The following is a 57671-nucleotide window of genomic DNA, read 5'->3' as shown; positions in this document are numbered from 1 at the left end:
GTTGTTGGCGGTCTATTCACAATTGTGTGATAAGAAAAATAAAGACAATAAGAACAAACTGTTGGTCTCAGCGGCAGAGAAGTTTCAGCAAATTGGAAAAAATGATAAAGCCATCCAAATTGTCAATTATTTAGAAACGCAAAACATCCAAAGCAATGAATTAACGGATGTCAAATTCCTTGCAGGAATTGGCTTAGCTTCTGACGCATTGAATAAAATGCGCACACGTGAAATGAGATATTTGACTGAGGATAAAACCTATCCTGTTGCGAAAAGTTTTACTGACGCAGTTAGACAAGCAATGCCAGCAGCAGTTTTGGTTGAAAAAAATCAGGAAAGTGCCCCAGTTGTAGAGCGTGCTCGTCCTCAGAAGGTGAGTCGCCCTCAGAAGAACCGTGCTACACCAACACGCTCAACGCCTGCTGCAAAACCAGCGACAAAGCCTACTGCGACGCCAGCGAAACCGAAGTCTACGTCATCAGCACCAAGACCGAACTTCCCAACATAATTTATTGCCCAAATTAATGGATAACAAAAATGTCAAAACGTGAAAGTGTACAGAAGAAATTACAGCGAATCCGACCACCACGTGTTCAACTGACTTATGATGTTGAAGTCGGTGATGGTAAAGAAATTAAAGAGTTACCTTTTGTTGTAGGTGTTTTAGGTGACTTTTCTGCTGCTTCTGAGTTAGAAAAAACCAAATTAAAAGATAAAAAATTTATTAATGTTGACTTAGAAAACATTGATGAAGTGATGGAGTCGTTGTCTCCTCGTGCCGCATATCAAGTTGAAAATACGCTGACTGAAGAGGGTGGGCGTATGTCGGTCGACTTAACCTTTAAATCGATGGAAGATTTCAGACCAGAACAAGTGGTACAACAAGTAGAACCATTGAGAAAATTAGTTGAAGCTCGTGAACGCTTAACGGATTTGAGAAACAAGATTTCAAATAGTGAGCGTTTGGAAGATTTACTTGATGAAGTCTTACAGAATACTGATCAGATTCGTAAATTAAGCGCTGAGGCGGGTCCTGAAAATGAGTAATTTACAAACCAATACTGTGCAAGATGCAGCCGTAGAAGAAGTAAGTTTACTTGATTCTATTGTGGAGCGTAGCCGCATTGCACGTAATGATGAAGAGCATGACCGTGCGAAAAGCTTGATTGGTGAATTAGCCAAAGAAGTGATGGCAGGAACAATCACTGTTTCAGAAAATATGTCTTTATCGATTGATAAGCGTATTGCTGAAATAGATGCGTTGATTTCAAAGCAGCTCAGTAAAATCATGCACAATGAGCAGTTTCAAAAAATTGAATCGACGTGGCGTGGTTTGTATTACTTCTGTCAGGAGTCACCTTCAAATCCATTGATCAAAATTCGTATGTTAAACACAACGAAAAAAGAATTGGTTAAAGATTTCCAAGGCGCGACAGATTTCGATCAAAGTACCTTATTTAAAAAAGTTTATGAAGAAGAATACGGTTCATTCGGTGGCGCACCTTATGCGACATTGATCGGTGACTTTGAGTTTGACCGTACTCCTTCAGACATGTATCTGTTAGAACAGATTTCACATGTTGCAGCAGCGGCACATGCTCCGTTTATTTCGGCAGCAAGCAGTAATATGTTAGGCCTTGAATCATTTACAGATATTGATCGTCCTCGTGACGTTTCAAAAGTATTTGAAACAGCAGAATATGTACAGTGGCGTTCTTTCCGTGAAAGCGATGACGCTCGTTATGTTGCGTTGACAATGCCACGCGTTTTAGGCCGTTTGCCTTATGATCCAAAAGAAGGTTGGGCGACTGAAGGCTTTAACTTTGTGGAAGAAGTTTCAGGGCAAAACCATGATGAATATTTGTGGATGAATGCAGCTTATGCGTTTGGTACTCGTTTGACCAATGCATTTGACCTCCATGGTTGGTGTGCTGCGATTCGCGGAGTTGAAGGTGGTGGTATGGTCGAAGGCTTACCAGTACATACTTTCAAAACCAATGATGGTGAAGTTGTATTTAAGTGCCCAACTGAAATTGCGATCACTGACCGTCGTGAGAAAGAGTTGAGTGACTTAGGTTTTATTCCACTTGTTCATTGTAAAAATACAGATTACGCAGCATTTTTTGGTGCACAGTCTACGCAAAAACCGAAGAAGTATGACAGTGATACGGCAAATGCGAACTCATCATTATCGAGCCAGATCCAATACATCATGGCAGTTTCACGAATTGCACATTATTTAAAAGCAATGATGCGAGATAAAGTCGGAAGCTTTGCTTCAGCGGGTAATGTAGAAGCATTTTTAAATGAATGGCTATCACAATACGTATTGCTTGATGATGGTGCTTCACAAGAAGCTAAAGCGCAGTATCCATTGCGTGAAGCTTCTGTAAAAGTTGTAGAGAATCCTGCAGAGCCAGGGCACTACAAGTCTGTGGTCTTCTTAAGACCGCATTTCCAGCTAGATGAGTTGTCGGTTTCTTTGCGACTTGTCACTGAGTTACCTCAGTCCTCGAATTAAAATAGAGCGTGGCTAAATAATAACTTTAAAAAATAAGGGTAATCCAATGAAAGATATATACGTTCAATTCCAAGGTAAGTACAAGGTTGATGGCGAGTCACGTGATTCTGAGCACAAAAATTGGCTAGAAGTTAATTCTTGGTCTCATAATATTCGTCAGCCGAAATCTGCGACTTCTTCAAGCGTTGGTGGTCATACTGCTGAACGTGTAGAACACTCAGATATGCTTTTTGTTAAAGATTTGGATGCAACTAGTCCAAAACTTTGGGAAGCTTGTTCTGCGGGTTATACATTTGATGAAGTTCAAATTGACTTCTACCGTGCAAATGGTGACAAACGTATTAAGTACCTTCAAATCAAACTTAAGCATGTACTTGTTTCAAGTGTAACGCCTACGGTAAATGAAGAAGGTGTTCCAACTGAAGCATTTGGTCTTAAATATGCTGCGGTTGAGTGGACTTATAATCAACAAGATATTAACGGTTCTGCTAAAGGTGCCGTTACTAAGAAATGGTCTCTTTCTAACAATACAGCATCTTACGCTGCTTAATTGTTTGTTGGAACAGATAGGGACTCGGGTCCCTATCTGTTTCATATTATTAGAATATACATTATGAATTTAGATCAACTATACCCATATGGATTTCGATCTACACTATTTGATCGTTTAATTGTTGAAGATGATTATATTAAAGGGCTTTCGATTCATGAGTTAAGAGAGTCTGTTGCTCATGATTTAGAAGATTTATTAAATACACGAATTGCCAAGCTAGATTTGGAAATCGATGATTTTCCTTTAGTGAAAAAGTCTATTGTACAATTTGGCATTATTGATTTTGTTGGGCTTTCCACAGCGAATCCAACCGATCGAGATACTATCTGCCAGTCCATAGAACAATCGATTGCTGCACATGAACCACGCTTAAAACAAATTAAAGTAGAAATGCAGTTAGATGACCAAAATGTTGGTTCGTTATGCCTAAGCATTCAAGCTTATTTAAATATCCATCCACTTTATGAACCTGTAATTTTTGATGCCTTACTTAAGCCAACAACACAGCAATATGTGATTTCTGCCAGATCTTAAAATAAAGTAGGTATGTCGTGATAGAAGAACTTTTACCGTATTATGAAAAGCAATTACAAGAATTTGGACAGCAGTCGCGTGCCTTTGCAGATAAATACCCAAAAATTGCACAACGATTATCTTTAAATCAAGAACAAATTGATGATCCACATATTGAACGCCTGATACAGGCATTTTCTTTAATTGCCGCACGTATTGATAAAAAGTTAGCTGATAGTTACGACATCTTTACACGTTCTTTATTTGAGGTGATGTTTCCTCAATATTTACGCCATTTCCCGGCGTGTTCAGTTGTGAGTTTTGAAGACTTAAACAAGCAAAAACAATTGACAGATGTTCACATTATTCCCAAAGGAACCACTTTAAAATCGAGAAGTTTCAAAGGTGTCCAATGTGAGTTTAATACCAGTGCTGAAGTTAAATTACTACCAATCCAACTGGAAAGCCTGAGTTTCCAAACCAATCCTAGTGCACATATTCATTTAAACCAAAATGCGACATTAAATTTAAAATTTGAGTTATTAAACCCTGTTAAAAATTGGTTGAAAAATGAAAAGCTCCCCATTTATTTGGATGCCATTTCAAACTTTCCTTTGCAAGTTCTAGATCATATCTTTCATAAAGAGACCAGTTTTAGTCTTCGTATCAATCATAAAGTTGTGGCGATAAAAAATCCGTTTGAAGTGATGGGTTTTGATGAAAATGAAAGTTTATTGCCGGTTGATCAACATACCCATCATGCTTACCGATTATTAATCGAATATTTCTGCTTTCCTGAAAAGTTTAGTTATTTAAATTTGAATTTAGATTTTTTAAAATTATTAAAAGAAGAAAATCTAAGTTTTGAAGTGCAGATCCATTTAAAACTGAATTTAAATGACCAAGCCATTATTCGCAATTATTCAGAATTGAATGTGGCAAATTTTAAGTTATTTACCAGCCCTGTTGTCAATTTGTTTGAGAAGCAAGCTGAGCCACAAAAAATCAATCATAAAAACTTAGAATATCCTTTGATGACGGATGCACATCATCCTGAGTTCTATCAAGTGTATTCAATCGTTGAAATGAATTTGATCCGTGAAAAAAGCAACCAAGATCAAGTGGTTTATCCAATTTTACCTTTCTTTGCCATGAGTCATTATCACGGTGATGATATTCAGTTTTTTTATGCATTAAATCCAACCGTTTTACAAAATCAATATGTCGAAACGGGCTATTCGATTATTTCTAAACAATTAGAACCGCACAGTATTAAGTCTGATTTTGTCAGTTGTAAATTGTTATGTTCCAATCGTGAATTACCGCACGAAGCTTTGGGTCAGTCAAATAATGTCTTGAATTTGAATGACAGTACCGTTGCTCGTCGTGCATTGGTGTTAAAAAGACCTACTGCACCGTTCCAATTTGAAAAAAATAAGAATGAACAATGGCGTATTATTTCGCATCTTTCATTAAATACTTTAGCGTTAATGAAGGGTGATGCTGTCAGCCATATTAAAGAATTATTAGAGCTTTATAACCTACCAAAATCTAAAGAAAATCATTTAATTATTGATGCAATTAAAAAAATTGAGTTTGAAATCACCAATAAACTGGTTGAAGCCAAACCCTTTCCAATGTTTGTACGTGGGGTGAAGGTTTTAATGGATGTAGATGTCCAAGTTTTTAGAGGGCATAGCTTATATATTTTCAGCGAATTGATCAGTCATATCTTTAACTTAAAAGTACAGATGAACAGTTTTGTTGATGTTTTTGTTCGAGATTTAAATACAAAACAGGAGTTATACCAATGCGTACAGAACGTTGGTGGCAAGAAGCTTCTGTAATTGATGAGCTTTTTAAAACCCCTACAGCTTTTGAATTTATCCAAACCACACGATTATTTAGACATGCGCCCAATACCGCTGTTTTAAAGAATTGGTCTGACGATTTTCTTTTTGAAAGTTCATTAAATTTGAACTTCCCAAAACATGAAATTGAATTACTTGAACAACAAGACGAAAAAATCCATCTTACTAATTTGATTGTCGGTTTAACTGGTATGCAAGGCGCAATGCCGTATACTTATACCAATAAAGTGAAACAAGCACCGCGTAAACAGCGTGTTGAAGTTCAAAAATTTTTAGGCTTATTTAATCATAAGCTTACAGCTCAATTTGTTGAAGCCAGTTTAAGTTATAACCTGCCTGTACGTTATGAGGTTGAGAAAGAAAATAATTACTTAGAAATCCTGCATGCATTAAATGGTTATATTCGAACACAACATCAACAGAGTGATTTAGACGATTATTTTGCTGAATTTTCTGGGCTGATGCAGGGGCAAAACAATACAGCCCATGCACTAAAGACAATGCTGACCTGCGTATTCAATCAACAGGTTGAAGTCAAAGAATATATTACCGAAAAGTTTAAACTCGGCGATGACCAGAAAACTACATTGGGAGGCAAGCAACCCTTTTTGTTAGGTGTAAATACTTTTTGTGGAGAAACGATTCGACAAATTGATGGAAAAATTGAGATTCAAATTGGACCATTGAGCCATGCACAGTATTTAGAATTTTTACCCAAGAAAAAATTGAGTAAGAAGTTAAAGAAAATTCTGCAAAGTTGGTGTAGTCCCACCTTACTTGTCGATCTACGTTTAGTCTTGGCAAAAGAGGAAGTCCAGCCTTTACAACTGAGTTCAACAACACAAATCGGTTTGGCACAAGGTGCTTTTGTGATGCCAAAAACTCAAAGTGACAATGATGAAACGTGTTATGCACTGATTGGAGTGTCATAAGTGATCAAAATAATTTTAGGAACTTTAGTCAGCACAATATTACTGGTTTCGGTAATCGTGGTGTTTTATTGGCGTGATATCAAATATGACCCAAATGGGCAAGATTTTCTGATTTTCTTTGGGGTGATTCCAGCGGCGATTACTTTGTTAATTCTAAGCCCAATGTTGATCAAAAAGATTTATCAAAGCCGCCAAGAGAAGAAAGAACAACAAAGAATTGAGGCAGAACAAAGTTCAGAACAACAACAAACCACTGAAGCTAAAGTTGAAGAAAAAATTGAATGGGTAGACTTGAAAGTTTATTCAGCGACAAGTTTAAGTGCCTTAGGCGAAAATGAAGCACAGCTTGATCAGCTTCAAGATGTGGCAAGTCCTGAACTTGATTCGCAATTGGTCAATGGTTATGGCTTACCGATTCTTTCATTCCGTGTTCAAGAGATTGAAGAACCGTTAGAGGATGAGGCATCTAGTCTTTCCAGTCGTCAAAAGCGTATAAGTGCATTAATTCAGCAGCAATTAGAACAGAATACTGAAACTTTATATCAAATTGCAGAGCACCTAAAAAACTCGGCACTGTTTTATGATGCCAAACTTGCACATGAATATCGTATGCATCCTGCTTGGATTGACCCTCATCGTGACTATGAGGATGAGCCGATAGAACAACAGGTCGCAGAAGCAGTACCTCGACTTAATCGTTTGAATATTCATATTATTTTGCCAGAAAATTTATTCCATAGCTGGGATGAAAGTTCAGCTTCAGAATTGGTTCATCATTATCTTACTGAACTGGGCATTCTCGATCAGCAATTTGGCACTGAATATCATTATTGGGGTGAAACAACTGCGTATAAAGACTGGATTAAGTTGCTGAAAAGAACCCAACTTCTGGATTCTGAGGCATCACTGTTTATTGCAGTAGATTCAGAAATTGATCAAGAAACCATAGATGATCGGACGTGGATGACTGAAAAATATATTCCATCTGAGTATATCAGTACCTGTTGTATGACAAATACTCAGGTCGAATTGCAAAATTTACAAGCAATAAAGTATATTCGAATTGCTTTAAATTCTGATCAGGCATCTAAAACATTAAAAGAGTTGAATTTAGACCAAGCAGAACAGTTTGATCAAGAACAGCGCTTTGTCTTGGTCTTAGACGACCCAGCAGAGATCAAGCTGTTAAAGAAACTTGAACAAAACTTTGCCGAAACAGCGATTGAAGCGCATCATTATCTTTACAGTAAAAATAGCCTAGGCCATACCCAACCCTTAGCCAAAGTTTTTGGTTTTATGTTGAGTTTGCACTTTAAAGATGAGTTGTACGGTTATGTTTATAGTGCTGAACATCAGCAAACCCAAGTGCTTGTTGGGACTGAGTTTGCATAGAACTTACAGATAAATTTAGAAAGAAATAGAGAAAATGATACAAACAATTTTAAGCTATGCATGGCAGTACATCACAAATCCGAAACTGGTGATTGCGCTTTCGATTCTGGTGGCGCTCGTTTCTTCATATAGTGTAGTGCCGCGTCAGTACTTCTTTATGATGGTTGCAGCTTACATTCTTGGATTGGTGATTTACGGTATCTACTGGTTGATCCAGCGCCGTAAACATGCAGAACAAGGTGAAGCATTGGCTGAAGCGATTCAACAAGACACCACTGCTGAATATGGAAAACAAAAAGATAAAGAAGAATTAAATCTGATCAATCAGCAGATGAAAGATTCGATCCAATTGATTCGTAAGTCTAAATTGGGTGATAAAAGTGGTAACGCAGCACTCTATGAGTTGCCTTGGTATATGGTGATTGGTAACCCTGCTGCGGGAAAAAGCTCGGCAATTTACCATTCTGGACTAAAATTTCCCTTTGAAGAGACCCATCAAAAAGTGGTGTCTTCAGGACTCAGTGGTACCCGAAACTGCGATTGGTTTTTCTCAACAGAAGGGGTATTGCTGGATACAGCTGGTCGATACTCTGTGTATTCTGAAGACCATTCAGAATGGTTAGGCTTTTTAAATATTCTGAAAAAGAACCGCTCTAAAGCGCCGATCAATGGCTTAATTGTGATTGTTAGTGTGGCTGAGTTGGTCAGTCAAAGCCCTGAAAAATCGATCAAATTAGCGAAAAGTTTAAGAGCGCGTATTCAAGACTTAACTGAACGTTTAGAAATTTTTGCACCTGTTTATTTGGTCTTTTCTAAAATGGATTTGATTGCAGGATTCACTGAATTTTTTGAATGTTATGAATCCGCTGAGTTTGATCAAGTGTGGGGTGCGACCTTACCTTATGACTCTGAATCATCACAGAATGCTGTAGAACATTTCGAGAAGCACTACAATATTTTATATGATGGATTAAAAGGGGTCAGTACCACCCATTTAAGTCGCCGTCATGCGCAAAATATTTCACCAAGTGTGATGACTTTCCCACTTGAATTTAAGACTTTAAAACCTGTATTAAAAACGTTTATTGGTACTTTATTTGAAGAAAATCCGTATCAGTTTAAACCAGTCTTCCGTGGCTTTTACTTTACCAGTGCTTTACAAGAGGGCGTGATAGAAAGCCCGATGACGGAACAAATTGTTGATGATTTTCAGCTGACTAAAATCCCCAATAGCGAACATGGTATTCCACAAAATTCAATTTCTCAGAATCATGGCTATTTCTTAAAAGGTTTATTCTCAGAAGTCATTCTCAAAGATAAAAACCTAGTTAAACAACATATTAACCCGACCACAAAGCGTAAACGTTATTTGGCGTTTATTGCATCATTATTGGGTGTTTCCATCATTTTAGGTCTATGGGTATGGTCTTATCGTAATAACCAACAGTTGATTGCAGATGTTCAGGCCGATTTAAATAAAGTTGTGCAAATGGAGCAAACTTCGGGTCAAGAGCTCTCTACCCAAATCGATGCATTACTGATTTTGCAACAACGTTTAGAGCAATTGGATGATTTTGATCAGCATCGCCCGTTGAAGTTTTCGTTTGGTCTATATCAAGGCAATGACTTAAAAGAAAAATTAAAAGCCGAATACTTAAAAGGTGTGAAACAAATTGTTTTAGCGCCGAGTCAGCAAAACATTGCGCAATATCTACAACGTGTAAAAGGCAATGAGCAGACGCTTAAACAAAACCATGTCAATGTAGAAATTAAACAAGCGTCTTCAACACAGATTGCATCAGAACCTTCTGATACCAATCCGCAAGATGCCTACAATGCGTTAAAAGCCTATTTGATGATGAGCAATCCACAATATATGGATGCGAGTCATTTAAGTGACCAAGTCACTCGCTTTTGGCGTTCATGGTTAGACACCAATCGTGGACAAATGCCACGTGGCGAAATGATTCAAAAAGCTGAAAAAATATTGAGCTACTCAATGACTTTAGCCAATGATAAAAAGTTTCCAGTGTTAGAGTCTGATGCGCAATTGGTCGATCAAACCCGTCAAGTGTTGCTCTCTGTTGTACGTGGAATGCCAGCACGTGATCGCGTTTATAATGAAATTAAAATGCGCACGGCTGTTCGATTCCCTGCGGTGACGGTGGCGCAAATTGTCGGTGAAACCAATCGTAATGTCATGCTCGGTGGTTATGCATTGCCTGGTATATTTACCCAAAAAGCATGGGATGAATATGTCGATAAGGCGATTGAAGAAGCTGCGAATAAGCCAACAGATACCAAAGATTGGGTGTTGAATAGTACCCAGTCAGATGATTTAACTTTTAGTGGTAGTCCTGACCAAATTCGTAAACAGTTAACCCAGTTGTATAAGCAAGAATATATAGCTGAATGGAAGAAGTTTATTAATGCTACCCATTATGCGAAAGGTGCTGATTTTGTTCAGCAAGCCAAGGTCATGGATGTGTTGGGTGAGCCACAAAATTCTCCAATCCGTACCTATATTGACCGTGTTGCAAAAGAAACCAGTTGGGATAATCCAGTCGTTCAAGCTGAGCTTGCCGCACCACAAACTGGCTTTATTGCTTGGTTTAAGCGTAAAGTTTTAGGTCAAGGTAAAACGGATGATATCCAACGTGCATCCAATCAAGCACAAGGGCAGATTTCTCAACAATTCCAAGTATTCTATCAATTGGTCCGTAAACGTGATGATTTACAGAACAAATCACTGCTGGATGATTATTTACAGAATATGGCGCAAGTCAGAAGTAAGCTGAATGATCTACGCAGTGCAGGTGACTTTGGTCCAAGTGCTTTGGCCTTAGCGAAACTGACCATTAATGATCAAAGTTCAGTTTTCAACATCACTCAAAAAGTCGTTGATGAAAAATTGACGGTTGGTTTGGGTGAGTTGGATCAGCAAATGGTTCAAAAATTGTTGGTGAGTCCATTAACTCAATCTTTTGACAGTTTGTTGACCCCAGCACAGGACGAAATTAATAAACTTTGGACCTTGCAGGCTTTCCAACCATTTAGCCAAACACTTTCGCAAAAAGTTCCATTTAACTCTTCTGGAACCATTCAAGCGACCAGTAGTGAAATTAGCCAAATTTTTGGTGATAACGGCAGCATTTCTAAATTTGTAAAAGAAACCCTTGATCCATTCGTTATTCGTCGTGGTTATACGTTGTCATCGAAGACATGGAAAAACATGGGTATTGGTTTAAATCCTGATTTCGTCATGAATTTTGAGCAATATACCACACCAATTAATGGTGCTTCTGCGGGAGCAGCAGGTGGTGCTCCAGTTGCAGCCAATCAGTCAAATTTCCAATTCTATCCGATCCCTAACAATAAATTATTGTCCTATACCATTGATATTGATGGGCAGCGCTTGGTTTATGAAAATGGCATCCAACAATGGGTTAACTTCATGTGGCCAAATCCTGGTGCAATACCGGGAGCACGGATTACGGCAATCGATTTAGATGGGCAAACCCATACCATATTTGATGAGCCGGGTGAATACGGGATCAATAAATTAATTGATAGCGCACAACGTAAGTCATTGAATGGAAGCTTTGAAATGACATGGGCAAGCAAACAAAACAGTGATTTGTTTGTGAAACTTCAATTCCGTTTAATTAGTGGTAATGCTTCAAATCCAATTGGTTCTAATCGTGGCTATGTTGGATTAAAACTGGTTGATCGAGTCACAAGTCCTAAAGCACCATTGGTTGTTGCAGCACAGGCAGCGCCTGTTACCGTAAGTGCAAACTCACCAGCAGCTTCACCATTTGGCGGTGCGACTGCACCGACAGCAGCTGCACCTAAGCCTCAGACAACCGCACCAGCAAGCCCAACTACGGCACCTGCTGGCAATGCGGCAAATGCTGCCGGAAAAGGAGTGGCTCAATGATTCAAGGGAACGATTTGACGCGAGGGATTAAAGTATGCAAACGATAAAGTCTACACCGTTGTATTATGGAAAATGTCCCGCACGTGGTGATTTTCTGAAAACAAAAGGGCAATATTCATTGATTCAAGTGATTGATCAATGGATTACGGAAGCTTTAGAGCTTGCAATGCGAGAAGAAAATTTTAATCAAGCTTATGAATCATTAGCACCTTTAGACTTCTTTATCGCAAACCCTAAGGAAAGAATGTTTCTTGCGGCAAATATGGTGACCAGTGAAGACAGTTCTGGTCGTCAATTTCCAATGGTTTTAAGCCAGTTATTAGAAGTTGATCACCCCTTTCAAAACTTACTCTATGCGCCGTTTAAATATAAACCGGTATTGATTGATTTATTTCAAAAAAATCGAAGCATCCGAACCATTCGTGATCCTGAAGTATTGATCAATAAGCTGGGTGAAATTGATCGTGAAATACAGGTTCTACCTGAATTAAAAACGCAGGACTTTTTTGAAAATCATACCATGCATTCATTTGCACAAATGATGAAGATCACGCCTTATGAATTGGCACAAAGTATGTTGGGTTTGGGCTTATTACTACAGCCGGTGCTTAAACACGGTACCAGTAAGTTATCTAAGGTGCTTATTTTACCGATTAATAATCATAATTATTGCTATGAAATTGCTGCCTTTTGGGTCAACTTAATCGGACGCTTTTTAGAAAAAAGTAATACAGAGATCTTAATTGGTATTCTTCACCAAGAGTCTCCAATTTTATTATTTGGCTTCCAAGGGGCAGATATCACGGCTTTAAGTAATATTTTCACTCAAAATATGCAAAATGATCATTGGGTATCTTTGGTCAAACCGTTATGGATTGATGCCTATTTGGAACAGAATGCAGGTCTAGCAGCACTAGAACAGTCTTTATGTGAACGTCAATTGAGTCTGGTTCAAGGCATGAAAATTTTTAGACAAACATTTATAGATGAATAATGATATGAAAAATAAACAAGTCAAAATATTGAAAAAATTTGCGCTTATTTCTAGCTTATTTTGTTCATTCAATGTGTTTGCTGCCCCGATTGTGGTTGAAGGTGCTGTGCCGAATGACATGACCAAACAAGCAATCTTGGCGAAATTAAAAGCGGTTTATGGTGATGATCAAGTTGTTGATAAAATCCAAATTCGAGCCGTATCCGCACCGAATGGCTGGAGTGATTCGGTTACTCGTGTGATTACCCCAGATTTAAAGAAGATTAGCCAAGGTAAGCTCTCTGTACGAGGCACGCAAGTTGAATTGGTTGGGAAAATGGGTGTGCAAACTGATATTCAGCCAACCACCAGTTTATTCCAATCCTTAGTTCAACCACCTTATCGATTTAATTCACAAATTTCAGTGAATGCTGCTGAGCAATCTGTGATTGATAATGCATTAAAAAATCGAATTATTGAGTTTGAATCTGGCAAAGCCGTACTTACCCCAACAGGTACACAAATCTTAGACGAGATGGTGGTTGCATTAAATAAAGTCCAAGGTAAAAATGTTAAAATTGTGGGGCATACTGACAGCCAAGGTAATCCACAGAAGAATCAGGATTTGAGTTTGCAACGTGCTGAAGCGGTGAAGCAATACTTAACTACGAAAGGCATTGCACCGACTCGTTTAAGCACAGCTGGTCTGGGTTCAACCAAACCTGTTGCTGATAATGCAACTGAAGATGGGCGTAAAAAGAACCGCCGTATTGAGTTCGATGTTTTATAAATTTTTATTCAATAACAAAACAATAAAAGGTAGGCACTATGGCACTTCCATATATCACGTTAGGGTCACCCACGACAGGTGGTGGAAAAATTATTTCTGCTCAGTCTTCTTTTCTGATTGATGGTAAAGCGATTGCGTGTGTAGGGGATAAGGCGACCTGTCCCAAGCATAAATGTGTCGCCAGCATTGTTGCAGGTGATAATCATATGTTGGTGATGGGAAAGCCCGCTGCTCAGCATAATTCACCTTTATCTTGCGGATGTAAATGTATTGGTGATCAGTCATTAACAGTTGGGCAAAATTAAAAAGTCCAAGTTATAAAAAAAGCCCCATCATCCTGACGGGGCTTTTTCGTATTGGTTCGCTAGGTAAACTCCTGTTCTACCTCACTTCCTGATGTACAGACTGATTATTATTGTTTTATGTCTGGGAAACTTCCTGTTCCCTATGACTATAGAATAGGGGATTTGCTTCAACTTCCCTAGCCGTCAATGCATGCAAGTGATGTAAGCTAAAGCGTACAATGTGATTTTAGACATTGGCATATTGGATGAGTTTGTTTACCACAGATTTGACTGCTTTATTATCAAACTCATTTCCCTCAAAGGTTTCACTCTTACCACGTTGTCCAATATCTCGCAGTTCAATGACAGCATTAGAGTCAATCATGCCAATAAAAGCACAGACTTGTTTGATTTGATCAATTGAACGTGAACCGTTGGTACCGCCATAACTGACAAAAGCCGAAGGTTTGCTCTGCCATTCTTTATAAACGAAGTCGATGGCATTTTTCAGGACAGGACTATAGCCGTGATTGTATTCTGGTGTAATGAAAATAAACGCATCTCCAGAAGCAACTTTTTTCGCCCATTCTTGCTGTTTAGGCTGATCATAGATTCCTGAGGCGGGTGAGTTTTTTCCGGCAAAGAAAGGTAAATCCCATTCTTTTAAATCTACAATTTCAACATTGAGGGTACTGAAGTCGAGTTTTTGGATTTCTTTAAGTAACCATTCTGCGACTTTAATCGCAACACGACCTTCTCGAATACTGCCCACGATGATTTGGATATTCATTTATTTTCATCTCTATTTTTCTATTAAAACATTATGCGCAATCAAGGTCATAGGTACAGTAGTGATTTGTATATGATTTTAAAATTTTGAGTTAACAATAAGATTGATCAGGATTTGAATTTCCATTCTAATAAGGAAAATTTTAATTTTGAATAGATATGAAAGACGACATTGCACTGATTATGGCTTTACCCAATGAATCTAAAGGGTTATTTGAACAAGCAGGTATCACTGTCCACTATAGCGGGATTGGCAAGATTAATGCAGCCTATACGGCATTCGATGTTATTCAAAAAACCGGCTGTAAAACCATACTGAATTTAGGTAGTGCAGGAAGTTCTTTCTTCGATGCCCATGAGTTGATTGAAGTAAAAACTTTTGTGCAACGTGATATGGATGTTTCCCCACTCGGTTTTGATGTGGGCGTTACGCCAATGGATGAGCATTTTCCAGGCGAAATTCATTTAGAATCGTATTTTCCACATTTAGCGCAGGGTGTTTGTGGTACAGGGGATAGTTTTGAAACAGGACAACCCAAAGTGAGCTGTAACTTGGTCGATATGGAAGGCTATGCACTGGCTAAAGTCTGTAAAAAATTAGATGTGCGTTTAGTTTCGATTAAATACATTACAGATGGTGCAAATGACACCGCACATTTAGATTGGGAAGATAATTTATTATTGGGTGCACAAAAGTTGTTAAAACTATATCAGTCTATTTATTAAAGACTTAGTTTGTTTGAGTATTATATAAAGTTTAAAATTGAGTCTTGGCGACCATAGAACTCTATGGCCGTTTGCCAAAATAACCAATAAGTATATTGGATGATTAATTGCGCGGTAACACACCATATAAAGTCATATGGATTGTATGTTCAATTGCGCGTTGACACATACTTTTATTACGCAAAGTTTTACCAGTCACCATTTCAATTTGAGTACTAAAGTCTGCATAATTTTGAGTCAATGCCCAAATATTAATAATCAGCAATTCAGCATCGATTTGATCTGATATTTTACCTTGCGCCTGCCAGTTTAAAATCACTTTAGCTTTGCGTTTAAAGAGCTTTTTAAGTGGGCCTTTGAGGATCGGTAAAATATGTGGTGCGCCTTGAATCACTTCTAACGCGAAAAGTTTTGAAGCTTTAGGCTGAGTTCTAGAGATTTCAATTTTGGTCATGATGTAATGTGACAAAGCTTCTGTCGGTTCCAATTCTGACTCAAGCGACTGCAACGGTGCTAACCATTTCTGCATAACTGTCGTTAGCACTTCAACATATAAGGCTTCTTTATTTTCATAGTAGTAGAAAATATTGGATTTATGCATATCTGCTAATTGAGCGATTTCATCTAGACTTGCGCCGTTGAAACCATAGACAGAAAATACGTCAAGTGCAGCATTGAGCAGCTGCTGGCGTTTTTGAGCACTCTTTTTTTGTTCCATCGCATCTTTAATCGAAAAACTGATTATTAAATTGTACGGTAAAATGTTTGATTTGTGCACAGAAAGCAGCATTATTTTGGTATATTTCTGATAAATAATGATGAAGTTTTATTATTAAGTCGATCGTAGATCCCTATTATCTAATTTTGCACTAAACTGGAGCAAATCTTATTTTAAAATTCTGTCAGTTATGACTTAATATTTAAATTTTGTGACATTTTTTAGTATAAGGTTAATTTTTGAGTTAATTTAAAAATTAGATAATCTTAAATAGCATGATTTAATTTTCATTTAAGAAAACTGACTTGCTTTAAAATACCCAACTCATTTTTAATCAATAGAAACAGTTGAAAACTTAAACATATTTGTGACAGCGAACATTTTCTATCCGATCAAAACGACTAAATATTCGATTTAATTATTCAAGATCAGCAACATGGTTCCGCAAGGTTGGGGTTTGTTGGCATTTCATAAATGGTTTGCGTTGTAGGTTAAAATTGAGCAGGCAAGGCATGAAACGAAGAGAATAGAGAGACTATTTTCGAGTTTCATAACGAAGACTGAGATAATTTTAGCCACAACCCTTCGGGACTTGTGTGTTTTTTGCCGCTACGTTGTTACGAACTACTCATTTAGAATGACTAAATTTCGTATTTCGCGCCTAGTATCGACTAAAAAATACACGTAGTCGCAAACATAGACGAATTGCCAGCAAACCCTAATATGTAAAGACAAAAATATTCTGCCCGACAATACCTTGCGTTACGAACAAAAGCGTATTTTGTTGCTGTTCATGTCGCAAGAACAGCACTGAGTACCTGTTGTTCAAGTTCGGCAAATGCTACACCTTTTTGACGTGGACGTGGTAAATCGACTTGAAACTGTTGCGCAATATGTCCTTTATCCAAAAGAATAATACGATCGGCGAGTTGAACCGCTTCACTGACATCATGGGTAACAAGGATGGTGGTAAAGCCTTGTTCTAACCATAACTTTTCAATTAAATTCTGCATCTCTAGTCGCGTCAATGCATCTAAAGCACCTAAAGGTTCATCCAGTAATAAGACTCGTGGTGTATGTGACAAAGCACGAGCAAGCGCCGTTCGTTGGCGTTGTCCACCAGAAAGCTGTGATGGCCAAAGTCCAGATTTCTCCTTTAATCCAACCTTTTCTAATAATTGCTCAGCTTTAGAAAATTGGTTTTTGGCTAGACCCAATTGCACATTTTTTAGAATACTTTTCCATGGCAATAAGCGTGGATCTTGGAACATCACCCGAATATCATCTGCAATGATCCCTTCACGGAAATTTAATAAAGATTTAAATTTGATTTCACCATAACTGGGTTGTTCTAAATCGGCAATTAAACGCAGTAGGGTACTTTTACCACAACCGCTGCGTCCCACAATTGCAACGAATTCACCTGCTTCAATGTTTAAATCTAAGTCCTCAAGAACTTTAACTTCGCCATAATATTTATGCAGTTGTTCGATCGAAATTTCTGCACCAATTTTTGCTTGTTGTTCTTCAACAATCTCAGTTGGTGCCACCAAGTCATTGGCATATTGGCTAATGCTTAAATCGGTCATATCAGACTCCTATTTTTGATAACCTGCGTGCCAACGCAATAGGTATTTTTCTAAAAATTGTGCAAATACATCGGCAAGTTTGCCTAAAAGGGCATACAGCAAGATACCCACTAGCACGATATCTGTTTGTAAAAATTCACGCGCATTCATGGTCATATAACCAATTCCAGATTGTGCAGAAATTGTTTCTGCCACAATCAGCAGTACCCAAACCAACCCCAGTGAAAAGCGTAAACCCACTAAAATTGAAGGCATTGCGCCCGGTAAAATAATGTCTTTATACAATTGCCATCTGCTTAATCCATAGCTTTTTCCCATTTCTATCAATTGAGGATCAACTGAACGAATCCCATGATAGGTATTGATGTAGATCGGGAAAAACACACCGACAGCCACTAAAAAGAGTTTTGCAGACTCATCAATTCCAAACCATAAAATAACCAATGGAATCAGCGCCAATGCTGGAATATTTCGGATCATTTGCAAGGTGGTATCCAATAAGTTGGATGCAACTTTTGATGAACCATTAAGCAGTCCCAAAAATAGACCGAGCCCACCACCAACTAAGAGGCCAAGTAGCGCGCGACCAGCACTGACTTTGACGTGCTGCCAAAGCTCACCGCTGACTAAAAGTGTCCAAAACGCAGAGACTACCGCTGTCGGTGCAGGTAAAACACGGCTTTCAAGCAATCCTGTTTTAGACGCAATTTGCCAAATGACAATCAGTAAAATCGGCACAATCCAAGGCAGCAAACGCTGCCCAATTTGTTTCGTTCCACGTGAAACGGCAGTACTTTTGGCTGGAGCAGCATTGTTAATTAAGGCATTCATGCAGGCTCCTGTAATGGTTTCTTATTTTCTTCAGGGGTGTAATTATTGGCAACGATTTCGCCAAATGGTCCAGTCAAATTAGGTTGCGTGAGTTTCTTGCGTGTTTCCAACGGCAGTAATGGGAATACTAGTTCAGCAAAGCGAATAGATTCTTCCAAATGTGGGTAGCCTGAGAAAATAAAGGTATTGATGCCTAAATCTGCATATTCTTGAATACGATCTGCAACAGTCTGTGGATCACCGACCAAAGCCGTACCTGCACCACCACGAACGAGTCCAACTCCTGCCCAAAGATTTGGTGATACTTCAAGCTTACTACGATCACCATTATGTAGCTCAGCCATACGGCGCTGACCGACGGAATCCATTTGTTTAAATTTTTTCTGTGCAGCGGCGATCGTCGCATCATCTACATATTGGATCAGTTCATTGGCAGCTTGCCATGCTTGTTCATTGGTCTCACGAACAATGACATGTAAACGAATACCATAATTAAGTTGACGACCTTTGGCATCGGCTTTCGCTTTCACTACTGCAATTTTTTCTTTGACTGCAGCAGGTGGTTCGCCCCAAGTCAAATAGGTATCAACTTGCTCAGCAGCCAATTCAATCGCATCTTCAGAAGAGCCCCCAAACCAGAGTGGTGGGTAAGGCGCTTGAATCGGTGGATAAAGCAGCTTGGCATCATCTACACTTAAACGTTCGCCATGGAAGGTAAATGATTCACCTGTATGTGAACGTTTTAAAATTTCACGCCAAATCGTGGTGTATTCAGCTGCTGTTTTATAACGTGAAGCGTGGTCTTCGTATACGCCATCACCTTTCAATTCTTGCTCATCACCACCTGTAACGAGGTTGAGCAAAACCCGTCCATTGGATAGACGATCAAAAGTTGCAGCCATACGTGCCGCGAGTGCAGGTGTTGTTACACCTGGACGTAACGCAACCAAGAATTTTAAATTTTTAGTCGCATCAATCAGGCTCGCAGCAGTAATCCATGGATCTTCACATGAACGTCCCGTGGGAATGAGTACACCTTCATAGCCCAAATTATCCACAGCTACAGCAATTTGTTTCATATAAGCATGGTCAACTTGGCGAGCACCTTTGCTTGTACCTAAATAACGACTGTCACCGTGAGTAGGAATAAACCAGAAGATTTTCATTTCATTCATCCTTAGAAAAATATTATTTCGCCGTCCAAACGGCTTGTTTGATATCAATGCTGTTTGGAATAATTTTGAGTTCGCTAAAACGATTGGCCAGTTGTTGTTGATCTGCAATTACTTTTGCTGAAAGCGGTGCTGCACCCGAAGGTCTTGGACGTCGCTCAATAAAAGTTTGACTAACTTTCGGTTTTAAACCAGTACTTTGCCCGATGGCTTGTGCAGTTGCGACACGATTGGCTTGTACCCATTTATCAGCAGTATTAATTTGCTGGATAATGCCTTTAACTGCTTGAGGATATTTCTTTACAAAATCTGGCGATGCCAAATAGAAGGTATAATTTGGACTTAAACCCTGCCCTGAGGCGAGGATACGCGCTTGATCTTCAACTTGAGCAGAAGCAAAGAATGGGTCCCAAATCGCCCAAGCGTCGACAGCACCTTTTTGAAATGCAGCACGGGCATCAGCTGGGGTTAACCAAATCGGTTGAATGTCTGACCATTGCAAACCAGCTTTACGGACAGCTTGTACCAATAAATAATGTGCACTTGAGCCTTTCTGTAACGCAATACGTTTACCTTTCAACTCATTCAGTTTGGTGATTTTTGAATCTTTAGGCACTAAAATTGCCGAAGCCAACGGCTTGGCTGCTTCATAGGCAATGTAGTACAGCGGTTTATTCGCGGCTTGGGCATATACTGGTGGGGTATCGCCAGTGACACCAACATCCAGAGAACCTACAGCAAGGGCTTCTAAAATTTGAGGACCCGCAGGGAATTCATTCCAAGTGATTTTGGCATTTGGGAATTCTTTCTCATACAACTTTTGTTGTTTGGCGATTGCAAAATTAATAGAACTTTTTTGAAAGCCAATACGTAATTCTTTTACCGTTGGATCGATTGCCCACACAGAGGCTGAACCCAGCATTGCGCTACAGATCAACATCGTGGTCATGGCATGAGTCGTTGCATTGAACCATGAGGCTGTGTTTTGTTGTGCGATTTGCTGGGTCATATTAATGTCCTCTTTAACGGCGCTGTTGGCGAAATTAATTCGCTAAAACAGCTGCTTGAATGTTGATTTTATTGGGAATGAGTTTTTGTTGATAAAAAGCATCTGCGACAGCTTGCTGTTTCTTTACCACATCGTTAGAAATTGGAGTCACACCAAAACCCATACGAGAAATTGAGGTATTCAAAATATCAAGCGGTAATCCCGTCGGTTTTTCTAAGAGTTTTGCCGCATCGGTTTGATGTTGAGACACCCACTGCGTTGTCGTATTCAGTTCATTGACCACAATTTTTAAAACATCGGGATGTTGTTCGGCAAACTTACGATCAGCCAAATAGAATTGGTGGTTGTTGACCAAGTTTTGACCTGTCGCAATGACTTTGGCATTGAGTTGTTTTTCAGCAGCAGCAAAGAACGGATCCCAAATGACCCAAGCATCTACAGCACCTTTTTCAAAGGCAGCACGTGCATCAGCTGGTGGTAGGTAGACCACTTGAATATCATCAAGTTTTAAATGATTTGCTTCTAAAACTTTCAGTAAAAGATAATGTACATTTGAACCTTTATTCAAAACTACACGCTTACCTTTTAAGTCTTGGACTGATTGAATGGCTGAATCTTGCGGCACAATTAAGGCTTCAGCCAAAGGTGCAGCAGGTTGATTGGCAACATAGACCAGATTTGAGTTTGCAGCTTGGGCGAAAATAGGCGGTGCTTCCCCAGATTCACCAAAGGCCACACTACCGACATTTAAACCTTCTAGCAGTTGAGGACCAGCAGGGAATTCAACCCATTTCACATTTACCCCTTTTTCCTTTAGGGCTTTATCTAAGTCGCCACGTGCTTTGATAATGGGCAAGACCCCATATTTTTGAAAACCGATATTTAAGGTTGTGGTTTCTTGTGGTTTTGAGCATCCAGTAAGCATCATGATGGTGGCAAGGCTAGCACTAATAAGGGTGATTTTTTTCCACGAAGGTTGAAATAAGCTCGCCATGAGTCACGATGCTCCTATAAAGTCAGAAAAAGGCATGAGCATCAGCTTAAAAGGCTTTGTATTTTCAAAAAAATAAGTTTTTAGTGATTGCTAATGAAAAAAACAGATAAATAATTAACTGCTAAGCTTAGCTGTAAATGAGAAATATAAAGTGGATATTCTATAAAAATATAATGTTATAAGAATTTGAAAATTATGATGTTATTTGTATTATTCAATCACCATATATAGATTCCACTCTCAAGAATAAGAAAATATTCTGCTTGATGGAATCTATAGCGATAAGCTTAGCAGCAAATGTGATAATTGATTGAGAATAAAAAAATTCATCAATTTTAAGCAATTGATTTTTTAAAGACCATCGAATTACGTTGATAGTTATACAGCGCTTGTCGGGCTTCGGGTAAATCATCAACATTGGCCAGTTCAAATCCATGCTCTAAGAACCAGTGTGCGGTTCGCGTGGTTAATACAAACAGTTGTTGAATACCCAATTGACGTGCATTTTCTTCTAGGAAATGCAAAATTTGGCTACCACGATTAGATTTGCGATAGCTTGGGTGTACAGCTACACAAGCAATCTCGGCCGATTGCACTTCATTGTCTGTTGATGGAATCGGGTAGAGCGCAGCACAGGCGAGAATTGTTCCATCTCGTTCAATGACGGCAAACTTTTCGATTTCATTTTCTAAACGTTCGCGTGAGCGATAGACTAAAATACCTTCATCTTCCAGAGGGCGTAATAGATTAATCAAACCGCCAACATCACCAATATTTGCCATACGAACTTCTTCATAATGAGCATCGGTGATCATGGTGCCATGTCCATCACGAGTGAAGAGCTCTTTGATCAATGCACCATCATCGCTATAGGAAAGCAGATGAACGCGATTTACGCCTTTTAATGAGGCTTCTTTTGCATTGTGCAAATGCAAAGCGATTTCAAAATTTGAATCTTGGTATTTTTCAATATGCTTATCGAGTTGCTGCGGGGTAATTTCACGTCTCAATTGCCCATATTCATCCATTAAGCCTTGTTGATTACCTAAAAAAATCAATTTATCGGCTTTGATATGAATGGCCGTTTTTGTCGCAACTTCTTCCGCAAGCAAGTTAAATACTTCACCTGTGGTGGAATACCCTGTAGGGCCAAGTAACACAATATTTTGATTGCCTAAATGGCCTTGAATGGCTTCAGTATCAATCGTGCGAACTTCGCCAGTGAGTTGGAAATCGACACCATCACGAATGCCATACGGCTTTGCTGTGACAAAATTACCTGAGACCACATCAATGCGTGCGCCAAACATAGGTGAATTGGCTAGTCCCATAGACAATAAAGCTTCGATTTGTAGACGAATCGAACCAACGGCACTCATAACACAAGGCAGTGATTCACGTGTGGTGACACGACGGTTGATATGGATCGGGCTTTGAATTTTATTGTGAAGCAAGTTGGCCGTAATTTGCGGGCGAGCGCCGTGGACTAAAATGAGTCGTATGCCCAATGAATGCAGTAGCGCAATATCATGAATAATATGCTGAAAATTTTCATGTTCAACAGCTTCACCACCAAACATCAATACAAAAGTTTTACCACGATGGGCATTGATATAGGGTGCAGAGTGACGAAACCAATGCACGTATTCTTGCGTTGTGCTTTGTATTGTTTCTAAACTGTCGGTTTGCATGCCTATCTCAGTATTGATGATTGCGATACAGCGATTCTAAACAAAAATAGTGCAAGAATAATAGTCAAAATAAAAAAAGCACTCGAACGTGGGAGGACGAGTGCAAAAGGGTCATATGAGTGTTGCGATTCACATTGGATTATTGAGTTAAAAACCAAATATTTTAAGGATTACTGTTCATTGAAATTACACAAGTTAATCTTTTCATTTTGAACAATTTAATGAGGATATTTGTCTTTCCTAACTAACTCAATAATTAACCAGTTCAGATTAAATCTAATCGTAAAATATAGAGAAACTATGGAGATATAAATGAAAGTATGTAGTTTATTTATTTGCCCAATCAATTAGATTTTAATCATATTCTCAAAATATGAAAAAACCCAAGCTGAGTTGGGTTTAAAAGTTAAAATATCGACATTAACCAATCACACGAATAATACGATTATTTCGCTCATTTACCAGCACATAATCACCATTTACTTTATACCATTGCTGATATCTTCCAGGTTTAGGTAACTGGCGGTAGTTTTTATAATTGACATGATAACGCGAAGAATTGAATTGAGTCGGGAAGTATTGCCCTGAGCGCCAGCGCTGACTCGAATTTACTCGATTGTCATAATGGTTGTTGTTATTCCAACGATTGTCATGTTTATGATCCCAATGGCTTTGTTGATAGCGATTGTGATCATTTCGATGATAATCATGCGGTGCAGCCATCGCAGACGTTGCAATCAGCGCACTCATCGATAAAGCCAGTGTCGTTAAGATATTTTTCATTTGATTCACCTGAATTGAACTTTTGTCCTTTGATGTAATTAAATTACTCAATAATTTGAGATAAACGGTGAGCAAGATTTAGGTGAATTGTGAAATGTATGAAGACTTGATGAAGAGACCCATTGAGGTTTTTCTTTTCATAAATAAAAAAGCCCAAAAAAGAATTTGGGCTGTAAATATCGTAGTTTGGATATTATCGAATCACACGGATAATATGGTGGTTGCGTTCATTAACCAGTACATAACGACCATCTACTTTATACCAGCGTTCAAATTTAGCCGGTTGATGCAGGTTTTTGTATGCACGATAATCATTCACATAATAGCGATTGTCATGATAACGATCAGGTAAAATTACACCTTCTCGCCATTCAAATTTTTCATGTGATGCAACAGGGCGATGATTTTGACCATGATCCCAGTCAGCCATTGCTGAAGTAGCAACTAAGGCACTGAGTGATAGTGTGATTGCGCTTAGAACTTTTCTCATTTGAATCGACCTTTTCAGACGGATGCTTTATCCGATTATTCAAATTACACTTTAAGTTAAGATAAAAAATGGAGAAATATCATCTAATTGTCAATTTTATGGAGATTTATGGAATTTTTTAAAAACAGATTGGAATGATGAAATTTAGACAAAAAAAAGCTCAAACAAAAAGGTGTTTGAGCCTATGAAACCAAAATATTTAAAAACTACATCCCTCGGATATTCACAATATTATTATTGTCTGAGTCGACCAAGATATAGTCATTGTTGATCTTATACCATTGTTGATTACGTGAAGGCTTTGGAAGATTTTCATCTTTATAATCAACTTTGTAACTATTACCACGATAATGTTGTGGCATTACATAACCCATTTGCCATTTGTGCTGTTGCAAACGTTTTACACCACGTTCTTCACGTTCACGACGTTGTTCTTGAATGTTGTCATCATCATTACCACGATCACGATGATTGCGTCCACGATCTCCACGTTCGCTTTTGCCACGATCAAAACCATTGTCATTGTCAAAATGAGGACCTGCACTGCTGATCTGAGCCGTCAACAGCGTTGATAAAGAGATGGCGATGATCGCTAAAATCTTTTTCATAATCGTCCTCGCTTATTCAATATGTTTATTTTGACCTCACTACTCTACTGTACTGCTAAATTGCAGAGAAACTGTGAAGAAAGTTCAGTTTTTCATTTAAAATGACAGACATAATAAAAACATATTTCTGTAAAAGTGAAAAGAGTTATTGCAAAGCTTTGAGCTGTAATGCATCGCAGCAAATTTTTTTAAGCGGAATGTGTGACTAAAAAATGTAAATATTTATGAAAATAAACTTGTATGCAGGCTTAGAGAGATGACCCCACTATAAATTGAGCCTGAATGATTAATACCACTGCTGATTCATCTCCTTTAAATAATTGATTGCTTTGATCATCTCTTTAGCTTGATGAGCATCATCTAAGGCCTGAATAAACTGATTTGGAAGCTGTAATTGTTCGATAGAACGAATCATCTCTACTTTATGTTTTAAATCTTTCATAAAAAAACGCCTCAAATTGATCTGCTTAACTTGAGTAACACTATAGAGGAAGCATTATGATTTAAGAAACTGAATAAAGTTATAGTTTTTATTGGGTAAAGCGATTTTGATGTGGGCTTTTATTAAATTTTTATTTTGACTCTGTGATCAATATTTTAAATGACAGTATCTCTTATGATTTTCTCCACGCTTCGAAAAGCGCGGAGAAACAGACCCTAATCTTGTGCGTCGATACTCTCACCATTCAACGCAAGGCTATCATCTCCCATGAGGTAGAGATAAGCAGGCATGATGGCTTCAGGTGATGGTAAAACCTTTGGATCTTCATCAGGATAAGCTTTGGCACGCATAGCGGTACGGGTCCCACCTGGGTTGATACAATTATATCGAATATTTGGATAAGTATTTTCTTTGGCAAATATTTTACTGACCGCTTCAATCGCAATCTTTGAAACCGAGTAAGCGCCCCATTGCGCACGTGCTTCACGTCCTACACCAGAGCTGGCAAAAACGACTGATGCATTTTCTGATTTTTCCAGTAAAGGTAGTAATTCTTGGGTGAGCACAAAGGGTGCACGTAAATTCACCGCCATCACATCATCCCAAACCTCTTCTGGATAATGTGCCAACTCAACACGCTCTCCTAAGATTCCGGCATTATGCAAAATACCATCTAAGCGGCCAAATTGTTGCTCTAGAGTATCGACAAGCAGTTCATAGTCACGTGAAGAGGCAGTAGAAAGCTGCAAAGGAAGAATGGCAGGTTGCGGGGCACCAAGTGATTCAATTTCATCATAAATGACTTCAAGTTTATTGAGCGTGCGACCATGTAACACGACTGTTGCGCCGTGTAAGGCGTAGCTGAGCGCAGCTGCACGTCCAATACCGTCTCCCGCACCCGTAATAAGGATAATTTTATCCTTCAATAAATCTGGGCGAGGTTGATATTCTGAATACTTCATGGGAGACCTCCTATAGTTGTTATGATGTCATTTAGGCTTTGGACGCAATGTCGTTACCCAATCAAACAATGTTTCTCATCATTTAGAATGATTAAATTTTATATGTCTTACTTTGCACTGTTGGAAAAGAACTGCTTCTCGTAAAGCGAGCCGAAGTGCCAACAGAGCTATCTTCTATATAAAAACATTGAAACATCATATTCAAGATGTTTCAGTGTTATTTATCATGTTGTTGGGTAAATTGAATGATTTTCTTGAACTTTAACTATTCACAAGTTTTCGAATAACTTGATGTAATTCATCGACATTCTCTACGATACAGTCGGCTTGCCAAGCATTTAAATCATCTTTGTACTGTAATGGTAAATAACCATATGCTGCGAGGATTGTATACATTTGCGCATTACGTCCTGCATCAATATCGCGCGGATGATCACCCACATAAATACATTGTTCAGGTGCAATCTCAATTTGCTTTGCCGCCAGATACATTGGCTCAGGATCTGGTTTGGTCTGAGCGACATCTTCAGGACAGACCAGAACAGCGCAACGTTGTGTGAGGTTCAATGCGTTCAATAATGATTCACTTAACCAACGTGGTTTATTGGTCACAATACCCCAAGGGATCTGTTGGCTTTCTAACTCTGCCAAAAGTGGATACATACCAGCAAACAGGTCTGTGTCTACAGCAATGTCATCACCATACTGATCTAAAAAGCGTTGGCGATGTGCCAGAAAGACTGGATCATCTACTTCAAGCTCTGGATAAACCAGTTTTACCATTGCGCGTGCACCCTCAGAAACCTGAGTGCGGATCAAATCCGCATCAACCACTGCGCGTCCTTCTTCTCGACACATATTTTGAATAATACGGATAAAATCCGCAGCCGTATCAATCAGTGTTCCGTCTAAATCAAAAAGAACAGCTTGCATCAAACACCTTCATTCACAGTATAAACCATGTAATTCACATCAACATTGGGCGCAAGCCAGTAATGCTTTGTGAGTGGGTTGTAGTGTAAGCCAGTCATATCTTTAAGTTTTAAACCTGAGTTACGAATGTCATCTGCAAGTTCAGACGGTTTAATAAATTTATGATAATCATGGGTGCCTTTTTTCAATAAACGTAATACATATTCCGCACCAATAATTGCGAATAAATAAGACTTAGGATTACGGTTAATTGTTGAGAAAAACACATGACCATTTGGTTTAACTAACTTTTGACACGCTTGGATGATGGATGCTGGGTCAGGAACATGTTCTAGCATTTCCATACATGTAACAATATCGTATTGTCCTGCTTGTTCTTCTGCGAGTTGTTCCACAGGAACCTGGCGATATTCAATATTTTGAACATTTTCTTGTTCAGCGTGTAAGCGAGCCACATTCAATGGCGCTGCCCCCATATCGATACCTAAAACATCGGCACCACGACGCGCCATACTTTCAGCCAAAATCCCGCCGCCACAGCCCACATCAAGAATCTTTTTGCCTGTAAGACCATTGGCATGTTCATCAACCCAGTTTAAACGCAGTGGATTGATTTGATGTAAAGGTCTGAACTCAGAGTGTTGATCCCACCATAAAGCAGCAAGTGCTTCAAATTTAGCAATTTCCTGTGGATCAACATTAAGTTGCGACATGCCGGGCACCTCTAAGTAAATTGTTTTAATCAAAAATTAAGTTCAGTTATGCTAGTGTTTGTTAACACTTCGTCTATTTATGAAATATCAACAGACCCTAGTGTAACCATAAATCCAGAAAAAGCGATGAATCGTGTAAAAAACTTCACAGAAGGAAAACGATTTTCCCATATTTGTTTTATAGTGAATGCATAAGCTATACGAGATGACTACGAGGACAATAAAGTCAATGAAAAAATTTATTTTAGGTGGCATGACTGCCATGGTGATGGCGTTTTCTGTAAATGCCATGGCTGCCGATTTTGTTGCAGGTAAAGATTATACCGTGGTGCAAAACCCAGGAAAAGTTTCAGTTCCTGGTAAAATTGAAGTACGTGAGTTTTTTTGGTATGGATGCCCTCACTGCTTTACATTAGAACCGCATATGCAAGCGTGGTTAAAGAAGATCCCTAAAGATGTTAACTTTATCCGTACACCTGCAGCAATGAATCCATTATGGGAACAAGGTGCTCGTGCATATTATGTGAGTGAAGCATTGGGTGTACGTAAACGTACGCATTTGCCTTTATTCCATACCAATCATGCAGGTAATCAGCAAGTTCTACAAAAAGATGCTTTTGCTAAATTCTTTACTCAGTACGGTGTGCCTGAGGCGAAATTTAACAGTATGTATAGTTCTTTTGCGATCACTGCAAAAATTGCTGAATCAAATCAATTGGCACAACAGTACCAGCTTTCAGGGGTGCCTGCTGTTGTGGTAAATGGTAAATATGTGGTTCAAGGTGAAGATGGTAAAGTGACGCAAGTTGTTGACTATCTGATCAATAAAGAACGTAAAGCCAAATAAGCTTTGCTGTTTTTAAAACCCGCAATTGAATTGCGGGTTTTTTTATTGTTAGTGATAAGGGGGGAGATAAATTAAGCTTTATCTCGGTCCCAATTTTCGATGCCTTTAAAAATTAAGCGGATTTGCGTCACCGATTGTTTTTTAAGCACCATTTTTTGTAACTCAAGTTCTATGCCAGAGTATTGGCGAGATAAGTTGATCCATGACATTGCCCAAGTAAAAGATAAATTAATCAAAATATTGGTGATCACTTTTAAATCATTTTCATCATGAAAATTTGCGATAACTTCAAACTTCTTTAACGCGTTGGCAAGGTCATCGTTTAGGAAGTCAATTTCACGGGCGATGGCTTTACGCACCACCTCTGAACCACCCCAACGTTCCGCAATCATAAAAATCCATTGTTGCGAACTGCTGTCTACAGCCTCAAAAAACAGCGCCATGCTGGTTTTGGTTTTCGCTTCAGGATGCGCTAGGCCTTTGCCTAATTGATGTAGGACATTCTTTAAATAAAGCGCAACTTGATCCACCAGCTCTTTGCCCAACTCATCCATATCTTGGAAATGGCGATAAAACGCTGTCGGAACCAAACCAACTTCACGGGCAACTTCTCGCAAACTGATACTCGAAAATGAACGACCCGATGTGCTTAAGGTTAAAGCAGCATCAAGTAAAGCCTGACGGCTTTGTTGTTTTCGTTCATCGCGTATCGACATTCTGGTATCCAAAGATTTTTGTTGTGATGAGTCTATCAAAAATAAAAACAAATTAAACGACGAATGTCAGTGTACAGGTGTTGACTGAATTTAAAAAATGATTATAGTGTACATATGTTCACTAAAAGAACGTTTGTTCACTCAATAAATAGCAAGCACAAAGAGGAACGTCACATGAGTAGCTATATGCAGTATCAGCCAGAATGGGTTCGTGAGGATTTTGTCGATTTTATCGCTGAAAAAATCAATCCTGTTTGGGCTTGGAAAAAGGTAAAAGCCACGATTATTAAAACTCGTGCATTAAGCCCTGATTTTTATCAAATTCAATTACGTCCAAATCGTAATTTTAAGCATCAGCAGTTTAAAGCGGGACAATCTGTTCTTGTAACTGTTGAAATTGCGGGTGTGCGTCAACAACGTAGTTATTCTGTGGTTAAATTTTTGAATAATGGCGATATGATCATTGCTGTAAAACAGCAGGGTAAAGTCTCCAATGCACTGAGCCAGATGGCTTTTGGTCGCATTGTTGAACTGTCACAAGCTCAGGGTGATTTTGTTTTAGCTCAAGACGCGTCACCATTGTTATTGATTGCGTCAGGCAGTGGAATTACCGCAATCCATTCTTTATTGCTTGAAGCACTTAAAGATTCAAATCGTCCAATTGATTTAATTTATTTTAGTCGTGATGAGGCTTTTCATACAGATCTAGAACAGCTTTATCAGCAACATGCGTTGTTGAATTATCACTATATTCACACCGCTCAGCAAAAGCAGCATTTAACTGTCGAGTTATTGGAAAGTTTGGTTCCTGATTTCAAGCAGCGTCAAAGCTATGCGTGTGGTGCAAGTGCAATGATGCAAAGCATCAATCAAATTTTTCAAGATTTGAATATCGCAGATCGTTTGAAACAAGAGTATTTCCAGATTGCGGTAGATGAAAGCCTAGAAGCACAACCGATTGTTTTTTTACGCTCACAACAAGAGTTTGCTGCGAAATCAAACCTACTTGAAAGTGCTGAACAAGCGGGATTAAAGCCAACTCATGGTTGTCGTATGGGGATTTGTAATACCTGTACCTGTACCAAAGTGAGTGGTTCGACCAAAAATATGCTGACAGGTGAAATTGACCATGCTTCCAATACACAGATCAAATTGTGTATCAGCCAAGCGATAAGCCCAGTGGTTATTAATCTGTAAATTAAAACAATCATTTCAATAAATTTAAACAACTTCTCGGTCTGTTGAACCTAGGCGTAGGAAGTTGTACCCAAAATTCAGCTAAGGCTTCTAAAAATGAAGCGCTGAGGAGCAAGACAATGAATATGTCAGTTACTTTTCCAAACAGTAAGTCGAAACATTTAAACCCAGAACAAACCGCAGAATTTGGTCGCCGTGTTGATGAAATCCGTCGTGAAATCATGGACAGTTTAGGTGAACAAGACGCCAAGTATATTTATAAAATCCGTAATTTTGTTCGTTATAGTGAAATTGCTTCACGTGCTATGTTGATGTTTGGTGGATGGATTCCACCTGTTTGGGTGGTGGGCACGGGATTGTTGGGGATTTCCAAAATCGTGGAAAATATGGAGCTGGGTCATAATGTTATGCATGGTCAATTCGATTGGTTAAATGACCCAAGTTTGAATGGTGCAAACTACGACTGGGATACCATGGCAACAGGTGATGATTGGAAATATACACATAATTATGTGCATCACACCTATACCAATATTGTGGGTAAGGATCATGATGTGGGTTATGGTTTACTCCGCGTTAGTGAATCACAAAAATGGGAACCGCGCTTTTTGTTTAACATCCCTTTAGCGATTCAATTGATGGTGTTTTTTGAATGGTATGTTGGCTTACAAAATCTACATTTGGAAGATGCACTGATCTATAAAACAAAAACCTGGAAGCAGGTCTGGGCAGATGCGGCAAAATTTCGTAAAAAAGCTCGCCGTCAAATTTTAAAAGATTATGTGTTTTTTCCTGTGATTGCAGGTCCCAATGCTTTGCCAGTGTTAGCTGGGAATGCCATTGCCAATGTGATCCGCAGTTTGTGGTCTTCAGCGGTAATCTTTAATGGTCATTTCACTGAAGATGCAGAGACTTTTGAAGCAGATAATGTGGAAAATGAAACCCGTGCTGAATGGTATTTACGTCAGATTCGTGGTTCTAGTAATTTTACTGGAACAGACTGGTTGCATATTTTGAGTGGGAATTTAAGTCATCAGATTGAACATCATTTGTTCCCTGATATGCCTGCCAATCGTTATTCAGAAGCTGCCCCAAAAATTAGAGCTTTATGTGCAGAATATGGCATCAACTATAATGAAGCAGATTTCTTGAAACAGTTTGGCAGTGTATGGGTACGTTTAGCCAAATGCTCTTTGCCAAATAGTTTAACAACCACCATTACTCAGTCTTTACAAAAGTTGAAGGGTATTTTTGCTTAAACAAAGTTTTTGCGATGTGTAAGCATTGGTGTTGCTAAGGTACTTATTTTGCTTCATTCAACTGGTGCAATAGCTGTTTAAAATAGATCATCAATTGTTGTTAGAAGAACCTTATTGAGTTAGATAAGGTTCTTCTATTGCTTTTAAAGTGATGTTTAAATTCAGTGATTTTTAATTTTTTGTATAAGCTAAGTTATGTAAGTTTGAGAATATTTTTAAGGTATTTAATAAACATATTTCCTTATACGAAATTTAAGCATCAACAAGTCATTGTCTTTCAAACATCGTTTTATTATACCTTTTCTTTTGCAGAGTTATGCTTAAAATCTATTAGGAAACAATAGGTTTAAGTCGTAATTGCTCGACCCACACATTAGGAACACCATTAAAGTAGTCTCGTAATCTATCCTCTACATGTTCAGGGTCCCATACTGCTGCACGTTCGAAATCTTTCACCTCTTCATATGTTGCGGGGAATTCAAAGCAATCTTTATCTTTTTCAAAATACACGGAAATACTTTTATCAAAGGGATCTTGCTTAAAAAAATAAACTTGCTCCTTTAATTCATCACTAACAGCGTAATTATCAATGAAATTCCATTTTTTTGACTTAAATGCATACTTCATTACACAAACTTTAAATAAGATTTTTTGAGAAACAATACGGTTTAGATCTTGTTCTAAGTTTTTTGTTTTTAGTTCATAGAATCCCATCAGTATCGAGTTTAAAACTACACCATAGCCATACAAAGAATCATCTAATTCAATTCCAAATACATCACCTTCTTTTATACGTCTACGCCTTTTTTGATTTACCATCAATATATAGTTCCAAATAGCTAAATAATTTTTGAATGTATTAAATTTATCATCGTTTATTACTTGGTCCAAAAGTAAAGTTCTTTTAGTCGTCGATTTATATTCGAATGATCCCAAAGTTGATAGTTAAATCACCCAATTTCAAAAACCACCATCTTGTAACAAAACCATCTCTCTTGGATCTGTTATAATAAGTCGCAATATTTTTTGAATCCCATAAGGACAAGCTATGCGTATCGACCAACGTGCATTAGATCAATTACGTGAAGTTAAAATTACCCGTAACTACACCCGTTATGCGGAAGGTTCAGTATTGGTTGAATTTGGTCATACAAAAGTGCTGTGTACTGCAAGTATTGACAATTCAGTGCCACGTTTCCTAAAAGGTCAGGGCCAAGGCTGGGTGACTGCGGAATACGGTATGTTGCCACGTTCTACCCATACACGTAGCGACCGTGAAGCTGCTCGCGGTAAGCAATCTGGTCGTACTCAAGAAATTCAACGTTTGATTGGTCGTAGCTTACGTGCAATGGTGGATTTGAAAAAATTGGGTGAAAACACCATTACCATCGACTGCGATGTGATTCAGGCAGATGGTGGTACACGTACTGCTGCAATTACGGGTGCTGCGGTTGCATTAATTGATGCTATGAATGTACTTCTTGAGAAAAAGAAAATTAAGCATGATCCATTAAAAGGGCTTGTTGCTGCGATTTCTGTCGGCATGTATCAAGATGAAGTATTGCTTGATCTTTGCTATGAAGAAGATTCTAACTGTCAAACTGACTTGAATGTGGTGATGACTCAAGCAGGTGAGTTTATTGAAATTCAAGGGACTGCAGAAGAAAAACCATTTACACGCGCTCAATCCAATGCAATGCTTGAAATGGCTGAAAAAGGTATTCAGGAATTGGTAAAAAAACAACAAGAAGCGCTTGGTTGGTAATTCGAAAATATTGATATATTTTTATAAACAAAACGCATCTTCGGATGCGTTTTTTATTGCATAAAATGATTTTAACCTAATTCGGTTATTTATAAATTAAAACAAATATTTGATATTCATAATTTTTTAAAAAGTATTCATCAAACTGCCATAAAAACTTCACTCTAGCGTCATAGCAGTTGTATTGACTATCCCTACCTTTATTTCATGGATAGGACAATGCAAAATTTTTTGCTGATTTTAGTGACCAGTCTGAGTGTCTTACTCAGTGCTTGTAATGATGATAATGAAAGCTCAACGACGAATCCACAGCCACCCGCTGCGTGTAAAGTACATTGCGCACCATAATAAAAAATAAGGAAATAGAGATGAACCGTCGTGATTTTTTAGTCAATTCAACAAAAACAATATTTGGTACAGCCGCTTTAGCCAGCTTTCCAGCCAGCATCCAAAAAGCTTTAGCCATTGACGCCAAAGTCGAAACAGGCACGATTAAAGATGTAAAACATGTCATCATTTTGACGCAAGAAAATCGCTCGTTTGATAATTATTTTGGAACGTTAAAAGGAGTTCGTGGATTTGGTGATCGTTTTACCATTCCGCTATCCGACAACCGTAAGATTTGGGAACAATACGATAAAGATAAGAATAAAATCTTTCCCTATCATTTAGACAGTACTCGCGGTAATGCACAACGTGTTAGTGGTACGCCACACTCATGGACAGATGGACAATTTGCTTGGAACCATGGCCGTATGGGCAATTGGGTACAGTATAAACAACCCCAATCTATGGGATATTACAAACAAAAAGAAGTTGAATTTCAGTTCTCACTTGCCAACGCCTTTACCCTGTGTGATGCATATCATTGTGCAATGCATACTGGAACCAATTCGAATCGTATGTTCTTATGGACAGGTTCAAATGGTCCGAAAGCTGCGGGTGTTGCCAGTGTCGTCAATGACTTGGACAGTATTGGTGCATCAAGCACAGGCTATGATTGGACAACCTATCCTGAGCGCCTACAACAAGCGGGTGTGACGTGGAAAGTTTATCAAAATATGCCCGATAACTTTACCGACAATCCTTTGGCTGGCTTTAAACAATATCGCCGTGCCAATGAATTATCAGGTAAACCTGTAAACAATGACAGCACGTGTCCTGCTTATGATCCTGCCATTGATGCAATACAACCGTTGTATAAAGGGATTGCCAATACGATGCCTGATGGCGGATTTCTCGCTTCATTTAAAGATGATATTGCCAAAGGTCAATTACCTCAAGTCAGCTGGATGGTTGCACCTGCAGCCTATAGTGAGCATCCAGGACCATCAAGCCCTGTACAAGGTGCTTGGTACATTCAGGAAGTTTTAAATGCTTTAACGGAAAACCCTGCGATTTGGAGTCAAACGGTTTTATTGGTCAACTTTGATGAAAATGATGGCTTTTTTGACCACGTTCCATCACCAAGCGCACCTTCAAAAGATGCTTCAGGTGTGATGCAAGGTAAAACCACCTTGAGTGATGAACAAATCTCATATGAATACGCTACGCATCCTAAAGCTTCAGCAGGGCAACCTAACTTTACTGATCCAAAAGTCAGCAATGGTGTGGGAGTCTATGGTCCAGGAATACGCGTACCCATGTATGTGATTTCTCCGTGGAGTCGTGGTGGTTGGGTAAATTCACAGGTTTTTGATCATTCGTCTGTTATTCGTTTCTTAGAGCAACGTTTTGGCGTGCAAGAACCGAATATTAGTCCATATCGCCGTGCTGTATGTGGTGATTTAACCACAGCTTTTGACTTTAAAAATCCAAATACCACAGCTATTTCGGACTTGATGGGTAAAAAAACCAAGAATGATGCAGATGCGATTCGTAATGCGCAAGCGCTATTGCCGCCGGTTTCCCGTCCTTTAAGTCAGGTCTATCCTGTTCAAGATTTAGGAACACGATTGTCTCGGGCATTACCTTATATTTTACATAGTAGTGCGAAAGTTGATGTGGCAACAAAAATGGTGAAGTTAATGTTCTCTAATACCGGAACACACGCCGCAGTTTTCCATGTTTATGACAAATTGAATTTAGATGCGATTCCTCGTCGTTATATGGTTGAAGCAGGTAAGCAATTGGATGATGTATGGAAAGCTTCAAATGGACTATATGATTTATGGGTGTTGGGTCCAAATGGCTTCCATCGTGGCTTTGCAGGTGATTTAGCCAAGTCTGCACAAATAGAGGCATTGCCAGAAGTGCGTGTATGTGTTGAAGAATGTGATCCTAAACTCTATTTAAAAGTTCGTAATGACGGTGCGAAAACAGCAAAATTGACAGTGAAAGCCAATGCTTATCTACCCAATAAGACATGGAATATCGAAACGGCTTCTACAGAAAAGGAGTTGAATTGGAATATGTCTGATTTCGGTGGTTGGTATGATTTTACTGTAACAATAGAGGGTGATAGCACCTTTAAACGCCGTTTTGCTGGGCGTATTGAAACGGGTAAAGATTCATTTTCTGACCCTTATATGGGATTTATAGAATCTTAATTTTAAATAGCTGAATTTTTATAATTTAAATAAGGTGCGAATTGCACCTTATTTTTAGTTGATAGAAGGCCACATAATTTGCGCAAACTTACATGATTAAGATTCCAATCATCTATTTACGTCAATAGATACATAAATCAGCTGAAATCCCTTGTTTCGTATACAGACTCTACAAATCTTTTCATCAACCGATATTTAGAATATTTCAAACTTTAGCAAATGGCAGGCTTATGAAAATACTCATTGTTCTATTCGCAGTGATTACCTTTGTATTGATGGCTGGAGATCCACGCCGTGAAGATTTCGAAAGCAAAGAATTTGACGCAAAAAATAATGAACCGCAACAACATGCTGAACAGCAGCATGATCAAGAAGACTCTTGAGAACCTTCTTGATCATTTGGATAGGACTAGCTTTCAGCTTTTGATTTTAACATCTGATAAGTGAAATTCTTACCATTTAGCACATCCATATTCATGTCTTTATACTGTTGTAGAATCTCTGTTTGATCAAATTCACAAGATTTTTGCGTTTGCGTCCCTGTTTGATGAACAGTGCTATAACAAGAACCCACCTTATTTACAAAAGCATAGTAAGGTGAAAGGGGAATATGCGCAGCTTCTAATACTTTGGGTGCTAAGAAATGTGCCGCCACAAAAGGCCCTTTAAATTGCTTTTGATCAATCGGGAAATTTGCCCAAACTGCAAGTGGTGTTTCAAAGAAGCGAACATCTTTTTTCTCAGCTTTTTCTTGCGCTGATTTAAAGAAGCCATACTCATCGTAAACGCTTTGTAAGTTGGGTAAATGGTCACCAAAGAAAATCACAATTGTTGGGCGATCAAGCTGTTTGACATGCTCAATCAGGGTTTTAAATTTATCGTCAGCACGTTGCATACCCGTTAAATAAGTATTCAGCGCACGTTTACTGTTTTCACTCACACCATCTTTGGTGATTTTAAAATGATCTTTACCAAATCGATCATCACTGTACATTGGATGATTTTCAACACTGATCGCATAGATAAATTGAGGTTTATCCGTATTTTTAAGCTGATTTTCAATGCTGTTATAAATTAAATCATCAGTAGCCCAACCCGCAGCATTAATATATTTAGCACGGTCAGCCATGTTGATCATATTTTCAATTGAAGTAAAACGGTTAAAACCTAGATTTTGATAAACTGCGCTGCGGTTATAAAAGTATTTACCATTATTATGCATTGCTGTTGTTTCATAACCCAATGTATTTAAATACATCGGTAATGAATAAGTTGGACGTTTTAATTTTGAGACATAAGCCAGTTCATTATGATTTAAATAGGTATTTAGACTGGTTAATACTTCAAACTCAACGTTAGCAGTTCCTCCACCAAAGCTTGGAGACAATAAGCTAGAGACCTGATTTTTACTAATCGTTGGGGTGATGTTAGGTGGAATGCTTTTGTCTAATTTTCTGGCATCCCAATGCGACTCGCTCATCACAAAAACGATATTTGGCAATTGTTTTTGTTGTGACGGATCATCTGATGCTAGATTCGATGTAGGTTCTTCATCATGTTCAACCGCCATCGGTTGATAAAAAGCGGCAACTTTTTCTTCAGGGATGACTTGTGTTTGGAAAATTTTATTATTTAAGCCATCAACCGTTTTGGAAAAAAAGAAGGTCGAAAAACCTAAATATTTAATGGTTAAATGATCACCGATCCAATCACCACGGGTATTGGGTAGATATTTTGCATATTGGCAAATTGAATTTTTTGCTGCATTGGCACAAGCTTCACTAAAATTATTTTTAAAATTCGCAGTGATAAAGAAACCAAGGATGGCAAAAGATAAAATGCTGTTTGTCAGGAGAAGAGGCTTCGTCCCTAATTTCTCTTTTTTATAGAGAAATACAAATAGTCCAATAAACACCGCAATTGCTGCAAAGACTGCAATTTTGAGCATGATTGGAGAGGCGACAAAGGTTTCTTTAAATAATAAAAAATCACTAGGAACCAAACTTGCAGAAAGATATTGCTCTTTCTTGATATTGATAAAGCTCAGTAAAAAAATAATAAATTGACTGAGTAAAATGGTCGCAAAGGTTTTTCTTAAAATTAAATAAAATAAACTAATAAAGGCGTAGTTTAAGAGAATTGAAAAGCCATATTTATACAGACGTGGTTTTAGATAGATGTCACGTAATTGAAAGAAACGCGTGATATCTTCTTGGTATAAGAAAAAAGCAAATACAGATAAAAAAGCGACAAGTAAAAACAAAACTTGTTGTTTCAAAGTCTTCATTGGCCTAATTACAGGAATGTATTGGAAGCCAAAGATTATAGGCTTATTCAGACGGCTTTTCTATGTAAAAGCTGCTTGTTTTGTAAGCAAAATTAAAACATATCAATAAAAAATAGCAAACTAAAGCATCAAAGCTGCCCAAAGAATGTAGATATCCTTTGGGCAATTTTTTTACTGGCTTACACGTTGTATCGCTTCATCATAAGTCGCGCTTGGTTTGTATTGATTGGCCAATTGGTAATGTTGCTTAGCTTGGGCATAATCTTGATTATTTTCATAGATTTTACCCATATTATAGTGAGAGTAAGCTTTGGTATTGTTATTGGTCGCCAAAGCAATGGCTTTTTGATTTGCCCACAAAGCTTCTGAGGAACGATTGAGCTTTTGATAAGCAACAGCAAGATTACTATAGGTCTGGCCAACATTTGGATTGTAGTCGATAGACTGTTGATAGAGCATTGCAGCTTGTTCAATCTGGTTGTTTTGATAGGCTTTATCCGCACTTAAATTAAGTGTCTTGGCTCGTTTTTGCGCATCTGCTGAGACAGGAACGATATTTACCCGAGTTGTTTGATTTTGATAATTTGATACTGTTGAACCCACTTGGCTTGCGTTAACCGTGGTTCCTGAAATACGATTGATATCTTGAATTTCACCTTCAGGACTAATGCGGAATACAGTCCATAAATTACCCGCTTGACCAGTTGGAATATAATAAGAACGAATCAGTGATTCACCTGCATACACCATGACTTTGGCTTGACTATTGGATAAATTGGTCGTAGTTGGTTGAGTCCGATCAGAAAAGTCATGTACTGAATACACATAATATTGACCTTCTAAACGTTTATCAATCGTGACGGTTTCAGGGCCATAAGAGTCAGTGTCATCCACATCCAGATTTGCAGCCAAACCTTGTTTACTGTCCCAATATACATGCTGATTTTTATAACTTAAGTGTGAATCGAGATCTAAAGGGTTTTGCCCCCAATTCAGTACAATTCGCATACTGTTGAGATCTTTGAGTACAGGACTTAAGGCGTAGGTCATGCCATCACATGGACATTTTGCAACCAGTGTTGAATAACCTGATTTTTTGATAATCAGTAAATTATCTGAACTGTCTATAGTATTACTATTGACTGAGGCTCGGCCGCTTGTATTGGTAGAACTTGAGGCAGAGCGCTCACCATTTTTTTGCAAAATCACTTCCGCATTGGCAATATTTTGATCTTTGACTGTTGCACTTAACACATGCACATCGACTGTGTCTGCATGGCTCAGGATCGGAATAGAGAATGCGAATAGTGATGAATATAAAATATGTTTTTTCATTGTTTATCTCTTTTGTTGGTGCACGTAATTTGATTGTTATTTAGAAGATCTTTTGCATAAAATTAGCTGATTATTTATTGACTCATCGTTATATTTTGTAATAAAAAAAGCAGTATATAGATACTGCTTTATGGCTCATATGATTGAGTGATTAGGCATTAAAACGCATAGATAAATCAATGGCTTTAACATCTTTGGTCAATACACCCATCGAAATATAGTCAACACCCGTTTGTGCAACTTGACTTAAATTCTCAAGGGTTATATTTCCAGAAGCTTCTAATTTACAGCGTCCTGCTACATGTTTAACCGCATCAATCATTTGTTGTTGGCTAAAATTATCTAGCATGACGATATCTGCTTTGGCTTCAAGTGCTTGATTCAGTTCATCCCATGTTTCAACTTCGACTTCAACAGGCTTACCTGGTGCGATTTGATGCGCTTTCGCAATTGCTTGAGCAATACCACCTGCAGCCATGATGTGATTTTCTTTAATTAAAAACGCATCGAATAAACCTAGGCGATGGTTTTGCCCGCCACCTACAGCAACTGCGTATTTTTGTGCAATCCGTAAACCCGGCAAAGTTTTGCGTGTATCTAATAATTTGGTTGCTGTACCTTCTAGATATTTTACATATTCAGCCGTTTTGGTTGCGACTGCCGACAGGGTTTGCACAAAGTTTAATGCCGGACGCTCAACAGTCAGCAAGCTACGCGCAGAACCTGCCAATTTATAAATGGTTTCATTGGCTTTAACCCAGTCACCATCATTTTTAAGCCAAGTAATCTGTACGCTTGGATCATACGCTTTGATCAGTGCATCGACCCAAGGTTGTCCCGCCAAGACCATATCTTCACGCGAAATGATCGTGGCTGTCGCTTGCTCATCTTCTGGTGTGAGTAGGGCAGTAATATCAGCATCGCCAATATCTTCTTGGAGTGCTTGTTGAATATTAATTTGAATAGATTGTTCAAGCAAAGATTCAGGTATGCTCATGGATATCCCTATTTTAGTCACCCTTAAAAACTGAGCGATATATTAGCACTGTCATTGCAAGTTTGAAGAAGTTTTTATTTTATACAGATAAGAGTACACTAAAATATTGAAAATCAGCTTTATTGAAAATAGAAAAATTCTGTAGGAATAAGATATGCAATCTGCACCACAGTTTCAGGTCGTGAATGGTCAATTGATTGGCGCAAGACAAGTCCCATCACCCAACTATAATCAACGTCCTGAAAATACAGAGATTCAGCTGATTGTGATTCACAATATTAGTTTGCCACCTTCACAGTTCGGTGGAGGCTATATTGAACAGTTTTTTCAAAATCAACTGGATTGGTCAGTCCATCCTTATTTTCAAACCATCGAGGGTATGCAGGTTTCTGCACATTTATTGATTTTAAGAACTGGTGAAATTATCCAGTTTGTTAATTTTAATGATCGGGCTTGGCATGCCGGACGTTCAGCTTATCTGGGTAAGGTTGAGTGTAATGACTATTCAATTGGTATTGAGCTTGAAGGAAGTGATGATCGCGATTTTGAAGCGATCCAATATCAACAACTGGTTGATGTGGTTGCCGCTTTGCAACGCGCTTATCCAAAAACCAATTATCATTTAACAGGACATTCTGATATTGCATCAGGACGAAAAACTGATCCTGGACCACATTTTCAATGGCAGCAGTTTAGAGAAAGTTTGAATCAGAAAAAATTAAGATAGAACAAGTGAAGTAAATAAGCGTCTGTTTATGATTTAACAACGCAATTTTAAGAATATTTAATTACAATAGCGACTTTATTTTAACTAGGTGAATACGATGGCGCTGTGGCGATCCACCTTTATTGTCAGTGCAATGACCATGTTGTCACGAGTCTTGGGCTTAGTCAGAGATATGGTTTTGCTCAATGTGTTTGGGGCAGGTAAGGATTTTGACACCTTTGTGGTTGCTTTTCGTATTCCTAATTTTTTCAGGCGTTTATTTGCAGAAGGGGCTTTTTCGCAAGCCTTTATTCCAGTACTCACCGAATATAAAACTACAAAACTACATGCAGAAGTACAGATTCTCATTAGTCGTGTGTTTGGCTGTTTGTTAATGGTGATGTCACTGTTAACTTTGATCAGTATGATCATTGCGCCTGTGATCTTATATGTCTATGCACCCGGTTTTCATAATGATCCCGCAAAATTTGATCTGGCTGTAGATATGTTTCGTTTAACGATTCCATATCTGATGTTTATGTCATTGACTGCATTTGCCAGCAGTATTTTGAATAGTTATGGATCTTTTGCCTCTCCAGCGTTTTCACCTGTATTACTCAACGTGGCAATGATTGCTGGTGCTTGGTGGTTAGCCCCGCATATGGCTCAACCGATCATGGCTTTAGGATGGGCTGTGGTTGCAGCAGGGGTTTTACAACTTGCGATTCAAATACCTGAATTATGGAATAAAAAATTACTGATTCCACCTAAAGTTGATTTTAAACATGAGGGTGTAGATCGAATTTTAAAACTGATGTTGCCCGCTTTATTTGGTGTATCAGTCACTCAGATTAACTTATTACTAAATACAATTTGGGCGTCATTCATGCAAGATGGTTCGGTGTCATGGTTATATAGTGCCGAACGGATGACCGAGTTACCACTTGGATTGATTGGTGTTGCGATTGGTACCGTGATTCTTCCGTCTCTTTCTGTGAGTAAAGCAGAACAAGATCAGGCCAAGTTTCGTAGAATGTTGGATTGGGCTGCACGCGTGATTGTCTTGGTGGGTGTGCCAGCCAGTATCGCTTTGTTCATGTTATCTACGCCGATCATTCAAGCGCTTTTCCAGCATGGTGCTTTTGATGCACGTGATACGCAAATGACCGCTATGGCACTGCAATGTATGAGTGGCGGTGTACTGGCATTTATGTTGATTAAAGTTTTTGCACCAGGTTTTTATGCCATTCAGGACACCAAAACACCTGTACGTGTCGGCTTAATGGCGGTTGCAGCCAATGCGATTTTAAACATTATCTTTATTGGTATTTTTAAATTGATTGATTGGCAAGCCGAGCATATGGCCTTAGCCATTGCTTCTTCAGGTTCAGCCTTGGTCAATGCAGGGATGTTATATTTTTATTTACATAAGAAAAATATTTTCCGTTTTGGTGCGCATTGGAAAAAATTATTCGTTCAATTTGCCATTGCCAATATCGTAATGATTGGCGCGCTATGGTTTGCTTTAAATTGGTATGATGGTACAGCTTCTCAATGGCTTCGAATTCTTGAAGTTGTCGGGTTATGTTTAGTAGGTATTGTGGCTTATGGCATTGCTCTACTTGCAGCAGGTTTTAGACCAAGACATTTAAAGCACTAAATTAAGGCCAATCAACAGAATATAAATGAGATAGCTTTTACTTTGAGCATCATTCAATCATATATGCTGTATCTAGTGCATGGTGACAAGGATGTCATCATAGCGTGTGGGATAGAATTTAAATTCTAAATATAAAATACAGTACTGTAAGCTTTATAGATGTATGAATTTACTTCTATGAAATGCGATAAGATTTCTTATTAGAGTATAAAAAACATCGCAATTGAGCGATGCTTTTTATTTTTAAAACTATTTCGCATTGAAACTAAGGTAAAACTTTTAGAAGTTCTACATCAAAAATTAATGTGCTGTTTGGGCCAATCGCATCACCCGCACCAATCTCACCATAGGCAAGTTTCGCTGGAATAAAGAAACGATATTTCGCGCCCTCTTTCATCAGTTGCAAACCTTCAGTCCAACCTTGAATCACTTGGCTAACTTGAAATTCTACCGCTTCATTCCGTGCAAAAGAACTGTCAAATACAGTACCATCCAATAAACGACCTTCATAGTTTACAGAAACTTTAGATTTTGCAGAGGGTGATTTTCCAGTACCTTGTTGTAAAACACTATACTGCAAACCACTTGGGCGAGTAATTACACCTGTTTTTTTCGCATTTTCTACAAGAAAAGCTTCACCGTGTTTGGCATTTACATCTGCAGCTTGTTTAAACTCTAGCATTTGTTTTGCTTCAGTTTGCTGTTTATATTGTGCAAGTGCTTTTGCCATTTCTTCATCAGTTAAGCTTGCTTTCTGACCTGTAGAGCCTTCTTTGATCCCTTGAATAAAGGCATTTAAATTAATTTGTTTTAAGGTATCGGCATTGGTACGTCCCATCACATAACCATAGCTATAACCCAGTTGATCTTGTTGGGAGCTTTTATTGTTAATCGGTGCTGAGAAAGCTGCACTACTCAGCATACTAAGACTAAGCACAATAAGTGTTTTTTTCATAATTAAAATCCAAAAAAGGAGAGTAAATCTCTCCTTCTCTTAAATGTTATTTAACTTTAACAAGTTCAACATCAAAAATTAAAGTGCTGTTTGGAGGAATCGTGCCAGGAACACCTTGTTCACCATAAGCCAATTTTGCAGGGATATATAAGGTTGCTTTACCGCCTTCCTTCATGAGTTGTAAACCTTCAGTCCAACCTGGAATTACTTGGTTTAAAGGGAACTCAACGGGTTGACCACGATCATATGAGCTATCGAATACTTTACCATCTAACAACTGACCTTTGTAATGTACAGTGACCATAGAGGTAGCAGCAGGTTGTTTGCCCGTACCTTCTTTAGTGATTTTATATTGCAATCCTGAAGCCGTTGTTTTAACACCTTCTTTTTTCGCATTTGCAGCTAAGAATGAGTCATTTGATGAAGCTGTTTCTTGGGTTTGTTGTAATTGCTTTTGTTGCATTTCTTTTTGGAAGTCAACATACGCAGCTTGTAATTCTTCATCTGTATAGGCACGTTGTTTTTTAGCGTGGCCGTCGCGAATACCGCTGATAAATGTATTCACATCGACTTCAGGTGGAGTTTGGCTCGCAACTTCATAACCAAGTGCATAACTAATTTTTTCTACAGGTTTAGCATTTTTTGACATTGAATGACTGTTTACATCAGCAGGATGTTGAGATGCATAATAAACAGGTACAAGTGCAGCACCACCTAAGATTACAGCAATTGCGATGGGTAAGGCTTTACTCATAAAAATTTCCAAATTTTAATCTTTTAAGAGGCTAATTTGATCATTAGCATAATCTGCTCAAGCATATAACTTCTTCATCGTAAACGATATAGTTATCTGATGATGACAACTAAAAATATACAGTTATATTGATCAAAAAATTGGCACAAAAAAAGCCAGATTGAATCTGGCTTTTTCTTCATTATTTGATATTAATCATTTTTGGATGAGCCGTAAGCATAAGCATAATTATAGCCATAATTACCGCCTACAGTTGCTTGAACATCATTTAGAATAATACCATTTACTTTTGTTCCCGCTTGTTCAAAGCGATTGATGGCTAATTCTAGTTCTTTCATTTGTGTTTTTGCATAACGTGCAACAACAAGGTTTATACCCGCAAATTGAGAAATAATGATGCCATCTGTAACCGCTAAGATAGGTGGTGTATCAATAATGATGTGGTCATATTGTTGAGAAAGCTGTTCTAGTAACTCACGGAAACGATCTGAACTGAGCATTTCAGAAGAGTGGCTATGGTTTTTCCCACGTGGCAGAAAATCTAAGTGATTTACAGTGTCTGAATGAACAATACATTGTTCGAGGTTATTTTGACCTGTCAAATATTCAGTCAAACCAGGAGAGGTGTCATGACTAAAATATTTATGTAAATAGCCTCGGCGTATATCGGCATCAATCAATAAAACTTTCTTATTCCCTTGTGCAAAAATTGCGGCGAGGTTGGTCGAAATAAATGATTTACCAATTTCTGGAGCTGGTCCTGAAACCGCAATAATATTATTTTTAGCTGTGTTTAACGCAAAGTGAATCGTGGTACGAATACTACGTAAGCTTTCAATCGCGATATCCTCGCTATTTTTAGCAGCGAGAATAGGAATCGACTTCTTCTTTCTCAGCAATTGTACACGGCTTTCTTGAATCGGAGAGCGAGGCACAGTGGCATAGACCGGTAAATCAAGTTCATTTTCAATACGGCTAGAATCTTTAATCCCTGATGAAAGCATATGACGTAGTAATGCGATGAGAACACCAATAAATCCACCGACAAAAATTGAGAGAAGTAATACAATCAATTTTCTTGGTTTAATTGGGTTAACGGGTTCTACTGCTGTATCAATGATACGGACATTGCCAATTTCACCTGCTTTGACAATTTTTAATTGCTGGTAACTGTTTAGCAGGGCTGTGTAAAGCTCGGTATTGACTTTAACATCACGATAGAGTTGTAAATATAGACGTTGAGTTTCAGGTAAACGTTTAATCGCTTGGTTCAACTCGGTTGATTTTTTATCAATTGCAGCAAGCTGTGCATTGATTTCCGCCATCAATGGGTGATCAGATGTATATTTTGCAGAATATTCAGCTTGTTTTTGCTTTAACTCGATCCGCATTTTTTCTAATTCAATATTCTGTTTTAACATCAACTCTGATTCTTGAGTGACATCCACAGTATTATATTGTTCACGAAATTTATTAAACTTAATCTCGGATTCTTCAAGTTGCTGTTTAAGTTCTGGCAGTTGTTGATCGAGAAAGCTTAATGTTTGCTTAGACTCTAATGTTTTACGCTCAATATTTTGTTCATGATAAACGCTTAAAATATTATTAAGAACTTGAGTAATATGCTGTTGATCATTTCCACTATAATTGAGGCCAATGACCCCTGTCATTTTGCCTTTTTCAGCAACCGAATAATTTGTTTGTATAAGTTTAACGGCTGAAGGAAGGGAAAGTTTAATAATTGAAAAATCTTGCTGAAATGGATTTAGGCTATTAATTTGAATGGCCCACAGTCCTTTATTGTCTTGAGACTGGTTGAGCTGGTTGAGCGCACCTTTAAATACAACGCGATCTTTATAGGTTAAGCTGAATTGCTTTTTATCTATAAATTGTAATTTGAGTTTTTTATCATAATAGTACTCAGGGATATCTAATTTTAATATAGAAAAGTTAGATTGATTTTTTTGAAAATTGACTGCTTTAGCACTATAACTGAGTTGAGATTTTTCTCTAGACACTAATTTATGAAACAAACTATCGGCGTTGTCTTGAATTTGAATATTTAAATTTAAATTCTGAATCACTTTACCAAGCACCAGCCGCGAATTTAAAATTTCAATTTCAGCATCAGCTGGTGATTTTTGACCAAGCCCACCAGCAACATCTTTTAGTTCACCCATGAGAGCAGCTGAAGCCGCACTTTTACCATCTTCAACCTGAACCAATGCATCAGTAGAATAGACGGGTGATGTTACACGTAAATAGAGTAGAGCACAGGTTAAAGTTAAAATGACACAAAGCGCAATCACTTTCCATTGAGCAATTAAAGAGAAAAATAACTCTTTTAAGTCAATCGTATCATCATTAGTTTGTAAATTTTGGTTCATAGGTAAACAACTAATTAAAATTTATAAATGTGATTGCCAGTCATTGGCATAAAGTTGGATATTTTTACATGTTTCATCAAAAAAATCTTGATCATGTTGATATGGGTCAGGCACATTTTGACCTTGCCAGTGCCCCAAGCGAAATACTTTACCTTTGGCAAAGGGCCATTTTTGTTCAATATGTTGTGATTGGTTTTTACTCATGACAAGGATGAGATCCGCCTTTTTAATTAATTCTGCATTAATTTGTCGTGCAATATGAGTGCGCATATCAATGTTTAAAGCATCCATGCATGCAATGGCTTTATCATCTGCGGCATGACCGATCATCGCAGAAAGTCCCGCAGATTCTATACTTAAATTAGGATGGCTTTGCTTTAAAAAAAATTCGGCCATCGGGCTACGACAAATATTGCCAACACAAACCACCAATATATTTTGAATCTGCATCTTATTTACTCAATTGATCAAAGCTATATAAGGCGCTTGAGAAGGGAATAACTTGAGTCATAATACGTTGCCAGCGGGTTAAACCTGTTGCATCAATATAGACGATATCATTTTTTTGCATCGCAAATTGATTCGCTAATGCTAAATTCCCTAGGCTGCTCAAATTAAGGTGATAAATAGTAGACTGTTTAGTGCTAAGATCGGTACGCATCACATAAATACGTGCAGCACTTGCTGAATAAGGGTTAATACCTTCACTTTCACCAAGGACATCGCTTAAAGTCATACCTTGATCACGTAATGGGAGTGCTTGACTACGACTTGACTCACCCATCACATAGAGCTTTTGATCTTGTTTAGGATTTACATAGATTGTGTCATTGGGTTGGATCAATAATTGATGCAGAGACAATCCCTGTTTTTCTAACTGGACAGTATTCAGATCATAAGTTTGTCCATTTCGAATGAGTTGAATGTTGGTTGAATCACCTGTTTTGGTGTCAATCCCACCAGCTTGACCTAAAGCGGTATAAATACTGATTGGTTGGTCATTTAAAGTGTATTGTCCACTTTTCACAACTTGACCATTAACAAAATATCTTTTTCCTTCATAAGATATAACACGTACGATCACATCCGGTGTTTTTAAATATCGAGCGAATAGCTCACGCATCTGTTTATTGACTTCAGTTAAACTTTTTCCTGCAGCGCGGTATGAACCAACTAAAGGTGCTTGTATATAACCATTTTGATCAATCTGAAAACCATTTGCTAACACAGATGTATTATTGGTCATTTGAGTTACAGGAGGCGTTATTTCAGGGTATGCCCATAATTGTATTGATAGGATATCACCAGGACTTAACCGATAAGTTGTATTCTTGTGATTAAATAAAGACACAAGATCATTCTGACTGTTGTTTTGAGGCAATATTATATTTGAAATGTTATTTTGTGTTAGTTGTACAACATTGAGTTTTACTCCTTGATCAGTTTGATAAAGCCCTTCACTTGGAATATCGTATGTTTGTAGTCCAGATGTTATTGCACAGCCAGTAAATAAAAATGAAACAACAAGAAAAAGTGAGGTGCGGTGATACTTCACATTCAAAACCCTTAGTTATATATTACGTCATTAATTTAAACTCAATCGTAAGGACAGATTGTAAGCCATAATTTAGGTAATGCCTATGATTAATATGTATTAGTTCGTATATCTATTTTTTTCAATGTAAAGCTACTTAATAGTTTTTAGGTAATGACAATAAGTAAAATGTTGATAAAAATACACATAAGGGCACTATCTTAAACAAATATTAATCGCTTTTAATGTTAATTAAATCAATATCTTATAATTAAAAATCTTTAAAAGCTAAACGAAAATCAATTATTATAAAAAAGCCGTTCACGGTTAAATTTAAAATTTAATACAAATAATCCTATATTAGATTTTAGCTTGTCTCTATAATTGTGAAGGTTTTTATTTAAGTTGATGATCTTAAATTACTGTTTTTTAATGAAAATGTGTGTTTTATAATTTGTGTCAAACAGCTATAAGCTTGCTATTCGGTTTTTATAATTAGGATTGGTAAAATGTCAGTAAATCTTCAGTTGAGTTTAATTGGTCGAAAGCAGGAGCTCTTTACTAATGATATTCAGATATGGGATGAAAAATTAAAAGAAATCGTTTCATATTCTAAATTTTTAGTACTTGGTGGTGCTGGCTCAATTGGTCAAGCAGTAGTAAAAGAAATTTTTAAACGTAATCCTTTAAAGTTACATGTTGTGGATATTTCAGAAAATAACTTAACAGAAGTTGTACGAGATATCCGCAGTTCTTTTGGCTATATAGACGGGGATTTTCAAACTTTTGCTTTGGATATCGGATCAGATGAATATGATGCATTTATCCAAAATGACGGTGAATTTGACTACGTATTAAATCTTTCTGCACTTAAACATGTAAGAAGTGAAAAAGATCCTTTTACGCTTATGCGTATGATCCATGTCAATATCTTAAATACAGAAAAAACGATTCAACAATCAATTGACAAGGGTGTAAAAAAATATTTCTGTGTTTCAACAGATAAAGCTGCAAATCCTGTGAATATGATGGGCGGTTCAAAGCGTATTATGGAAATGTTCCTGATGCGACAAAGCCAATTTATTGATATTTCTACGGCTCGATTTGCAAATGTTGCTTTTTCTGACGGCTCTTTATTACATGGTTTTAATCAGCGAATACAAAAGCATCAACCTATAGCAGCACCAAATGACATTCGACGCTATTTTGTCACACCTAAAGAGTCAGGTGAATTATGCTTAATGTCATGTTTACTAGGTGAAAATAGAGATATTTTCTTTCCTAAGCTAAGCGAACATTTACATTTAATTACTTTCGCTGATATTGCTGTGAAGTATCTAAAAAATTTGGGTTATGAGCCATATCTATGTGAATCAGAAGATGAAGCTCGTGAATTAATTAAAATATTACCACAACAAAGTAAGTGGCCATGTTTATTTGCTGGAAGTAATACAACAGGTGAGAAAGATTTCGAAGAGTTTTTCACTGATAATGAAGTTTTAGATATGCAACGTTTTAATAACTTAGGTGTAATTAAAAATGTGCTGAATGTAGAACTAGATAAATTACAAGTGTTTGAACAGAAAATTAGTGCAATGCTTCAGGCGAGACAATGGAACAAAGAAGAGATTGTTGAGTTGTTTAATTATATGATGCCAAATTTTGGACACAAAGAAACAGGCCTGTATCTGGATGGGAAAATGTAATGGATATTGCTAATTTTAACCAATTTGTTCGAGATATTTATCGTACAGATAAGTTTATCCCCCTACATGAACCCCGTTTTTTAGGTAATGAAAAAAAATATGTAAATGAAACTATCGACAGTACATTTGTGTCTAGTGTAGGTGCTTTTGTTTCAGATTTTGAAGAAAAAATTCAAAAATTTACAGGTACGACAAAAGCAATTGCAATAGTAAATGGAACGGCAGCGTTGCATACTGCTCTTTTAATGGCTGGGGTTAAGCATGATGATATCGTGATTACTCAAGCACTTACATTTGTTGCAACGTGTAATGCTTTGTCATATATCGGCGCAGAGCCCTTGTTTTTGGATGTATCTTTGAAAACTTTAGGGCTTTCTCCGAAAGCAATGGATACATATTTACAAGAACATGCTTTCATAAATGATCAAGGTGTTTGTATACATAAAAGTTCAAATAAACGAATTTCTGCTGTTGTTCCTATGCATACTTTTGGACATCCTGTCGAGTTAGATGATTTAGTAAAAGTTGCTAAAAAATGGAATATCGTTTTGGTTGAAGATGCAGCAGAGAGTCTCGGTTCGTATTATAAAGGGCAACATACAGGAACATTTGGTTTAATATCTGCACTTAGTTTTAATGGTAATAAAATTATTACGACTGGAGGGGGCGGGATGGTGTTATGCCAAGATGAAGAACTTGGTGTAAAAACAAAATACATTACAACAACAGCGAAAAAACCACATCCGTATGAGTTTTATCATGATGAAAATGGTTTTAACTATCGCTTACCAAACTTAAATGCAGCATTGGGCACAGCTCAAATGGAAAGTTTGGAAAGTTTTTTATTGAAAAAAAGAGAGTTGGCTAAACGATATCAAGCATATTTCGAAAATACTGATGTGCAATTTGTTCAAGAGCCTGAATATGCAGAATCAAATTATTGGCTTAATGCGATTGTTTGTGCAGATAAAGAACAGCGTGATGATGTATTGAAAGCGAGTAATGATAGTCAGGTTATGACTCGTCCTATTTGGGCTTTGATGACAAAATTACCGATGTATAAAAATGCTTTACAAGATGAATTGAAAAACTCTAAATGGCTTGAAGAGCGTGTAGTCAATATACCAAGTTCTGTGCCTTTGGATGAATAAAATGAAAAAAATAGCCGTATTTACAGGAACTAGAGCTGAGTATGGATTGCTGTATTGGTTGATGAAGGATATCCAAGAGGACACTGATTTAGAGTTACAAATACTTGCTACAGCTATGCATTACTCTCCCGAACATGGTGAAACATGGAAGGCTATTGTCAAAGATGGTTTTAAAATCACTGAGTCTGTTGAAATGCTACTTTCCTCAGATACATCCAGTGCTGTTGTTAAATCTATGGGGGTTGGGCTGATTGGGTTTGCAGATGCATTAAAGCGTATGCAACCAGACTTGTTGATTGTGCTCGGTGATCGTTTTGAGGCACTTGCAGTGACTCAAGCAGCTTTGATTATGCAAATTCCAGTTGCTCACTTACATGGTGGTGAAATTACAGAGGGTGCGTATGATGAATCTATCCGTCATGCAATCACTAAGATGGCAACAATTCATTTTGCTGCCGCAGAACCATACCAAAAGCGTATTATTCAACTTGGTGAACATCCAGATAAAGTGTTTAATGTAGGTGCGGTAGGTTTAGATCATATACAGCGAACTCAATTTAGAAGTGTTAATGAATTGAGCGAAATATATGAGTTTGATTTTTCACAGCCTTATTTATTGATCACTTATCATCCCGAAACAAATCTAAAAGATGAAGATGTAAGCCCTTTATTCAAGGCTTTGAAAGCAAGGTCTGATATCAATTTTATATTTAGTTATCCCAATGCTGATAATGGAAATACAGAAATTGTAAAAGCGATGTTGGCATTAAAAGAAGAAATGCCAAACCGCGTTCTACTTGTTAAAAGCTTTGGTATTCAAAATTACTTGAGTGTTTTGAATTATTCTTTAGCGATGGTAGGGAATTCATCTAGTGGCTTATCCGAAGCCCCTGCTTTGCAAGTACCTACTGTTAATATTGGTAATCGTCAAAAAGGGCGTTTACGTTGTGACTCAATTTTAGATGTAGCTTTGAATGAACAAGAAATTCAGCGAGCACTGCAAAGCGCGATAGAATTTCCAAAAGATAAATTGAACCAAATTGTACCTCCTTTGGGTTTAGGAAATACATCAAAGAAAATTATTGATTTAATTAAGAACACAGATTTTAGGAAAAAGGCGCCATTTTATGATCTTTAATGAAAGTGAAGTTTATGTGATTGCAGAAATTGGAGTAAATCACAATGGGTCAGTAGAATTAGCAAAAGAGCTGATTTTAAAAGCTAAAGAGTGTGGTGCTAATGCTGTTAAATTCCAGACCTTTAAAGCTGAAGAGGTTTTATCAGATCAAGCTGATATGGCTGCATATCAAAAAACTAATACAGGTCAAGATTCTAGCCAATTAGAAATGGTTAAGAAATTAGAGTTAAGTTTTGATGATACAAAAATATTAAGAGATTTTTCTGAGAAAAATGGCATAACATTTATTTCAACACCTTTCGATAATGATAGTTTGAATTTTCTTGCTAAAGATTTAGACGTCCCCTTCTTAAAGGTATCATCTGCTGATATTTCAAATCTCCCTTTTTTATATAAAATGGCATTAACAGGTAAACCTGTCATACTTTCAACAGGTACAGCAAGCTTAGGTGATATTGAGAAAGCATTATCTGTTTTTACATATGTCAATGAATATGGAAATAAAGAGCTGCCAACAGTAGAAAAACTTAGGTTGTCATACTCTAAGCAAACAAATAGAAAAGCTTTAAAAGACAAAATTGTAATTTTACATTGTGTCACTCAATATCCAGCGACATTAGAAGCGAGTAATTTACTTTCAATTGCAACTATACATAATGCTTTTGGTTTAAATGTAGGTTATTCAGATCATACATTAAATGAATACACAGCAATAGCGGCTGTTGCTTTAGGTGCGACGGTTTTTGAAAAGCACATTACTTTAGATAAGAACATGGAAGGTCCTGATCATGCCGCTTCAATGGAGATTGAAGATTTTAAACAATATGTATCGGCACTACACAAGATAAAACTTGGATTGGGTGACGGTATTAAATTTATGCAAGAACAGGAAAAAGATAATTTCTCATTAGTTCGTAGATCACTTGTTGCAAGGAAAGAAATAAAAAAAGGTGAAGTGTTTTCAGAAACAAATGTTGTAGCAAAACGTGCTGGAAAAGTTCAATTATTACCAGAACAATTATGGGAATTGATGGGGAAAACTGCCACTAGAAATTATAAATTGAATGAGTTGATTGAGAACTAATATGAATAAATTAGCAATTTTTGGAACAAGTGGATTTTCAAAAGAAGTTTTGGATATTGCATTAGATCAAGACTACAAAGAAATCGTTTTTTTAACTCATGATGAAAATGTTACAGGTGACGTATTGGGTTTCCCAGTTCAGCATGAAAGTAATATTAGTAAATTGGCACAGAATGGTTTTGTATTCGTAATTGCTGCAGGAAGTGGTGAAATACGTGAAAAAATATATAAAAAATATCCAGATTTAACATACCCAAATTTAATTCATTCCAGTGTTACTTGGGGGTATCAGATGGCTGAAACTTTTGCTTGTGCTAAAGGGCTAATATTTGCTGCTGGTGTTAGAGTGACGACTGCATGTGAAGTAGGAAACTTTATTGTTCTTAACCTCAATACTACAATTGGTCATGATAGTAGGTTAGATGATTTTGTATCAGTGATGCCAGGAGTCAACATATCAGGTAATGTTCATTTGGGCTTTGGAAGTTATGTTGGTACAGGTGCAACTATTCTACAAGGAAAAGATGAAGATAATAAAATGATTATTGGATCGAAGTCGGTAGTTGGGGCTGGTTCTGTTGTAGTTAAACCCGTTGCTGAAAATATTGTGGTTGTAGGTGCTCCAGCTAAGGAGTTGAAACGTGCATAATCCAATTGCGAATATAGTTGTTAGTAAGAAAGATACGATTTTAAAAGCTTTAGAGCTATTAGATTTGTATGCTTTAAGGATTGTTTTAGTTGTAGATGAGAATAACCATTTATTAGGTAGTGTGACAGATGGTGATATTCGTCGCGGATTGCTTAAAGGTCAAGGGCTACATTCATCTATTGAATTGATAATGCATACGAGGCCTTATTCTATAGAAGAAGGTGTGCTTACAAATCGACAAATCTTTGAAATAATGCGTGAGAAAAGATATTTGGCATTACCAGTCATTAAGAATGGCGTATTGACTAATATCATCACTTTAGATGATCTCATTAGAACAAAAAGAAAAGAAAACCCAGTTTTTATCATGGCGGGCGGTTTTGGTACTCGTTTACGGCCTTTAACAGACAATTGTCCTAAGCCTATGTTACCCGTTGGCGGTAAACCCTTATTAGAAACAATAATCTCTAGTTTTAAAGAGCAAGGTTTTTATAAGTTTTTTATTTCAACACATTATTTGCCAGAAGTTATTCATGAGCATTTTTGCGATGGTGAAAAGTTTGGCGTACAAATAAAATATGTCCATGAAACAGACCCTTTAGGTACAGGGGGAGCTTTAAGTTTATTGCCTAAAAATGAAATTGATTTACCATTTATCGTAATCAATGGTGATGTCCTCACCAATATGAATTTTGAGAAGCTACTTGACTTTCATGGCAAAAATAATGCGATAGCGACAATGTGCGTAAGAGAGTTTCAATATCAAATTCCTTATGGCGTAGTCAATTCACAACAGAATATCATTCAAAGTATGACAGAAAAACCTAGTTACTTTTTTGATATAAATACAGGTATTTATGTTGTTTCTCCTGAGCTTTTAGTTCAAGTTAAGGCTGAATTCATTGGAATGCCTACGATTTTAGAGCAACAGATCGAGAAAAACAAAATTGTTTCAAGTTATCCTCTACATGAGTATTGGTTAGATATTGGGCATATTGAAGATTATAATCGCGCTCAACGTGATATTGTAAATTTGGACTTTGGTAAATATTAATGTTAGGACAGTATCATGTAACAGCTTTAATTCCTGCTCGTGGAGGAAGTAAGCGGTTACCTCGAAAAAATGTAAAGCTATTTTGTGGGAAACCGCTAATTGCATGGACGATAGAGGCCGCAAAGTCTTCCAAATATATTGATTCGGTAATTGTTTCTACTGATGACATAGAAATTAAGGATATTGCTGAAAAATATGGAGCCTCCGCACCATTTTTGCGCCCAGAATATTTATCTAATGATACAGCTTCAAGTTTTGAAGTGATTAAACATGCTATAGAAGTTTTGGAAATCGATGGTAATAAACATCTAATAGTCTTGTTGCAACCAACATCGCCACTGCGAACTGTGAATAATATTGATCAGGCATTAGAATTTTATTTACACAAAAAAGCCAGTGGAGTTGTTTCCGTATCAATCAGTGAACATAGTCCAATGTGGGCGAACACGTTGCCTGAAAATTTATCAATGAAAGGTTTTTTACGCCCTGAAGTACAAGGAAAGCGCAGTCAAGATTTACCAAATTATTATAGACTGAATGGGTCTATGTATATTTATAATGCGCAAGATTTATTGAAGAAATCCAAAATTTTCTTTGATAAGAATGTATTTGCTTTTGAAATACAACCCTATGAAGCTATTGATATTGATACAACAATGGATTTTTTAATTGCTGAAACGATTATGCAATATAGAATGAATATCTAGTTTCGGTTTGGTTAAAGTGTAAGGTTTTAAATTCTAATGGTAGTTATATGTCTTCTAAGTTGAATCAAATATTAAATTATTTTAAGCCTTACAAAATAAAGGAAGTTGAAAAAGAGTTTATTGAATTAAATAAGCGTAATTGGGAAGAAGAATACAGTGGAGATGGGTATTGCGTGGTCGAAGGGCATGTAACTTGCCCTGCTAGTATTATAGATAAAGCAAGGATAGCTAAAGCTATACAAGAAAAAACAGGTGCAAAGCCTATAGTTTTTCTTAGAGGTTTTTATACAAAAGGTAATGATGTATATGAAATTTATAGTTCTTTCAATATTAATAATTTTTATATGTGGTGGAAAGGATTTTTAAATCCTATAGTTTTTATTCCAGCATTTTTTTACACTTTGAAAACTATTTTATATACTAAAGATGGAGAAAATTTAGTTCAATTAAAACATAGGGGTGTTTTAATTGGTGACTTAATATATGATACATTAATTCGATTTAAGCCAAACACATATACTATATCAAAAATAAAATCCTCACATTATCGTTTAATATTTAGGGCATTTCTAACATTTTATAACAATAAAGCCATGCTTGATAAGTATAAACCAAAATATATGGTAACTAGTCATAATGTTTATGCGGAATTTGGTATGTTGCCACGTCAGCTAAAAGAAATGAATAATGGTATCGTATTTTTGAAAGATATTTATGCATATAAATGTTATAATAATAAAATTAGTATCAATGAGCACTTTCTAAAACCATCAATGGAATTGTTTGAAAAAAAATTAGCCTCAGAGGAGTATGTGAATTTGGCTAAACTATATTTTCAATCGAGAATGGATGGAACAGTAGATCAGATAGATGTAAAAAATGCTTTTCTAAATAAAAAGAAATATAGTATAGATGGTTTAAAGGAAATCTATAAAAACATTGATCTCCAAAAAAAGAATATAGTGGTGATGTCTCATGCATTTTCTGATGCGCCTCATGTTGGGGAGGGATTGTT

The 57671-nt window shown here is 37.4% G+C and carries 54 protein-coding genes and 1 pseudogene (1 of these 55 running past the window's edge); 30 read left to right on the top strand and 25 right to left on the bottom strand.

The window, feature by feature from the left end:
* The 12 genes from GJV03_RS12765 to GJV03_RS12710 all read left to right on the top strand — a co-directional run.
* Positions 1-508, top strand: partial view of a hypothetical protein gene (locus tag GJV03_RS12765; protein WP_004723561.1) — the 3' portion only. 137 nt of this gene lie to the left of the window's left edge; 508 of the gene's 645 nt are visible here — the last part of the coding sequence; the start codon falls outside the window, past its left edge; the stop codon is at positions 506-508.
* Between the two features lie 29 nt (positions 509-537).
* Complete coding sequence (tssB, locus tag GJV03_RS12760) at positions 538-1047, top strand: type VI secretion system contractile sheath small subunit (protein WP_004723560.1); 510 nt, start codon at positions 538-540, stop codon at positions 1045-1047.
* Positions 1040-2521: a type VI secretion system contractile sheath large subunit gene (tssC, locus tag GJV03_RS12755; RefSeq protein WP_004823591.1), complete on the top strand. Its 1482-nt coding sequence runs from the start codon at positions 1040-1042 to the stop codon at positions 2519-2521. The genes tssB and tssC overlap by 8 nt, the downstream gene beginning before the upstream one ends.
* 46 nt (positions 2522-2567) lie before the next feature.
* Positions 2568-3071 carry a type VI secretion system tube protein Hcp gene (locus tag GJV03_RS12750; protein WP_004723558.1) on the top strand — a complete coding sequence of 168 codons (504 nt, stop codon included), beginning with the start codon at positions 2568-2570 and terminating at the stop codon, positions 3069-3071.
* A gap of 63 nt (positions 3072-3134) precedes the next feature.
* Positions 3135-3608 (top strand): type VI secretion system baseplate subunit TssE, encoded by a 474-nt coding sequence (gene tssE / locus GJV03_RS12745; RefSeq protein WP_004723556.1) that lies wholly within the window; start codon positions 3135-3137, stop codon positions 3606-3608.
* A 17-nt stretch (positions 3609-3625) separates the two neighbouring features.
* Entirely contained in the window at positions 3626-5434 is a 1809-nt protein-coding gene (gene tssF, locus GJV03_RS12740) for a type VI secretion system baseplate subunit TssF (protein WP_327857919.1), read from the top strand.
* Positions 5398-6390, top strand: a complete 993-nt coding sequence (gene tssG / locus GJV03_RS12735; RefSeq protein WP_105714162.1) for a type VI secretion system baseplate subunit TssG — start codon at positions 5398-5400, stop codon at positions 6388-6390. Before tssF ends, tssG begins: the two co-directional genes overlap by 37 nt.
* Positions 6391-7782 (top strand): hypothetical protein, encoded by a 1392-nt coding sequence (locus GJV03_RS12730; protein ID WP_327857918.1) that lies wholly within the window; start codon positions 6391-6393, stop codon positions 7780-7782.
* 37 nt (positions 7783-7819) lie between these two features.
* Positions 7820-11722, top strand: a complete 3903-nt coding sequence (gene tssM, locus GJV03_RS12725) for a type VI secretion system membrane subunit TssM (protein WP_354666857.1) — start codon at positions 7820-7822, stop codon at positions 11720-11722.
* A 34-nt stretch (positions 11723-11756) separates the two neighbouring features.
* Entirely contained in the window at positions 11757-12716 is a 960-nt protein-coding gene (tagF, locus tag GJV03_RS12720; RefSeq protein ID WP_004723551.1) for a type VI secretion system-associated protein TagF, read from the top strand.
* Positions 12709-13485: an OmpA family protein gene (locus GJV03_RS12715; protein ID WP_105714166.1), complete on the top strand. Its 777-nt coding sequence runs from the start codon at positions 12709-12711 to the stop codon at positions 13483-13485. Before tagF ends, GJV03_RS12715 begins: the two co-directional genes overlap by 8 nt.
* 38 nt (positions 13486-13523) lie before the next feature.
* A complete protein-coding gene (locus GJV03_RS12710; RefSeq protein WP_004723549.1) occupies positions 13524-13790 on the top strand; it encodes a PAAR domain-containing protein in 267 nt (88 codons plus the stop codon).
* Between the two features lie 226 nt (positions 13791-14016).
* On the opposite strand, the gene GJV03_RS12705 is transcribed toward GJV03_RS12710, so the two are convergent.
* Positions 14017-14559, bottom strand: coding sequence for an NAD(P)H-dependent oxidoreductase (locus GJV03_RS12705; protein ID WP_004723548.1), 543 nt, complete (start codon positions 14557-14559; stop codon positions 14017-14019).
* Positions 14560-14717: 158 nt separating this feature from the next.
* Here GJV03_RS12705 and GJV03_RS12700 point away from each other — a divergent pair, with 158 nt between their 5' ends.
* Complete coding sequence (locus tag GJV03_RS12700; RefSeq protein WP_056518232.1) at positions 14718-15284, top strand: 5'-nucleosidase; 567 nt, start codon at positions 14718-14720, stop codon at positions 15282-15284.
* Positions 15285-15387: 103 nt separating this feature from the next.
* On the opposite strand, the gene GJV03_RS12695 is transcribed toward GJV03_RS12700, so the two are convergent.
* The 14 genes from GJV03_RS12695 to ubiG all read right to left on the bottom strand — a co-directional run bounded on the left by GJV03_RS12695 (position 15388) and on the right by ubiG (position 28219).
* Positions 15388-16002, bottom strand: coding sequence for a TetR/AcrR family transcriptional regulator (locus tag GJV03_RS12695; protein ID WP_016539535.1), 615 nt, complete (start codon positions 16000-16002; stop codon positions 15388-15390).
* 791 nt (positions 16003-16793) lie between these two features.
* Positions 16794-17591: an ATP-binding cassette domain-containing protein gene (locus GJV03_RS12690; RefSeq protein ID WP_105714168.1), complete on the bottom strand. Its 798-nt coding sequence runs from the start codon at positions 17589-17591 to the stop codon at positions 16794-16796.
* 9 nt (positions 17592-17600) lie between these two features.
* Positions 17601-18422: an aliphatic sulfonate ABC transporter permease SsuC gene (gene ssuC, locus GJV03_RS12685; protein ID WP_004723544.1), complete on the bottom strand. Its 822-nt coding sequence runs from the start codon at positions 18420-18422 to the stop codon at positions 17601-17603.
* Positions 18419-19588 (bottom strand): FMNH2-dependent alkanesulfonate monooxygenase, encoded by a 1170-nt coding sequence (gene ssuD, locus GJV03_RS12680; protein WP_004723543.1) that lies wholly within the window; start codon positions 19586-19588, stop codon positions 18419-18421. Before ssuD ends, ssuC begins: the two co-directional genes overlap by 4 nt.
* 22 nt (positions 19589-19610) lie before the next feature.
* Complete coding sequence (locus GJV03_RS12675) at positions 19611-20543, bottom strand: sulfonate ABC transporter substrate-binding protein (RefSeq protein WP_085942780.1); 933 nt, start codon at positions 20541-20543, stop codon at positions 19611-19613.
* Positions 20544-20637: 94 nt separating this feature from the next.
* Complete coding sequence (locus GJV03_RS12670; protein ID WP_004723541.1) at positions 20638-21597, bottom strand: sulfonate ABC transporter substrate-binding protein; 960 nt, start codon at positions 21595-21597, stop codon at positions 20638-20640.
* Between the two features lie 335 nt (positions 21598-21932).
* Entirely contained in the window at positions 21933-23288 is a 1356-nt protein-coding gene (argA, locus tag GJV03_RS12665; protein WP_034618293.1) for an amino-acid N-acetyltransferase, read from the bottom strand.
* Positions 23289-23708: 420 nt separating this feature from the next.
* The gene (locus tag GJV03_RS12660; RefSeq protein ID WP_105714171.1) at positions 23709-24071 is read right to left on the bottom strand and encodes an RcnB family protein; all 363 of its coding nucleotides are present in this window, start codon (positions 24069-24071) and stop codon (positions 23709-23711) included.
* A 193-nt stretch (positions 24072-24264) separates the two neighbouring features.
* Positions 24265-24561, bottom strand: coding sequence for an RcnB family protein (locus GJV03_RS12655; protein WP_004723538.1), 297 nt, complete (start codon positions 24559-24561; stop codon positions 24265-24267).
* Positions 24562-24767: 206 nt separating this feature from the next.
* On the bottom strand, positions 24768-25169 hold the full coding sequence (locus tag GJV03_RS12650) for an RcnB family protein (protein ID WP_004723537.1): 402 nt from the start codon (positions 25167-25169) through the stop codon (positions 24768-24770).
* Between the two features lie 286 nt (positions 25170-25455).
* On the bottom strand, positions 25456-25611 hold the full coding sequence (locus GJV03_RS21500) for a hypothetical protein (RefSeq protein WP_004723536.1): 156 nt from the start codon (positions 25609-25611) through the stop codon (positions 25456-25458).
* 215 nt (positions 25612-25826) lie between these two features.
* A complete protein-coding gene (locus GJV03_RS12645) occupies positions 25827-26573 on the bottom strand; it encodes a YciK family oxidoreductase (RefSeq protein ID WP_004723535.1) in 747 nt (248 codons plus the stop codon).
* 261 nt (positions 26574-26834) lie between these two features.
* Positions 26835-27509, bottom strand: a complete 675-nt coding sequence (locus tag GJV03_RS12640) for an HAD-IA family hydrolase (RefSeq protein ID WP_166782866.1) — start codon at positions 27507-27509, stop codon at positions 26835-26837.
* The gene (gene ubiG / locus GJV03_RS12635) at positions 27506-28219 is read right to left on the bottom strand and encodes a bifunctional 2-polyprenyl-6-hydroxyphenol methylase/3-demethylubiquinol 3-O-methyltransferase UbiG (protein ID WP_004723533.1); all 714 of its coding nucleotides are present in this window, start codon (positions 28217-28219) and stop codon (positions 27506-27508) included. The genes GJV03_RS12640 and ubiG overlap by 4 nt, the downstream gene beginning before the upstream one ends.
* A gap of 229 nt (positions 28220-28448) precedes the next feature.
* Here ubiG and GJV03_RS12630 point away from each other — a divergent pair, with 229 nt between their 5' ends.
* On the top strand, positions 28449-29066 hold the full coding sequence (locus GJV03_RS12630) for a thiol:disulfide interchange protein DsbA/DsbL (RefSeq protein ID WP_004723532.1): 618 nt from the start codon (positions 28449-28451) through the stop codon (positions 29064-29066).
* Positions 29067-29137: 71 nt separating this feature from the next.
* Here the strand turns inward: GJV03_RS12630 and GJV03_RS12625 are convergent, their stop codons facing one another.
* Positions 29138-29782, bottom strand: a complete 645-nt coding sequence (locus tag GJV03_RS12625) for a TetR family transcriptional regulator (RefSeq protein WP_004723531.1) — start codon at positions 29780-29782, stop codon at positions 29138-29140.
* 174 nt (positions 29783-29956) lie between these two features.
* On the opposite strand from GJV03_RS12625, the gene GJV03_RS12620 reads away from it, so the two are divergent.
* Together GJV03_RS12620 and GJV03_RS12615 are read left to right on the top strand one after the other, a co-directional pair.
* Positions 29957-30979 carry a ferredoxin reductase gene (locus GJV03_RS12620; protein ID WP_105714173.1) on the top strand — a complete coding sequence of 341 codons (1023 nt, stop codon included), beginning with the start codon at positions 29957-29959 and terminating at the stop codon, positions 30977-30979.
* A gap of 125 nt (positions 30980-31104) precedes the next feature.
* Entirely contained in the window at positions 31105-32238 is a 1134-nt protein-coding gene (locus tag GJV03_RS12615; protein WP_171501855.1) for an acyl-CoA desaturase, read from the top strand.
* A gap of 330 nt (positions 32239-32568) precedes the next feature.
* Here the strand turns inward: GJV03_RS12615 and GJV03_RS12610 are convergent, their stop codons facing one another.
* Positions 32569-33129: an immunity 26/phosphotriesterase HocA family protein gene (locus GJV03_RS12610; RefSeq protein WP_146113220.1), complete on the bottom strand. Its 561-nt coding sequence runs from the start codon at positions 33127-33129 to the stop codon at positions 32569-32571.
* A 157-nt stretch (positions 33130-33286) separates the two neighbouring features.
* Here GJV03_RS12610 and rph point away from each other — a divergent pair, with 157 nt between their 5' ends.
* From rph to GJV03_RS21495, 4 genes are all read left to right on the top strand, one after another.
* On the top strand, positions 33287-34003 hold the full coding sequence (gene rph / locus GJV03_RS12605; protein WP_004723527.1) for a ribonuclease PH: 717 nt from the start codon (positions 33287-33289) through the stop codon (positions 34001-34003).
* Between the two features lie 219 nt (positions 34004-34222).
* Complete coding sequence (locus GJV03_RS21895; protein ID WP_004723525.1) at positions 34223-34351, top strand: hypothetical protein; 129 nt, start codon at positions 34223-34225, stop codon at positions 34349-34351.
* Between the two features lie 20 nt (positions 34352-34371).
* Positions 34372-36552 carry a phosphocholine-specific phospholipase C gene (locus tag GJV03_RS12600; protein WP_154130219.1) on the top strand — a complete coding sequence of 727 codons (2181 nt, stop codon included), beginning with the start codon at positions 34372-34374 and terminating at the stop codon, positions 36550-36552.
* A gap of 230 nt (positions 36553-36782) precedes the next feature.
* Positions 36783-36935, top strand: a complete 153-nt coding sequence (locus tag GJV03_RS21495; protein ID WP_166782862.1) for a hypothetical protein — start codon at positions 36783-36785, stop codon at positions 36933-36935.
* 26 nt (positions 36936-36961) lie between these two features.
* Here GJV03_RS21495 and GJV03_RS12595 read toward each other — a convergent pair whose 3' ends face one another.
* From GJV03_RS12595 to nadC, 3 genes are all read right to left on the bottom strand, one after another.
* A complete protein-coding gene (locus GJV03_RS12595; RefSeq protein WP_154130218.1) occupies positions 36962-38839 on the bottom strand; it encodes an alkaline phosphatase family protein in 1878 nt (625 codons plus the stop codon).
* A 171-nt stretch (positions 38840-39010) separates the two neighbouring features.
* Positions 39011-40174 carry a tetratricopeptide repeat protein gene (locus tag GJV03_RS12590; protein ID WP_154130217.1) on the bottom strand — a complete coding sequence of 388 codons (1164 nt, stop codon included), beginning with the start codon at positions 40172-40174 and terminating at the stop codon, positions 39011-39013.
* 151 nt (positions 40175-40325) lie between these two features.
* The gene (gene nadC, locus GJV03_RS12585; protein WP_096735418.1) at positions 40326-41171 is read right to left on the bottom strand and encodes a carboxylating nicotinate-nucleotide diphosphorylase; all 846 of its coding nucleotides are present in this window, start codon (positions 41169-41171) and stop codon (positions 40326-40328) included.
* Between the two features lie 154 nt (positions 41172-41325).
* Here nadC and ampD point away from each other — a divergent pair, with 154 nt between their 5' ends.
* Together ampD and murJ are read left to right on the top strand one after the other, a co-directional pair.
* Positions 41326-41898, top strand: coding sequence for a 1,6-anhydro-N-acetylmuramyl-L-alanine amidase AmpD (gene ampD / locus GJV03_RS12580; RefSeq protein WP_154130216.1), 573 nt, complete (start codon positions 41326-41328; stop codon positions 41896-41898).
* 88 nt (positions 41899-41986) lie between these two features.
* Positions 41987-43537 carry a murein biosynthesis integral membrane protein MurJ gene (gene murJ, locus GJV03_RS12575; protein WP_171066920.1) on the top strand — a complete coding sequence of 517 codons (1551 nt, stop codon included), beginning with the start codon at positions 41987-41989 and terminating at the stop codon, positions 43535-43537.
* Between the two features lie 265 nt (positions 43538-43802).
* Here the strand turns inward: murJ and GJV03_RS12570 are convergent, their stop codons facing one another.
* From GJV03_RS12570 to GJV03_RS12550, 5 genes are all read right to left on the bottom strand, one after another.
* The gene (locus tag GJV03_RS12570) at positions 43803-44492 is read right to left on the bottom strand and encodes an FKBP-type peptidyl-prolyl cis-trans isomerase (protein WP_154130215.1); all 690 of its coding nucleotides are present in this window, start codon (positions 44490-44492) and stop codon (positions 43803-43805) included.
* Positions 44493-44538: 46 nt separating this feature from the next.
* A complete protein-coding gene (locus tag GJV03_RS12565; RefSeq protein WP_151956697.1) occupies positions 44539-45246 on the bottom strand; it encodes an FKBP-type peptidyl-prolyl cis-trans isomerase in 708 nt (235 codons plus the stop codon).
* A gap of 191 nt (positions 45247-45437) precedes the next feature.
* Entirely contained in the window at positions 45438-47633 is a 2196-nt protein-coding gene (locus tag GJV03_RS12560) for a polysaccharide biosynthesis tyrosine autokinase (protein WP_154130214.1), read from the bottom strand.
* A gap of 21 nt (positions 47634-47654) precedes the next feature.
* Entirely contained in the window at positions 47655-48083 is a 429-nt protein-coding gene (locus GJV03_RS12555) for a low molecular weight protein-tyrosine-phosphatase (RefSeq protein ID WP_154130213.1), read from the bottom strand.
* 1 nt (position 48084) lies between these two features.
* Positions 48085-49188 (bottom strand): polysaccharide biosynthesis/export family protein, encoded by a 1104-nt coding sequence (locus tag GJV03_RS12550; protein ID WP_354666855.1) that lies wholly within the window; start codon positions 49186-49188, stop codon positions 48085-48087.
* 488 nt (positions 49189-49676) lie between these two features.
* On the opposite strand from GJV03_RS12550, the gene GJV03_RS12545 reads away from it, so the two are divergent.
* The 8 genes and pseudogenes from GJV03_RS12545 to GJV03_RS12510 form a co-directional block, all read left to right on the top strand.
* On the top strand, positions 49677-50873 hold the full coding sequence (locus GJV03_RS12545) for a UDP-N-acetylglucosamine 4,6-dehydratase (RefSeq protein ID WP_154130211.1): 1197 nt from the start codon (positions 49677-49679) through the stop codon (positions 50871-50873).
* The gene (locus GJV03_RS12540) at positions 50873-52024 is read left to right on the top strand and encodes a LegC family aminotransferase (protein WP_154130210.1); all 1152 of its coding nucleotides are present in this window, start codon (positions 50873-50875) and stop codon (positions 52022-52024) included. Before GJV03_RS12545 ends, GJV03_RS12540 begins: the two co-directional genes overlap by 1 nt.
* A 1-nt stretch (position 52025) precedes the next feature.
* Positions 52026-53162, top strand: coding sequence for a UDP-N-acetylglucosamine 2-epimerase (gene neuC / locus GJV03_RS12535; RefSeq protein ID WP_154130209.1), 1137 nt, complete (start codon positions 52026-52028; stop codon positions 53160-53162).
* The gene (gene neuB / locus GJV03_RS12530) at positions 53152-54246 is read left to right on the top strand and encodes an N-acetylneuraminate synthase (RefSeq protein WP_154130208.1); all 1095 of its coding nucleotides are present in this window, start codon (positions 53152-53154) and stop codon (positions 54244-54246) included. Before neuC ends, neuB begins: the two co-directional genes overlap by 11 nt.
* Before the next feature lies 1 nt (position 54247).
* Positions 54248-54895: a sugar O-acyltransferase gene (locus GJV03_RS12525; RefSeq protein WP_154130207.1), complete on the top strand. Its 648-nt coding sequence runs from the start codon at positions 54248-54250 to the stop codon at positions 54893-54895.
* Entirely contained in the window at positions 54888-55949 is a 1062-nt protein-coding gene (locus GJV03_RS12520; protein WP_354666854.1) for a nucleotidyltransferase family protein, read from the top strand. The genes GJV03_RS12525 and GJV03_RS12520 overlap by 8 nt, the downstream gene beginning before the upstream one ends.
* Positions 55949-56656, top strand: a complete 708-nt coding sequence (locus GJV03_RS12515; RefSeq protein ID WP_154130206.1) for an acylneuraminate cytidylyltransferase family protein — start codon at positions 55949-55951, stop codon at positions 56654-56656. Before GJV03_RS12520 ends, GJV03_RS12515 begins: the two co-directional genes overlap by 1 nt.
* 47 nt (positions 56657-56703) lie before the next feature.
* Positions 56704-57671 (top strand): annotated as a pseudogene (locus GJV03_RS12510) (hypothetical protein); the annotation flags it as partial.

The organism is Acinetobacter sp. RIT698 (assembly GCF_009668065.1).
GTDB lineage: Bacteria > Pseudomonadota > Gammaproteobacteria > Pseudomonadales > Moraxellaceae > Acinetobacter > Acinetobacter guillouiae.
The sequence above is the reverse complement of the archived record's forward strand: the minus strand, read 5'-3'. Positions and strand labels throughout refer to the sequence as shown.

Coding starts and splice junctions, on each gene's coding strand:
- tssB (WP_004723560.1), top strand. CDS start 538: ATGTCAAAACGTGAAAGTGTACAGAAGAAATTACAGCGAATCCGACCA.
- tssC (WP_004823591.1), top strand. CDS start 1,040: ATGAGTAATTTACAAACCAATACTGTGCAAGATGCAGCCGTAGAAGAA.
- GJV03_RS12750 (WP_004723558.1), top strand. CDS start 2,568: ATGAAAGATATATACGTTCAATTCCAAGGTAAGTACAAGGTTGATGGC.
- tssE (WP_004723556.1), top strand. CDS start 3,135: ATGAATTTAGATCAACTATACCCATATGGATTTCGATCTACACTATTT.
- tssG (WP_105714162.1), top strand. CDS start 5,398: ATGCGTACAGAACGTTGGTGGCAAGAAGCTTCTGTAATTGATGAGCTT.
- tagF (WP_004723551.1), top strand. CDS start 11,757: ATGCAAACGATAAAGTCTACACCGTTGTATTATGGAAAATGTCCCGCA.
- GJV03_RS12715 (WP_105714166.1), top strand. CDS start 12,709: ATGAATAATGATATGAAAAATAAACAAGTCAAAATATTGAAAAAATTT.
- GJV03_RS12710 (WP_004723549.1), top strand. CDS start 13,524: ATGGCACTTCCATATATCACGTTAGGGTCACCCACGACAGGTGGTGGA.
- GJV03_RS12705 (WP_004723548.1), bottom strand. CDS start 14,559: ATGAATATCCAAATCATCGTGGGCAGTATTCGAGAAGGTCGTGTTGCG.
- GJV03_RS12700 (WP_056518232.1), top strand. CDS start 14,718: ATGAAAGACGACATTGCACTGATTATGGCTTTACCCAATGAATCTAAA.
- GJV03_RS12695 (WP_016539535.1), bottom strand. CDS start 16,002: ATGGAACAAAAAAAGAGTGCTCAAAAACGCCAGCAGCTGCTCAATGCT.
- GJV03_RS12690 (WP_105714168.1), bottom strand. CDS start 17,591: ATGACCGATTTAAGCATTAGCCAATATGCCAATGACTTGGTGGCACCA.
- ssuC (WP_004723544.1), bottom strand. CDS start 18,422: ATGAATGCCTTAATTAACAATGCTGCTCCAGCCAAAAGTACTGCCGTT.
- ssuD (WP_004723543.1), bottom strand. CDS start 19,588: ATGAAAATCTTCTGGTTTATTCCTACTCACGGTGACAGTCGTTATTTA.
- GJV03_RS12675 (WP_085942780.1), bottom strand. CDS start 20,543: ATGACCACGATGTTGATCTGTAGCGCAATGCTGGGTTCAGCCTCTGTG.
- GJV03_RS12670 (WP_004723541.1), bottom strand. CDS start 21,597: ATGGCGAGCTTATTTCAACCTTCGTGGAAAAAAATCACCCTTATTAGT.
- argA (WP_034618293.1), bottom strand. CDS start 23,288: ATGCAAACCGACAGTTTAGAAACAATACAAAGCACAACGCAAGAATAC.
- GJV03_RS12660 (WP_105714171.1), bottom strand. CDS start 24,071: ATGAAAAATATCTTAACGACACTGGCTTTATCGATGAGTGCGCTGATT.
- GJV03_RS12655 (WP_004723538.1), bottom strand. CDS start 24,561: ATGAGAAAAGTTCTAAGCGCAATCACACTATCACTCAGTGCCTTAGTT.
- GJV03_RS12650 (WP_004723537.1), bottom strand. CDS start 25,169: ATGAAAAAGATTTTAGCGATCATCGCCATCTCTTTATCAACGCTGTTG.
- GJV03_RS21500 (WP_004723536.1), bottom strand. CDS start 25,611: ATGAAAGATTTAAAACATAAAGTAGAGATGATTCGTTCTATCGAACAA.
- GJV03_RS12645 (WP_004723535.1), bottom strand. CDS start 26,573: ATGAAGTATTCAGAATATCAACCTCGCCCAGATTTATTGAAGGATAAA.
- ubiG (WP_004723533.1), bottom strand. CDS start 28,219: ATGTCGCAACTTAATGTTGATCCACAGGAAATTGCTAAATTTGAAGCA.
- GJV03_RS12630 (WP_004723532.1), top strand. CDS start 28,449: ATGAAAAAATTTATTTTAGGTGGCATGACTGCCATGGTGATGGCGTTT.
- GJV03_RS12625 (WP_004723531.1), bottom strand. CDS start 29,782: ATGTCGATACGCGATGAACGAAAACAACAAAGCCGTCAGGCTTTACTT.
- GJV03_RS12620 (WP_105714173.1), top strand. CDS start 29,957: ATGAGTAGCTATATGCAGTATCAGCCAGAATGGGTTCGTGAGGATTTT.
- GJV03_RS12615 (WP_171501855.1), top strand. CDS start 31,105: ATGTCAGTTACTTTTCCAAACAGTAAGTCGAAACATTTAAACCCAGAA.
- rph (WP_004723527.1), top strand. CDS start 33,287: ATGCGTATCGACCAACGTGCATTAGATCAATTACGTGAAGTTAAAATT.
- GJV03_RS21895 (WP_004723525.1), top strand. CDS start 34,223: ATGCAAAATTTTTTGCTGATTTTAGTGACCAGTCTGAGTGTCTTACTC.
- GJV03_RS12600 (WP_154130219.1), top strand. CDS start 34,372: ATGAACCGTCGTGATTTTTTAGTCAATTCAACAAAAACAATATTTGGT.
- GJV03_RS21495 (WP_166782862.1), top strand. CDS start 36,783: ATGAAAATACTCATTGTTCTATTCGCAGTGATTACCTTTGTATTGATG.
- GJV03_RS12595 (WP_154130218.1), bottom strand. CDS start 38,839: ATGAAGACTTTGAAACAACAAGTTTTGTTTTTACTTGTCGCTTTTTTA.
- GJV03_RS12590 (WP_154130217.1), bottom strand. CDS start 40,174: ATGAAAAAACATATTTTATATTCATCACTATTCGCATTCTCTATTCCG.
- nadC (WP_096735418.1), bottom strand. CDS start 41,171: ATGAGCATACCTGAATCTTTGCTTGAACAATCTATTCAAATTAATATT.
- ampD (WP_154130216.1), top strand. CDS start 41,326: ATGCAATCTGCACCACAGTTTCAGGTCGTGAATGGTCAATTGATTGGC.
- GJV03_RS12570 (WP_154130215.1), bottom strand. CDS start 44,492: ATGAAAAAAACACTTATTGTGCTTAGTCTTAGTATGCTGAGTAGTGCA.
- GJV03_RS12565 (WP_151956697.1), bottom strand. CDS start 45,246: ATGAGTAAAGCCTTACCCATCGCAATTGCTGTAATCTTAGGTGGTGCT.
- GJV03_RS12560 (WP_154130214.1), bottom strand. CDS start 47,633: ATGAACCAAAATTTACAAACTAATGATGATACGATTGACTTAAAAGAG.
- GJV03_RS12555 (WP_154130213.1), bottom strand. CDS start 48,083: ATGCAGATTCAAAATATATTGGTGGTTTGTGTTGGCAATATTTGTCGT.
- GJV03_RS12545 (WP_154130211.1), top strand. CDS start 49,677: ATGTCAGTAAATCTTCAGTTGAGTTTAATTGGTCGAAAGCAGGAGCTC.
- GJV03_RS12540 (WP_154130210.1), top strand. CDS start 50,873: ATGGATATTGCTAATTTTAACCAATTTGTTCGAGATATTTATCGTACA.
- neuC (WP_154130209.1), top strand. CDS start 52,026: ATGAAAAAAATAGCCGTATTTACAGGAACTAGAGCTGAGTATGGATTG.
- neuB (WP_154130208.1), top strand. CDS start 53,152: ATGATCTTTAATGAAAGTGAAGTTTATGTGATTGCAGAAATTGGAGTA.
- GJV03_RS12525 (WP_154130207.1), top strand. CDS start 54,248: ATGAATAAATTAGCAATTTTTGGAACAAGTGGATTTTCAAAAGAAGTT.
- GJV03_RS12515 (WP_154130206.1), top strand. CDS start 55,949: ATGTTAGGACAGTATCATGTAACAGCTTTAATTCCTGCTCGTGGAGGA.